The organism is Fulverythrobacter fulvus, assembly GCF_037154085.1.
GTDB classification, from domain to species: domain Bacteria; phylum Pseudomonadota; class Alphaproteobacteria; order Sphingomonadales; family Sphingomonadaceae; genus Andeanibacterium; species Andeanibacterium fulvum.
In genome coordinates this window covers 1-55,494 of sequence record NZ_JBANRM010000006.1, presented here as the reverse complement: position 1 = coordinate 55,494, position 55,494 = coordinate 1, and the positions used below count along the sequence as shown (strand labels likewise).

Genomic DNA, 55,494 nt, shown 5'->3' with positions numbered 1-55,494 from the left:
ATGTGGAGCAGATGGCGCGCAATCTGGCGCCGGTGATCGACGAGGATATCTTCGCCTCGGTGGAGATCGAGAAGATCATCGATCTCTATGACGGTGAGCCCCCAGCCGAACTCATGGTGAAAAGCGATCAGAATGCAGTAGAAGGCCGCCGCATGTTGCAAGCCATGATGGATGCGGAGGCTCAGTTTGCCGGATAATGGAATGAGCGCGGAAACCCGCCGCGCGATCGAGGCGGATTGTACCCGCCTGATCAATCTCTACGCGAATCTCAACGACGCGCAGGACTGGCCTGCCGTGGCGCAGCTCTATGCCGAAGATGCCCTGTTTCGCCGCCCGAGCGGCGGCGATCCGGTTGTCGGACGCGAAGCGATCCTGGCCAGCTTCCTTGCCCGCGCGCCGCGCGCCCAGCGCCATGTGATCGCCAATACGGTGGTGGACGTGGTGAGCGAGACGGAGGCGACCGCCTTCAGCGCGATCATCCTTTATCAGGGGGACCTGACCGACGATGGCAGCCTGCCCGCCCAGAGCGCGAACTCGCCGCTCGTCGGCTGGTATCGCGACCGGATGGTGCTGACCGGCGAAGGCTGGAAATTCGCCGAGCGGGCAGGCGGGCTGGACTTCAGGCCGTAGCCTTCGGTCCGCCGCCCTGCATTACCCGCGGCACCATCAGCGCCAGAACCCCGCACAGGGCAGCAGGCGCCACCAGCACCAGGAAATAGCCGCTGGGAGAAATCCCGGCGTCGATCAGCCTAGCCCCGAAGATCGGCGCGGCGATGGCGCCCACGCGCGACACGGCGACTGCCGTGCCGATGGCAGTGGACAGCACGCTCGACGGGAACAGCTTGGGGCTCAGCGCCATGAGTGCGCCATGGATGCCCGCGATCCCGCCGCCGCCGATCATGATCAGCGCGGCCCAGAGCGGCACTTCCATCGGCGATGCCCAGACGGCGAGGAAGGCCAGAGCAATCACGCTATAGCCCAGCGCCAGCGTCAGGCCGGGCTTCCACCGGTCGATCAGGAAGGCCAGCAGGATGCTGACCGGCAGGCCCGCGCCCTGCATCAGGCCCTGCAGGCGCGAGGGCAGTTCGGCGCCGAACACATCCTCCGGCAGCACGATGGGCATCCAGCGCACCAGCATGTAGAGCGCCACCGCATTGACCATATAGGCCGCCGCGAACAGCGCCATGGGGAAGATCAGCGGCGGGCGGACGAGTTCGAGCAGCGGCACCTTGGCGCGCTGCTCGGCCCCGGCGGGCCGGCCGCCTTCCAGCACTATCGCCAGGCCGATGCCCAGCACCAATGCGATTGTGGCCGGCACGAAGAACAGCATCTGCCAGCCGCCCCAACTGACGACTTCAGGGGCAGTGAAGCCCGCCACCATCGCGCCGATGGCGATCCCGGCGGAAACCACGGCCATGATGGTGGAGCGCTTGCCTTCCGGCGCGACTTCGCTCGACAGGGCCGAGACATTGGCAAGGCACGATCCCAGTGCCAGCCCGGTGAGCAGGCGCCAGAAGGCGAAATGGCTGATGTCGGTGGAAAAGGCGGTCGCGGCCGTGGCGACCGCAATCGCCAGCACTCCGCCCACGATGATCGGCTTGCGCCCGATCCGGTCGCCCAGTGGCGCGATCAGGAACGCGCCTGCCCCAAGGCCGAGGAGGTCGGCCGACTGGACGATGGCGAAGCTGGTCGGCGCGACGCCCATTTCCGGTGCCAGCCAGCGCAAGGCCAGCGACATGGCGTTGAGATCGTAGCCGTCGATCACCATCACCCCCGCCATCAGGACGAGGGCGAGCACGGTGCGGGCGTTCACGTAAGCGACTCCGCGCGCGAATCCCACGGCGAGGGCATGTGATAGGGCACGGTGAGGAAATCGGCCTCGATCTGCTCGATGGCCCCCGCGCGAATCTTGAAGGCTTCCGCCAGATAATAGGAATGCGGGCGGCGCACGGGGCTGGAGGCGGGCGTGCCGTCGGTCAGCGTGTAATCGCCCACGATCCCGCAATGGTCGATGAAGCCATAGGCGAGCACGATGCCGCGTTCCTCGTCCACCAGCGGGAAGCGGCGGCCGCGCAGGCGGTCGTCATAGCGATACCAGCCCATGCGGAACTGTTCCTCGCAGCCCAGCCGCGCGATAGGCAGCGGGAATTCCTGGTTGTTGGTGGTCTGCACGCCGTTTTCCACCCGGTTGCAGGTGGGGAAGAAGCGCGTGCGGATCGTGCCGTCATTGCGCTCGATGGTCTCGAAATAGCCATTGGCGATTTCCAGCAATTCCTCGCGGGAAGAGGTTTCGCCGGCGGGGACGAAGGCCTCCATCGCCGGCTTGCGTTCGAATTTCTGGCCGAGGAAGGGGAAGCCTTCATCCGCATTGCGGGCGACGACGGTTTCCACTTCCGCGATCTTCCCATCCTGCACGCCGAGCCGGATGGCGGCTGGCGAGACGGCGTTGGTTTCCTCCACGCAAGTGAACAGGGCGACCTGTCCGGTCTTCACATCGGCGAAGCGCAGATCGTACGGGCCCTGCCCCGTGATGGTGTTCCACAGCCCGTCGCCCGGCTCCAGGCGCACGTTATTTTCTGTGATGAAAGGGGCGTCGGCCCAGCGCACTTTCGCGGAATCGCGGGCGTTCAGCCCTGCGAGATACATATCGAGCGCGGAATAAAGCTCGTCGCGGCTGGCCATTTCTTCCCCCTTCTTCGTGGCGGGTTTATCGTCCCGCGCTTGACTCGGCACGACGCTAGAACAAAAGTAACGTCCGTTAAAGTCATGCCGCGATGCTTCATCCTATCGAAGCGGGAAGCGGCAGGGGAGAGGGTATGGATCCGGTAGGCAAGATCGCCATCGTCAGCGGCGGCAATTCGGGGCTCGGCGAAGGGGGCGTGAAATGCCTCCTCGCGGCGGGCGCCACGGTAATCTCGCTCGACGTCTCAGGCGAAGCGCCGCAGGGCGCGGAATTCATCCGCTGCGACGTGAGCGACGAAGGCTCGGTCAAGGCTGCTGTCGATCAGGTGATCGCGCGCCATGGCCGGATCGACATCCTGCTCAACAATGCCGGGATCGGCGAGCTCGGCCCGGTCGCCACGCCGGAAGGGCCGGGCGATATGGCGGCTTTCCGCACGCTGATCGGTATCAACTTGCTGGGCGCGACCCAGCTTGTCGCCCATGTGGCGCACCGGATGATGGCAAATGAGCCCTCCGGCCCGGATGGCGAACGCGGGGTGATCGTCAACACCTGCTCGATCGCCAGCTTCGAAGGGCAGGAAGGGATGGGCGCCTATACTGCGTCGAAGTCCGCGCTGGCAGCGCTGACGCTGGTGTGGGCGCGCGATCTTTCGCACCATGCGATCCGGGTGAACGGCGTTGCGCCGGGATTCATGGCTACGCCGATGGTCGCGATGCTGCCGGCCGCTTTCGTTGCCGAATTGCTGGCCGACAATGAATTCCCCAAGCGCGCCGGCCGCGCGGAGGAATATGGCCAGGTGGCGGAATTCCTCATTCGCACGCCGCTGATCAATGGCGAAGTGATCCGGCTCGATGCGGGCGCCCGCCCGCCCGCGCGCACTCAATGGGCCGCAGGCTGAGCAGCACCGAACAGGCATTCAAAGGGACATAAAGGCACATAATCATGGCAGACACGCCCCTTCCTCCCGGCTTCACCGCCCAGAAACTCGATCAGGCGCGCCGCGCCTTCGAAAGCGTGCTGGGCACGTCGAAAGTCTTCTTCGAAGATCTCGACCGGACGAGCTATCTCGACAAATTCGCCGTCAACGATGACGCGCACCATCCCGCCGGGGCCGTCGCGCCCACCAGCGTGGAAGAAGTGCAGGCGGTGGTGAAGATCGCCAACCAGTATCTGCTGCCGCTCTGGCCGATCAGCCGGGGCAAGAATCTCGGCTATGGCGGTACGGCGCCGCTGCTCGCGGGCAGCGTGGTGCTGGACCTGTCGGGCATGAAGAAGATCGAGTTCGACGAACAGTTCGGCACTGTGGTGGTCGAGCCGGGCGTCAGCTTTTACGATCTCTACGATTACATCAAGGCGCATGACCTGCCCTTCTGGCTCTCCACGCCGGGGAACAGCTGGGGCTCGGTCATGGGCAATGCGCTCGACCGGGGCGTGGGCTACACGCCCTATGGCGAGAACACCAAGAGCATCTGCGGGATGGAAGTTGTCCTGCCCAATGGCGATCTGGTGCGCACCGGCATGGGCGCCTTCGCGGGTGCCAATACCTGGCAGGCCTATCCCTTCGGCTTCGGGCCGGGATGGGACCAGATGTTCGTCCAGTCCAATTTCGGCATCGTCACCAAGATGGGCATGTGGCTGATGCCCGAGCCGGAAAGCCTCATGGGCATGGATGTCGAGTTCGACAGGGCGGAAGACCTCAAGGCGATGGTCGACGTGATCGGCCCGCTGCGGCGCGAACGCGTGCTGACGCAGAGCCCCTCCATCGGCAACTGGCTGCGCGCCGCAGCCGTTCTCACCCGCCGCGATGAATGGACCGACAAGCCCGGTGCGCTGGGCGAGGATGTCATCACTGCCATCCGCAAGAAGTTCAACATCGGCTGGTGGGGCGTGTCGCTGCGCCTCTACGGGCGCGAGGAGGTCAACAAGGCGGCTTACAAGATCCTCGAAAAGGCGATGAATGACATCAAGCCGATGCTCATCAAGCCGACTGCCTGGGTGAAGGGCCAGCCCAAGGAATATTCCGGCTGGACCGGCACGCCGATGACTTTCCCGATGCAGAACGTGAACTGGTATGGCGGGCGCGGCGGGCATATCGGCTTCTCGCCCATCCTGCCGCAGGACGGCACCAAGGCGCTGGAACAGTTCAACCGCACCTATGCCCGCTATCAGGAGTGGGGCATGGATTATCAGGGCAGCTTCGCCTTTGGCGAACGGCACCTGATCAACGTCAACGCCATGATCTTCGACAAGGATAATCCGGAGATGATGTCGAAGATCGATCCCTTCTTCCGCACGCTGGTGAAGGATGCGGAAGCGCAGGGCTATGGCGAATATCGCACCCATCTCGATTACATGGATCTCGTGGCCAAGACCTATAGCTGGAACAATGGCGCGCTGAACCGCCTGAACGAGACAGTGAAGGATGCGCTCGATCCCAATGGCATCCTTGCCCCGGGCAAGAGCGGCATCTGGCCCAAACGCCTGAAAGAGGAGCGCGGACAATGAGGACCGGGATGACGAAACCGCTGACCTTTGCCGCCGCCGCGCTGCTGCTCGGCACTTTTGCTGCCTGTTCCAGCGGAGCGGAAGAGGCAGCGCCTCCGCCCCCGCGCGGCGGCCCGGCGCCCGCGCCCGATCCGGTAACTCTCGCCATGCGCCCCAACGCACAGGGCGGGGAGAAGGCCTATGTCGAGAAATGCATCATGTGCCACGGCGCCAACGGCATGGGTTCTGGCCTGCTCGCCCGCCGGATGGACGTGCCCGATCTGGAAGCGCGCAAGGATCTGGACAAGAACTACGTAATCATGGCCGCTCGCCATGGCATCGGCAACATGCCCGCCATTCCGCGAGGCGAAGTGAGCGACGAGCAGCTTGGCCAGATTGCGGACTATCTTGCCAGCGGTAAGGGCCCGGCAGGAGGCGGCCAGTGATCCGGGCGAGCCGCCGAACCGTTCTGGGGGGCGCGCTGGCCGTGCCGACCCTTTCGGGCCTTGCCGCCTGGCGCTGGCGCCATGGGGAAGAGCGCGTGCTGCTGCACGATCCCGCGCTGGAGGCCGGACGCCGCTTTGCCGAGGCAGGCAAGGCGCAGGGCCTCAACCCGCGTGCGATCGAGGGAGACCGGGTGCGCTTCACGCGTGAGGTGCTGGCGACAAAGCCCGCGCTGATAGCCGGGGTCAGCCGTCATGCGGATTTGCTGCTGATCGCCGATGTCGCGGCCGAGGCAGGCTATGCGCTCGCTGCCCGTCTGGATGGACGCGGCCGCCAATGTTCGGGTGGGGAATGCCGCCCGGGCTGGAACGCGCTGGGCCGTGTGGCGAAAGCCGCCGGGCACGGCTGGACCGAAGCGCTGGCGGCCTATGCGGCGGACCCGCGCGGGGGGCTGCCTGCGATGGCGAATGCGGCTTCCGCACGGCCGGATGCTGGCATGGTGTTCGGCTGGGTGCTGGTGCCGAAAGGGTAAGGCGTCTTCGCCGTCCCGCCCCAATCGTCATCCCGGACTTGACCCGGGATCGCAGTGATCTGGTGCTTCGTGGCCAGCGGTCCCGGAACAAGTCCGGGATGACGAATATTCCAGACACAGCAGAACCTCCGCTGGCGAATGCGGGTTTACGCCGGGGGAGAGAAACCGAGCGGACGGGGCCGGGCCGGTCTTTCTGGCGCCCGCTCTGGCGAGCGAGGCTTTGCGCGTTGTTGGTCTTGCGAATGGCAGGCGAAGTATCGCGGCAAACTTGTCTGCTCGGCCCTGCGAGGCGCAGCGGGAAAGACCTAGGGCTCGCAGCTGAGCCTTTCCCTGTCGGACAGAGGTTCCTCTGGGGCGAAACATCTATCCGGCCACGCATCGTATCACGGGCGCTGATCCAGCGGGCGGGCCCGGCGTTGACATCCACCTTGCCCTGATGCCCGGCTCTCAGGAAGCGCCGGCCCGGCGCGGGAGAGGAAACGAAGCGCTACCGCCCCTGCACCCCGTCGCTGGTGCCAGTGGTTAGCTGGCGTTGGTGCATGTAACCCAAATGGTTCATAATGTCAAGGTAGCACACCCAATTGTCACCCCGGCCTTGTGCCGGGGTCCAGCTTCTTTCGAAGGAATTAGCGGGATCCCGGATCAAGTCCGGGATGACGAGATATAGGTCCGGGGAGACAGGGCAGATCCCCTGACCTCTTACTTCTTGATGATCAGTGAATCCGGGCGCTTGCGGGGCACCCACTGGCCCTTGCCGGGGAAGCGCTGCAGCACTTCGCCGTCCCACAGGCGCACGATGCGGCGCTGGAAGCGCCACTGGCCGTCGGCGCATTTCACGGCGTGATCGTCGTACCAGCCGGTGAAGCGCAGCACCATCGGCGGCTCGCCCTCGCATTCGGTGACGAAGGCGAAGCTCTTGATCTTCACGCTGCCGTCTTCCTGCGGGAAATATTTGATCTGGGTGACGTGATGCTGGCGGCCGGGGAAGCCGGGGGCATTGGCATAATGGCGCATCAGCCCGCGAATCCCGTCATGGCCGTTCCAGATATCCGGCTCGTCGAACACTTCCTCGCTCATCAGGCAATCTTCGGTGAAACAGGCCACCAGCCCGTCTTCGTCACCGGTATCGAGCGCCCAGCTATAGTCCGCGATCAGGTCCATCAGTGCCAGGCGATCTTCGGTTGCGAGTTTCATGTTCTCTCCTTCTCCCAAATGTTGCCTCAACCGTAACACTCGTTATTATCACCTTCAAGCGGAGCGACGTCATCGGGCGTATGCACATATCCGGCAATGCGAGAGGTTCCATGGGCAAGATTATCGTTACCGGCGCGTCCGGCCAGTTCGGCAATGCCGCGGCACGGCTGCTGCTTGAGAAGGTTCCGGCGGAAGACCTGATTCTGCTGTCCCGCACGACAGACAAGCTTGCCGAATTCGCCGAACTGGGCGCCCATGTCCGCAGCGCGGATTTCGACGATCCTTCCACGCTCCGTGCAGCGATGCAGGGCGGCGAGCGGATGCTGCTGATCTCGACCACGCGGGTCGGCACACGGGTAGAGCAGCACACCAATGCGGTGGAAGCGGCGAAAGCCGAGGGCGTGAAGCATGTCGTCTACACCTCGATCCTCGGCTGCGGCCAGCCGAACAACCCTTCTGTCGAGCAGTTCGACCATCTCGCGACCGAGCAGATGATCGAGAAGTCCGGCCTCGCCTGGACCCATCTGCGCGACAGCCTCTATGCCGAGGCCGTCGCCACTGCCATGGCCATTCCCGCCCTGCAGGCCGGCCACAAGCCCGAGAATGCCGGTAATGGCCTCGTCCCCATCGTCAGCCGCGACGATTGCGTGGCGATTGCTGTGGGCGTGCTGACGCAGGAAGGCCATGCCAACAAGGCTTATGACGTGACCGGGCCGGAGCTGTGGGCCCTGCCCGATGCCATGGCGCTCGTCTCGGAAATGGCGGGCAAGGCGATCGAGATCGAGCCGGTCGATGACGAGGGCATGTATCGCTATTTCGATTCGCTTGGCGTGGCGCGCAAGGCTTCGGACATCGTGCCCGATGGCCCGATTCCCTGGGCCAGCGAAGGCATGGTCACGTTCGGCCAGTCGATCCGCGAAGGCTTCATGAACGTCGTTTCGGACGACGTCGAACGCATCACCGGCAGGCCGCCGCGTACCCTGCGTTCCGTTCTTGAACAATACCAGCACCTCTGGCCCGCCTGATGAAACTCAAAGCTCTGCTCGCTGCCGGTACGCTGGCTCTGCTTGCCGCCTGTTCGGGCGGTTTCGATCCCTCGGACATCGACACTTCGGTGTATGGCGCGGGCGACGACTGGGACAATCCCGGTGGCGACTGGGCGGAAAGCCATTTCTCTCGCCTGGGTGACATCACCAAGGAGAATGCGGGCCAGCTCGGCCTTGCCTGGGAGTACGATCTCGGCACGGCGCGGGTGCAGGAAGCGACCCCGGTGGTGATCGACGGGGTGATGTACACCTCGGGCAATCTCGGCCGGGTCTATGCGCTGAACGCGGCGACGGGCGAGGAACTGTGGACCTTCGATCCGGGCGTGGACATGCAGGCCAACCGCTATGCCTGCTGCGATCAGGCCAATCGCGGCGTGGCCGTGGCGGATGGCAAGGTCTTCGTCGGCTCGCTCGACGGGCATTTGTTCGCGCTGGATGCGAAGAGCGGCAAGGTCGTCTGGCGCAAGGATACGATTGCCGATCGTTCGCGCGGTTATACGATCACCGGCGCGCCCGAAGTGGCGGGCGATGTGGTGGTGATCGGCAATGCCGGCGCGGAATACGATACGCGCGGCTATGTCACTGCCTATGATGTGAAGACCGGCAAGGAAGCCTGGCGCTTCTACACCATCCCGCACGATCCGGCGGACGGCCCGCAGGAAAGCAAGGCGCTGGAAGCGGCGCTCAAGACCTGGGACGCCAAGAGCCGCTGGGATATCGGCGGCGGTGGTACGGTGTGGGACGCCATCACCTATGACCCGGCCTATGATCAGGTGATCATCGGCGTGGGCAATGGCGGGCCCTATCCGCTCAAGACCCGGTCGCCCAGCGGCGGGGACAATCTCTATCTCGATTCACTTGTCGCGCTGGATCGCAAGACCGGCGAGATGAAGTGGCATTATCAGGAAACGCCGCAGGACAGCTGGGACCTGACTGCCACGCAGCCCATGATGCTCGCCGAAATGGATGTGGGCGGCGAAAAGCGCCCCGTCGTGCTGCATGCGCCGAAGAACGGCTTTTTCTATGCGGTTGACCGCGAGAGCGGCAAAGTGCTGGCCGCCAATGCCATCGTGCGGACCAGTTGGGCGGACAAGGTCGATCTCAAGACCGGCAAGCCGCATCTGACGCCCGAATTCAGCGATTACAGCACCGGGCCCAAGGTGGTGTTCCCGGCCTCCACCGGTGCGCGTAACTGGCACCCGGCGGCCTTCGATCCGACGCGGAACCTCTATTTCGCCTCGGTGGTGGATATGGGGAATTTGATGTTCATCCCGCCGGGGCAGGAAAACCCGGCGCGCAAGAAGCAGAACCTCAACGCCTCCGCCGCGCTGATCTTCACGCCCGATCTGCAGGCTGCATTGCCGACCCTGCCGCCGCCGATCCGGCAGGCAGTGGAGAAGCTGCCGCAATGGCAGTGGGTGAAGGACAAGCCCTACAGTTCGGAAATCCGCGCCATCGATCCGCTGACCGGCAAGACGAAATGGAAGGCCGACCGCGAGGGCTGGCAGGACCGTTCGGGCGTGCTCGCCACTCAGTCAGGCCTGGTCGTCTATGGCACGCTGTCGGGCAAGCTGGTGGTGCGCGATGCCGATAATGGCAAACTGCTTGCCTCCATCGACACCGGCAGTTCGATCCTTGCCGCTCCGATGACTTACCGGGTGGACGGCGTACAATATATTGCCGTGCAGACCGGCTGGGGCGGCGGCGGCTGGGGCTTCGTGCCCGGCTATTCCGCGGCCTATACCAAGGGCAATGCCAATCGCCTGCTGGTGTTCAAGCTGGGTGGCGGCAAGGTGCCGATCCCGGCCGACCTCGCGCCGCTGGAGCCTGCGGGTGCACCGCCCGCGCAATTGCCGGGAGCGACGCCGGAGATGATCGCGCTCGGCTCCGCCCTGTTCACCGAGAATTGCTCGATCTGCCATTCGAACCAGCCGCGCGCCCCGCTGCCGGACCTGCGCCGCATGGCGCCGGGCACGCATGACGTGTTCGATCAGATCGTGCTGCAGGGATTGCTGCAGCCCAATGGCATGCCGCGCTGGGACGATGTGCTTTCGCCCGATCAGGCAAAGGCAATCCATGCCTTCCTGATCGACGAACAGGGCAAGCTCAGGGACCGCGAGTTGAAGCTGCACGCAGCGGGCAAGCCGCTCGATTCCCGCAGTCTCACGATCCTGTCCAATTTCTAGTATTATCCGTTTCAACGAATCCCGTGACTGGAGAGAAGAAATGACCCCTCAAGGTGTTAACGTCCGCCATCCCGACAAGCTCTTCATCGGCGGGGAGTGGGTCGCCGCGACCTCCGGCCGGATGATCGAGATCGTCAATCCGAATAGCGAAGAAGTGGTCGCCCGCGTTGCCGAAGCCGGTAACGAGGATATGGACCGTGCCGTCGCCGCCGCGCGCGATGCCTTCGACAAGGGCCCCTGGCCCAACACCTCGCCGGCCGAACGCGGTGCGATGCTCAATCGCATGCTCGACCTGATCGAGCCGCGCGTGCCTGAACTCGCCGCCGCATGGACGGCGCAGGTCGGCGGCCTCGCCAGCTTCGCGCCCATCATGCATGGCGGCGCGCTGGGCGGGCTGCGCGGCATCGCGGCGCTGGGCGAAAGCTTCGAATGGGTCAGCAAGGCCAAGGGCCAGGTGGTGGACACCGTGATCCTCTCGCGCGAGCCGGTCGGTGTCGTGGCCGGGATCGCGCCCTGGAACGCGCCCTTCGGCATCATGGCCAACAAGGTGTTCTATTCGCTGATCGCGGGCTGCACCATCGTGATGAAGCCTTCGCCGGAAACCCCGCTGGAAGCCTATATCATTGCCGAGGCGGCGGAAGCTGCCGGTCTTCCGGCAGGCGTGGTCAACCTCGTGCCGTCCGAGCGTGAGGCAGCGGATCATCTGGTGCACAATCCCGGTATCGACAAGGTCAGCTTCACCGGCTCCACTGCCGCGGGCAAGCGCATCGCGGAAGTCTGCGGCGGCCGCATCGCACGCTGCTCGCTCGAACTGGGCGGCAAGTCTGCGGCCATCGTGCGCGACGATTTCCCCATCGATGCGGCGGCGGCGATCCTTGGCAACACCATCACCGTGATGAGCGGCCAGGTCTGTGCCATGCTGAGCCGCGCCATCGTGACCAAGGACCGGCATGACGAACTGGCCGAGGCCATTGCCAAGGTCATGCAGAGCGTGAAGATCGGCAATAGCGAAGACCCGGAAACGCAGTTGGGCCCGCTCGCGATGAAGCGCCAGCTCGAACGCGTCGAAATGTATATCGAGGAAGGCAAGAAGAGCGCCGACCTCGTGACCGGCGGTGGCCGCCCGGCCCATATGAACAAGGGCTATTTCATCGAGCCGACCCTGTTCGCCAATGTCGATAACAAGAGCCGCATCGCGCAGGAGGAAATCTTCGGCCCGGTCCTGTGCCTGATCCCGGCCGAGGACGAGGAAGACGCGATCCGCATCGCCAATGAGAGCAATTACGGCCTCAACGGTTCCGTCTTCACCACCGATCCGCAGGCGGCCTACGATATTTCGCGCCGCATTCGCACCGGCGTGATGGGCCAGAACGGCATGCGCATGGAGTTCGGCGCGCCCTTCGGCGGCTTCAAGCAGTCCGGCATCGGGCGCGAAGGCGGCGAGGAAGGCCTGTGGCCCTATGTGGAAACCAAGACCATCCTGCTTGACGCGGCGCCCGCAACGCTCTGAAAACGGACAGGGAAGGGCGGCGCCCGCCGGATGCGGCGCGTCGCCCCCTTATCCGTTTTAGGGGGACAGGAGAGATCATGCCGATTTTCGTGATTACGTTCGACGCGCGCAAGGCCGCAGGCAAGCAGCATGACTACAATGCGTTTGCGAATGAGCTGAAGAAGCAGAAGTGCCTGCAGATCCAGAACGGCACGTTCCTGGGCAGCTTCAACAACACCGCCACTCAGGTGCACAACCACTTCCGCAAGTTCCTGCACAAGGTCGACAGCCTGCTGGTGAACGAGATGGTGCAGCACTTCGCCTATACGGGCGGGGCCAAGAACATCGCCAAGTGGCTGGAACTCAATCCGCCGGCCAAGCTTGAAGCGGCGAAGGATGAAGCGGCTTCGGCAGCCAAGCCTGCCGCCAAGGCCGCAAAGAAGGCGCCCGCCAAGGCGGACTGAGCGCTTCCGGTCTGATCCGGTTCAAGGCCCCGGTGCCAGGTCCTGTATGGACCCGGCGCCGGGGCCTTCGCCTTTTCAGAGCTTCTTGTCGTTGGGGTCGATCTTGGGGTCGCTCTTCAGCATCGGGTCCCAATGCTCGGCGATCTTGCCGTTCTCGATCCGGTAGAGATCGAACCAGCTGGAATAATAGGTTTCGCCATTGGCGTCCTTTTCCGGGCGGACGAAAGTGGTGGTGACATAATCGCCTTCGGCCATCAGGTGCACCAGTGGCAGATCGAGCTTGTCCTTGATCTCGCGCACCGGCCGCGTGACCTTCACATAATCGACCAGCCCGGCCAGGCCCTGCCCGGCATTGGGATTGTGCTGGATATAATCGTCGGCGATGAATTCATGCGCACGGTCGGCAAGGCCGGCCTGCAGCACGATGCGGTACATGTCGTAAACCAGCCGCTTGTTGGCGGCGAGCTTGGGATCGCTGCTGGCAAGCAGGGCTTCGTGGTCTTGCGCCACGACCGGTGCGGGGGCCTTCATGTGCTGTGCTGTCTCCTCTGCGGCGAGCGTATTGTGAGAAGCCGTCAGCATGAAAGCAGCTGCCGCCTGCATGATGAAAGCCTTACGCATCGCATTCTCCCTTGTTTTGCTACCCCTGCCAGAGGTGGGGTGACGCGGCAAGATTGAGACGCTAAAGGGAGCGCCAGAATTGACTTTGTCCGAAACGAAAAACGAGAAGATGAACATGAGGATCTGCCTGCTCGCCGGTGTTGCGCTGGCCACTCTTGGTACCACCCTTTCCACTCCCGCTTTCGCGCAGGACGATGCGGGCGACGAATTCGAGAATCCGCCCATCGTCGTGACGGGGCACGGGCTGGACGCGACGCCGTCCACTATCGCCTATTCGACAGTGACGGTGGATCAGGAACAGTTGCAGTCCACGGCTTCGGGCCGGATCGAAGACGCGCTTTCCAATGTGGCAGGCTTCCAGCAGTTCCGCCGTTCGGACAGCCGCTCGTCCAACCCCACGGCGCAGGGCGTGACCCTGCGCGCGCTGGGCGGCAACGCCAGCAGCCGTGCGCTGGTGCTGCTCGATGGCGTGCCGATGATCGATCCGTTCTTCGGCCATGTGCCGCTTTCGGCCCTGTCGCCCAACCAGCTGGAAATGATCCGCGTGACGCGCGGTGGCGGTTCCGGCCCCTTCGGTGCCGGCGCGCTGGCGGGTACGGTGGAACTTGAAGGCATCGACGCACGCGATCTCGGCCTGTTCAGGGGCGAGGCGCTGGTGAACGATCGCGGCGAGACCCAGCTGGAAGGCAGCCTGGCGCCGCAATGGGACAGCGGCTTTGCCGTGGTCAGCGGAAGGTGGGATCAGGGCGACGGTTTCTGGACCACGCCCAAGGATCAGCGCGTGGCCGCTTCCGTTCCCGCGGCTTATGAAAGCTGGTCCGCCAATGCGCGGGTGGTGCAGCAGCTTGGCACGGACGTCAGCCTGCAGGTACGCGGCCTTGCCTTCGAGGATAACCGCACCCTGCGCTTCGCCGGGGCGGATAATGCCACCAAGGGGCAGGACCTTTCGGTTCGCCTCGTCGGCCGGGGCGACTGGCAGTTCGACGTGCTCGGCTATGGCCAGTGGCGCAATTTCTCGAACATCGTGATTTCCTCCAGCACCTACAAGAAAACGCTGGATCAGGCCGACACGCCCGCCAGCGGCTTTGGCGGCAAGGTTGAGGTACGCCCGCCCGTGGGCGGCGGTCACACTCTGCGGATCGGCGCCGACTTCCGCCAGTCCGACGGCGATCTCACCGAATATCGCTACCTCGCCAGCGGGGCGGGCAATGGCAGCCGTTATGCGGGTGGCACCAATTCGGACCTCGGCCTGTTCCTGGAAGACGATTACACACTCGGCCCCGTGCTGCTGACCGGCGGCGTGCGCGCCGATCGCTGGAGCATTCGCGATGGCTATCACCGCAATCTCAATGCAGCGGGCGGCGTGATCGAGGATTCGACCTATACCGACCGTTCGGGCTGGGATTTCTCCTGGCGCGTGGGCGCCACTGCGGATTTGACCCGCGGAGTGCGGGCGCGTGCCGCAGCCTATACCGGCTTGCGCCTGCCCACGCTCAACGAGCTTTACCGGCCCTTCGTGGTCTTCCCCGTCACCACCTATGCCAATGCCAATCTCAAGAACGAGCGGCTTGAAGGCTATGAGGCGGGGCTGGACGTGACGGCGGCCAAGGGTGTCGATCTGGCACTGACCATCTTCACTAATCGGGTGGAGAATGCGATTGCCAACGTCACGCTCAGCGGCACGGACCGGCAGCGGCAGAATGTCGATGCGGTGAAGTCCACCGGCGTCGAACTGGCGGCCAGCCTGGGCAGCGGCCCGGTGAAGTTCCAGGGCACGCTGGCCTATACCGATGCCAAGGTCGAGGGCAGCGGCGTATCCGCTGCGCTTGACGGCAATCGCCCGGCGCAGACGCCCGATTTCGCAGCCAGCGCCACCGTAAGCTGGGAGCCGAAGAAGAACTGGCGCATCGCCGCGACGGTACGCCACGTGGCCGACCAGTTCGAAGGCGATGACGAGACCGACGTGCTATCCGCCGCGACCACGGTGGACCTGTTCGCGCAGGTGCCGGTGATCGAGAAGCTCAGCCTCGTCCTGCGGGCCGAGAATTTGCTCGACGAGAAGGTCGTCACTCGCAATCAGGCAGGCTCGATTGACTATGGCGCGCCGCTGACCCTGTGGGGTGGGCTGCGTTACGGGTTCTGAGGAAGCAGATTTCGTCATTGCGAGGGGCAAAGCCCCGAAGCAATCCAGGGCGGTTGCATCCGTCCCTGGATTGCTTCGCTACGCTCGCAATGACGATTACCCCCTCGAAATCACCGTCTCCTTTTCGGTGATGAATTCCACCAGTGCGGGCTGGCCGGCATCGATGGCGGCCAGTGCCCGCTTCAGCGCGGGAACGATCTCGCTCGCCTGCGTCACCCGTTCGCCATGGCAACCGAGCGAGCGGGCGAAGGCGGCGTAATCGCCCGAAATATCCGTCGCGCGGTATTTCTCGGTCGCTTCGGGCATGATCGGCAGTTCGATCGCCATTGCCTCGTTGTTGAGCAGGATGGACAGGATCGGAATCCGGTCGCGCGCGGCGGTTTCCAGATCGGTGCCGGTAAAGCCGATGGCGGCATCGCCCCAGACATTGATGCAGAGCTTGTCCGGGCAGGCGAGCTTGGCGCCCATCACCAGGCCGAGGCCATAGCCGAGCTGGGTGGATTTGCCCCAGCCGATATAGGAATGCGGCGTGGTGCTCTTCCAGAAAGGCACGAGCTGGTCGCGCGGGCTGCCCGCGTCATGGGTGATGATGGTGTTGTCGACATCGACTGTCTGCTGCAGATCCCACAACACGCGATAGGGGGAGAGGGGCGAGGTCTCCTGCGTGCATTTGGGCATCCATTTGGCCAGCCATTCGGCCTCCACCGCCTTGATCTTCGCTGCCACGGGCGCGGCATCGCGGCGATGGGGGGAGCGGGCCTTCACCGCTTCGATCAGCGCGCGCAGGGTCAGCTTCGCATCGCCGATCAGCGCCAGTTCGCTGGGCACGGACTTGTCGATATCGAGCGGGTCGAGCGTGGCGTGGATCACGCGCTTGCCCGCCGGAATGGCGAGGCCGAAGGAAGTGGCGGTGAAGGAACAGCCAATGCCGAACAGCAGGTCGCATTCGTCCAGCCATTTGCGCACGCAGCCATTGATCCCGTTGCCGCCCGAACCGAGGGCGAGGGGGTGCGTCTCGTCAAAGGCGCTCTTGCCCGGCAGGCTGGTCATCACCGGAATGGCGAGGTGTTCGGCGAGTTCCTTCAACTCGTCATAGGCTTCGGACCAGTGGATGCCCTGCCCGGCATAGATCGCCGGATTTTCCGCTGCGATCAGCGCATCGGCGGCGGCTTCGATATCGGGATGGGCAGGCTGGCTCAGCGCGACCTTGCCGGGGGCATAATCCATCGGTGCGTCGAATTGCTGGTCGAGAATGTCATAGGGCAGTTCGATCACCACCGGCTGCGGGCGGCCGTTGCGCAGCATGGCGAAGGCGCGGCGCATCACTGCCACCACGTCGCGGCCATTGGTCAGCGGTTCGGCATGCTTGGCGACGCTGGCCATGGAGCGGACCGAGTTGAAATTATACGGCACATAGGCCTGGTTCAGCGCATAGCCCTGCGGCATCACCAGCACCGGCACGCAATCGGCATAGGCCTGTGCCACGCCGCCAAAGGCGTTCTCCGCGCCGGGGCCCTGCTGCATCACGAAGACGCCCATCTTCTCGCCCTTGGTCATGCGGCTCATGGCGTCGGCCATGTGCAGGCCGGTACGTTCCTGGCGGACGATGATGGTGCGGATGTCGATCCGGGCAGCGGCTTCGAGGATCTGGTTGCGGGGATAGCCGAAGACGATCTCCACCCCCTCGCGCTTCAGCATGGCTGCAATGGCATCGGCCACCGTGCCGTTGGAGTGGACCTGCTGGCCGGAATTGCCCTTACCCGTTCTCATACCGTCTCCCGAATTATCGAAAGGCGGCTAAATCAAAAGCGGGTGGCGCGCAATCGAGCGGCGCCGGACGGTCTAGTCCGGATCGGCAAGGCCCCGGTCGAGCCGGGTAACGAGTTCGCCGCAGAAGCTGGTTGCCTGCTCCTTCTGCTCTTCAGTGAATCCGTCGAGCAGGCGGAACCGCCATTCATCGGCAATGGCGAAGACGTCCTTGAGCACAGCCTCGCCCTCGGGCGTAAGGCGCAGCAATTTCGTGCGACGGTCGTTCGGGTCGGGCAGGCGCTCGACAAGCCCGTCCTTTTCCAGCGAATCGAGCATGCGAGTGAGCGTCGGGCCTTCGATCCGCAGCCTTTTGGCGATATCGACCTGCGGGCTGAGCGGCGGCGAGTTCATGATCGCGGCCATGGCTTCCATGCGCGCGGCGCTCTGATTGATCGGGCGCAGCTTCTCGTCCAGCAGCGAGCGCCAGCGGCGTGCGGCCAGCACCAGCGAGATGGTGAAAGAGATTTCGGGCGTGGCCGAGCCTCTGCGGTAAACTCCGAAAGAGCTTTCGTCCCCTTCCGGTTGCGCAGCATTCCCGCCCGCCGAATTCGCCACCATCTACTTGCCCCGAACCAGTCGTTTTACGATCCCGCCGGCGCGCAGAGGCGCCAGCCATGCCATTCCCCCAATTCGCCCCTACCATGCGGCTTTGTTGACGGAATGGCAATTTCTGAACGGCCACCAAGTGGAAAAACCGGGGAACGGTTACTGCCCTGCCGGTCAGTCGAGGCCCCGAAGGATATGATCGGCCGCCTTGTCCCCGATCATGATCGAGGTGGCATTGGTGTTGCCCTGGGGAATGGTGGGCATGACGGAGGCATCCGCGACCCATAGTCCGCGCACGCCGCGCACGCGCAGATCCGCGTCGAGCACGGCCTCAGGATCGCTGTCCGCACCGATCTTGGCCGTGCCCACCGGGTGGAACATCGACATGGAAGCCAGCCGCACATAATCGCGCAGGGCTTCCTTGCTCTCGAAATCGGCACCGGGGCGGATTTCCTGCAGCACGTGCGGGGAAATGGCGCGTTGCCGCATGATCCGGCGCGCCAGTGCGATCCCCTCCACCAATTGCTCGACATCGTCGTCGCCGCCGAGCAGCTGGTGCTCGATCAGGGGCGGAGCCGAGGGATCGGGTGTGCGCAGGCTCACCCGGCCGCGATGGCTGGGGCGCATCAGCCCGATGAAGGTGGCGACCGAGGATTCGGGCTTGAGCAGCACATTCCCCTGCGGCGTCACTTCAAAGGAGAAGGCGGAGAAGGCCAATTGCAGATTGGGCACGGGCAGGCCGGGCCTGCCGCGCACGAAGGCCTGGGCATGGCCGATACCGGTGGTCAGCGCGCCGCGTCCACCGAAGATGAAACGGAGCAATTGCAGCGGCGCGCGCAGGCCATGCGCGTCGTTGTTCAACGTGGGCATGTCCACGCCGTTGATCAGGTGCAGGCCGACATGGTCCTGCAGATTGCCGCCCACGCCTGGCAGATCGCACAATACGTCGATGCCCATTTCGCGCAGGTGAGCCGCCGGGCCGATGCCCGACAGCATGAGCAGGCGCGGCGTGTTGAGCGCCCCTGCCGACAGCACCACGCCGTCACGCGCGCTCAGGCTGTGGCGCTGGTCGCCGCGCAGATAGGTGACGCCATGGGCGCGGCCATCGGCCACCTGGATGGAAAGCACTTCGGCTTCGGTCACAACGTCGGGTTTGCGGCCCGAACCCAGCCCGTCGAGATAGGATGCCGCACTGCTGCGCCAGCCCCTGCGCTGGGAAAGCTGGATATGATCGACCCCTTCGGCGAGTTCGCCATTGAGGTCGGGCGAGCGGTGGACACCTGCCTCACAGGCGGCGTCGATCCATTTTTCGGTCACGCCATAGCGGCTGCGGCATTCGGAAACCGCGATCGGGCCGCCGGTGCCGCGCCATTCGTCCGCGCCGCGCTCGTTATCTTCCAACCGGCGGAAATAGGGCAGGCAGGAAGTATGGTCCCAGCCGGTTGCGCCCAGCTCTGCCCAGCGGTCGTAGTCCCAGGCATGGCCGCGGATGAACATCATTCCGTTGATCGTGCTGCCGCCGCCGAGCCGCTTGCCGGCGGGCCAGGGCGAGGGGCGGCCGCCCACGGAGGGATCGGGTTCGCTGAAATAGCACCAGTCGAATTCCGGGTTCTGGACCAGCTTGCCCATCAGCGCGGGCACGCGCGAACGGATGTCGCGGGCATCCTTGCCCGCTTCCAGCAATACGACGCGTTTTCCGGCCTGGGCCAGCCGGCCCGCCACGGCGCAGCCCGCAGAGCCGCCGCCGATCACAATCAGATCGGTTTCCACACTCAATGCTCCCCCTTTGAGTGCGAGGAGCATGCCAGCGCCATGGGGCTTTCAGCAAGCGAAGAATTTGAAAACAGGTGGTTTTTTGGAACCTTTCCGATCTTGGGACAGTTTTTGCGGCGCCTAGCGGAACAGTCGCGGCGCGAAATCGGCGAGATACCGCCGCCAATTGATCCAGGTGTGGCCGCCGCCGGACTCATGGTAGGTATGTTTGATTCCGTATTTATCCAGCATCGCGCGGGTCGGCGCCACGCTGCCATAAAGGAAATCCTCCTTGCCCATGGCGTAATAGACAAGGTCCAGATCGCGGGCCGCCTTGCGCAGGGCTGCATCGTTCGCATTTTCATAACGCTCTACATCGTCCGGTCCGGCAAGCCCGAGGCCCATCGAGAATATGCCGATATAATCGAAGGTATCGGGATGAGTGAGGCCAAAGCGCAAAGTGTGGGCTCCGCCCATCGAAAGTCCGGCCATTGCCCGGTGGTGCTGGTCGGCCAGGGTGCGGAAATTGGCGTCCACATAGGGGATCAGATCGCCCAGCAGGTCGTCGCCGAAGTCGGTGTTGTCCAGCATGTTGCCGCCCCCAGTCGCATTGGGCCGGTCGGGCGTGTGACCAAACGGCATGACCACGATCATCGGCGCGGCCTCGCCCTTGGCGATCAGATTGTCGAGAATGTAATTGGCATGGCCCACGCTGGTCCAGCTATCGGCGCTGTCGCCCGCGCCATGGACCAGATAGAGCACCGGATAGGACTTGCCGTCCTTCAAATAGCCCGGCGGGGTGTAGACATAGGCCTGCCGCTTCTGCCCCAGCGCGGAGGACCAGTAATCGATCCGGCTGACCGCGCCATGCGCGACATCGGCCTTGTAGGTCTGGAAATCGCCTTCCGGCCCTCTGGTCTCGAACGTGGAATTGGTGCCTACCCGTTCATGACTGAAAGTGGTTGCCTGCGGATCGGGAACCCGCGCGCCATCGACCTCGAAGTTGAAGCGATAGGTATCGGCGGGGACGGGCACGGCAGTGGTGGCGCTCCACAGGCCGGTATCGTCCTTCGTCATGGCCAGCCCGCGCTGCGTGCCGGGCTGCATCCCCATCGGGATCGCCTGATCGATATCGTTGCTGGTTACGCGCGCCTGATTTGCGGCGGGCGCGCAGAGGCGGAAGGTCACGCGTCCGTCAGGCAGCTGCTCCACTGACTTGTAAGTGGCCGGGCCGGGGAAGAAGCCCTGCGGCAGGCAGCTTTTGGGCGCAACCTGCCCGCCGTTCTGGGCCGCAAGCGGTGCGGTCAGCGCCAGTCCGGCAAGGCAAAGCGGGGCGAATCTGGCGTAATATTTCATGCGGTCCTCTCCCAAGGATGTCGTTCCCGGCAGGGCCCGGCGCGTCATGCAATTTGACAAGCGGCGCGCTTCGCAGCAGGGTGTTGGGACAACGTTGTCTCATTCGGGATGAAAAGGCAAGCATGCCTTGCGTCCCGTCCGCCATCCGGTGGGCCAGGGGAAGGATGCCATTGTGAAGTCGAAATCTGCCCGCATCGCCGGCCTGCGCGGCATTGCCGCCATCGCGCTGATCGCACTCGCCCCCTTGCCCTTGAGCGTGCCGCTGCAGGCCAGGGAGAAGGCGCCGGACGATGCCGCGGCCCGCGCCGCAGCGACCGAAGCGCAGATGACGGATGACGAGCGGATCACGCTCACACTCGGCCTGCTCACCACCGCACGGGGCGACCAGCCCGCGCCCGAAGGCTCCCGCCCCGGCGCCGGCTTCATCCCCGGGATCGAGCGACTGGGCATTCCCGCCCTCCACGAAACCGATGCCAGCCTCGGCGTCACCTGGATCAGCGGCGCGCGCGGGAATGGCGGCACGCAATTGCCCAGCGGCACGGCACAGGGCGCGACATGGAATGTGGGGCTGATCGAACAGGGCGGCCGCATGATCGGCTCGGAAGCACGGGCCAAGGGCTACAACGTGATGCTGGCGGGCGGGATCAACCTGATGCGCGACCCGCGCAACGGGCGCACGTTCGAATATCTGGGGGAAGATCCGCTCCATTCCGGCCTGCTGGGCGGCGCGGCGGTGCGCGGCATCCAGTCGAACCACGTGGTCTCCACCGTCAAGCATTTCGCGATCAACCCGCAGGAGACCGGCCGGGCCTTCATGAACACGGTGATCGCAGAAAAGGCCTTGCGGGAGAGTGATCTCTTGGCCTTCGAGATCGCGCTGGAACAGGGCGATCCTGGTTCGATCATGTGCGCTTACAACGCCACCAACGGCGCGCAGAGCTGCGGGAACGAATGGCTGCTGACCGACGTGTTGCGGCGCGACTGGAACTATCGCGGCTTCGTGATGTCGGATTGGGGCGCGGTCGACGGGCTCGATTACGCGCTGACGGGGCTCGACCAGCAATCGGGCTCTCCGATCGACCCCCAACCCTTCTTCGGTGAGCAACTCAAGGCGGCGGCGCAGTCCGACCCGGCCTATCGCAAGCGTCTGGGGGAGATGGCTCGCGCCATCCTCCATGCGATCTACGACAATGGCCTCGATGCGCATCCGGCGGCGATCGGGTCCATGGACGCGGCGGCCAATTCGCAAGTCGCCCTGAAGGTCGCGCAGGAGGGGATCGTTCTGCTCACCAATCCGGCTGGGATCTTGCCGTTGGGGCCGAATGTCCGGTCCATCGCGGTGATCGGCGGCCATGCAGATGCGGGCACGCCGGTAGGTGGCGGATCGTCCAAAGTGCTGGGAGACGAGGGGCCCTCCATCACGATCCCGGGCGTGCAGGATGGGAACGGGCCATTCGCGGCCATGTTGGGGCAGGATTATAACCGCTCGGCCCCGCTCGCCGCGATCCGCGCGGCTGTTCCGGAAGCAAAAGTGAAATATCGCGATGGGGCCTATCCTGCGGAGGCCGCGCTGGCCGCTTCCCAGGCGGATGTCGCCATCGTCTTTGCCACTCAGTACCAGACGGAGGGCTTCGACGTGGCCGATCTCTCGCTGCCCAATGGGCAGGATGCGCTGATTGCCGCAGTGGCGAAGGCCAATCCCAATACTATCGTGGTGCTGGAGACCGGCGGGCCGGTGGCGATGCCGTGGAAGGACGACGTGAAAGCCATTCTGGAAGCCTGGTATCCCGGCGCGCGTGGGGGCGAGGCGATTGCCGATGTCCTGTTCGGCAAGGTCAATCCGTCCGGCCGCCTGCCGGTGACGTTTCCCGCATCGGTTGCGCAATTGCCCCGCCCGGAACTCCCCGGTCTGGGCGAAGTCGAGCCCAATTTCGTGGGCGTCGGTGCGCCGGGCCAGAAGCTGGACGTCGATTACAACATCGAGGGTGCCGATATCGGCTATCGCTGGTTCGCGCGGGAGGGGAAGGCGCCACTCTTCGCCATGGGCCACGGGCTGAGCTACACCAGCTTTGCGGCAGAGGGCTTTTCGGTCGCCTCGGGCAAGGATGGGCTGACCGCGCGGGTCACGATCCGCAACACTGGCGGCCGCGCAGGCGCCGAAGTGGCGCAGGTCTATCTTGCCGATGCCAATGGCACAAAACTGCGCCGCCTCGCGGGTTTCGCCAAGCTGGAGCTTGCTCCGGGGGAAGCGCGGGAGGTCACGATCCCGCTTGAATCGCGCGTGCTTGCCGACTGGACGCCCAGGGGCTGGCAGGTGGCGGCTGGCACCTATCGCTTCGTGCTGGCGAAGGACGCGCTGGCGGATGGGCAAGTGGCGGAAGTGAAGCTTCCGGCGAAGCGCCTCAAGCCTTAGGCACTGCCCTAAGCGGGTGCCCTAAGCGGGCTCTCCGAAGTCGATCTGGGCGACAAGGCCGGCAGCCCCGGCCTTGAGCTTCAACTGCACGCCCATGCTTTCGCAAATGTCCCTGGCGATGGCGAGGCCGAGGCCGGAGCCCGGCTTGTCCGGATCGAACCGCATGCCCACTTCGAAGGCGCGGGCGATCTGTTCGGCGGTCATGCCCGGACCGTCATCCTCAACCGCGATCCGCACATGGCCGCGTGAGTCTTTCACTCCCACGGTCACCGTGGAGGAGGCCCATTTGCCGGCATTGTCGATCAGGATGGAGACCAGTTCCGAAAGGTCCACCGGATCGGCCTGCAGCACGCATTCGCTGGCAAGCTCGTTGCGCAGCACGAAGCGTATATCGGGATGCAGCCGCTTCATCGCGCTGAGGATCGGCACGAACAGATCGGGCAGGGTGCTGGTGGAGCCCGGCACCCTCGCGCCAGCCGAACGGGCCCGGGCGAGCTGATATTCGATCTGCTGTTCCATCATCCGCGCCTGATCGAGCAGGACGCGGGCGGATTCGGGCGCCCTGTCTCCTTCGGCGAGCCGCTCGGCCTCGTCGGTCACCACCGCCAGCGGCGTGCGCAGGGAATGGGCAAGGTTGGCCGCCTGCACGCGGGCGCGGGCGATCATTTCGGCATTCTGGCGAATGTAATCGTTGAGGTCATCCGCCAGCGGGGCGATTTCGGAAGGATATGCGCCTTCCAGTTGCACGGCCTGCCCCTGCCGCAGCCGAGCAATCGCCTCGCCCAGACGGTTGAGTGGCCTCAGGCCATAGCGGATGATCGCAAAGCCGGTGGCGAGCAGCAGCAGGCCCAGCACGGCCAGCACGAGGGTCAGTTCGCCGGTGAAGTCATCCACCACCCGGTCGAGTTCATTCTGGTCGGTTGCGATGACGAAGTGGATCTCGCCGCCCCGTCTGTCAGGCCGGGCGAGGCCATAGGCGATCACCGGGCCGGTCGGCCCTTCCTCCACCCGATGGGCGATCGCGTGGGAATGGGCCACCTCGTCGTCCAGATTGCCCCGCGTCATCGAAACCGAGCGCAGGACCGCGCCGCTCGCTGCATTTACCTGCCAGTAATAGCCCGAGAGCGGCACCTCATAGCGTGGATCGGACAGCGGGCGGATCAGATAGGGGCGGCCCTCGGCGTCGATCTCCGTCAGCCGCGCCAGTTCGCGCACATGGACGTTCAACTCGTCATGGAACTGCTGTTCCACATGGCTTGTGAAGACCCGCGTGGCCGAAATCCAGATCGACCCGATCCCCAGCACCACCCACAGCATCACCGCCAGCAGGAAGCGCAGGCGCAGGCTGCCTGACTGGGCGCGGGCCGGGGGCAGGGACGCAGGATGGGCGGAAGTCATTTCTCGAACCTGTAGCCCAGTCCGCGCAGGGTGGTAATGCGTTCCTTGCCGATCTTGCGGCGCAGGCGGCCCACCATCACTTCGATCGTATTGAGTTCGCGCGGGGCGTCGAGCTCATAGAGGTTTTCGAGGATGTCCCCCTGCGAGAGCACCTGACCCGCCCGGCGCATGAACAGGTGCAGCAGGCGGAATTCCTGCCGGGCGAGGTCCAGCGTCTCGCCCTTGAGCGTCACCGAATGGGTCAGCGGATCGAGCGCGAGGTCGCCCAGCACGATCCCGCTCTCGCGCTTGCCCGCATGGCGGCGGAACAGGGCGTTCAGCCGCGCGAGCAGTTCTTCGAAACGTACCGGCTTGACCACGAAATCGTCGGCCCCGGCGTTGAGGCCTTCCACCTTGTCCTGCCAGCTTCCGCGCGCGGTGAGGATCAGGATCGGGCAATCGACCTTCTTCGCGCGCCACTGGCGCAGCAGGTCGAGCCCGTCGCCATCGGGCAGGCCGAGGTCCAGTATGATCGCGCCCATCTTGTCGAGATCGGGCCAGTCTTCCGCTTCTGCACTGTCCCGCGCGAGGTCCACGGCGAAGCCCGCGCTGCGCAGGCGCTCGCTCAGCCTCCGGCCCAGCTCGGCATCGTCCTCCACCAGCAGCAGGCGCATAGGGTTCACTCCTTCTTCTGCCCGCATTGAAAGCGAAAACTGACAAGAGCCTGCCAATCTGACAAGTTGTTGTCAGCTTGGGTCGACATTCCCTGCGTCATGACCCGACGCATCCTTTCGCCGCTTGCTGCCTGCTGCGCTCTTGCGCTGACGGCGGCCTGTTCCGACAAATCGGCCGAGGAGCCGCAGGAAGCGGCTGCGCCCGCCGGCACGCTCGATGCCGCGCAGATGAAGCGGCTGGGCATTGTCACTGCGCCCGCGCAGGCGGTCGACACGGTTCCGCTGGGCACGGTGCCTGGCCAGATCAGCCTGCCGCCGGAAGCACGCGTGGCGGTTACGTCGAACTTCCCCGGCGCGGCAGTGCGCATCTATGTGATCGAAGGGCAGGAAGTTGCACGCGGACAGGCCCTGGCGCTGGTCCGCGCGGCAGAGCCGACCCAGATCCGCGGCGAGCTTGCGCGCGCGCAAGCCGAACTCGGCCTTGCCGAGGCACGGGCGAAGCGCATGGCGCAGCTGGCGAAGGAAGGCGTGATTGCCGAAGCCCGTTCCGAAGAGGCACAGGCCGCTTTGAAGCAGGCGCGCGCGTCGGTCTCGGAGCAGCAGCGGCTCGTTTCGCTTGCAGGCGCCGGGCCTGACGGAACCATGACCTTGCGGGCCCCGATCTCTGGTCGCGTGGCGCATGTAGCAGTCGAAACCGGCGGCCCGGTCGACGGCATGACCGCGCCGTTCGTGATCGAGAATGCCAGTGCCTATAGCGTCGACCTGCAATTGCCGGAGCGGCTGGCGAAGTCCGTCAGCCCCGGCATGCCGGTGGAAGTGGAACTGGGAACCGGCGAGGATGGCAAGCCGATGATCGTCGGCGGCAAGATTCTCTCCGTCGCGCCTTCGCTCGATCCGGAAACGCGCTCGATCATGGCCAAGGCCAGCATCGGTGCGGCACCCGGACTTGTGGCGGGCAAGAATGTGATGGTGGTGATCGCCGGGCAGGGCGCCCGGCCGGGAGTAGCCGTTCCTGCCACGGCCGTGACCCGCATCGGCGAGGACGACACTGTCTTCGTACGCAGCGGCAACCGCTTCGTCAGCCGCAAGGTCACGGTCACCGGACAGGCTGCGGGCAGGGCCTATATCTCCGAGGGACTCAAGCCGGGTGAGGCGGTCGCGGTGAGCGGCATTGCCGAACTCAAGGCCATGACGGCGGAGTAAGGCACCCATGCTTCGCTCGCTCGTCGAAAAGGCGCTTTCGCTCAGGCTGGCAGTGCTGGGCATTGCCGCGCTGCTGGCTGCAATCGGCGGCTGGTCCTTCGCCAATCTGCCCATCGATGCCTTTCCGGACATCAGCTCCACTCAGGTGAAGATCATCCTCAAGGCCCCCGGTATGACGCCCGAGGAAGTCGAAAGCCGGGTGATCGCGCCGATCGAGATGGAGATGCTGGGCATCCCCAACCAATCGGTGCTGCGTTCGGTCGCGAAATACGCGATTGCCGACATCACTATCGATTTCTCCGACAAGACCGACATCTATTGGGCCCGCAGCCAGGTGTCGGAGCGGCTCAATGCCGTGATGGGCGACCTGCCTGCCACGGTGGAAGGCGGCATGGCGCCGATCTCCACTCCGCTGTCGGACATGTACATGTTCACGCTGGAAGGCCCGCAGAGCCTTGCCGAGAAGCGCCGTGTGCTCGACTGGGTCGTGCGGCCTGCCCTGCGCACTGTGCCGGGCGTGGCGGACGTCAATGCGCTGGGCGGCTTTGCCGAGACTTTCGAAGTCGCGCCGAACAACGGCGCGCTTGCCGCCGCCGGGTTGAGCACGGCGGACCTTGCCGCCGCGATCGAGAGCGGCAACCGCAATGACGGTGCAGGCCGCATCGTCACCGGGGAAGAGGCGCTGATCGTGCGTTCTACCGGTGCGATCCGCACGCTGGACGATCTCGCTTCCGTGGTGGTCAAGAATGCCAATGGCGCAGTGGTGCGGGTGGGCGATGTCGCCAATGTCCGCCTGGGCAGCCGCACGCGCTATGGCGCGGTGACCGAGAACGGCAGGGGCGAAGCAGTTGAAGGCCTCGTCATCGGCCTGCGTGGGGCCGATGCCTCCAAGGTGGTGGACGGAGTGAAGGCCCGGCTGGAGGAACTGAAGCCCAGCCTGCCCGAAGGGATGAAGGTCGTCCCCTTCTATGACCGTTCCGAACTGATCGCCCATGCCGTGGGCACGGTGGAGGAAGCGCTGCTGGAGGCGACCCTGCTGGTCGTGATCCTGCTGCTGCTGTTCCTGGGCGATTTCCGTGCCTCGGTGATCGTCGCGCTGGCCCTGCCGATGGCGGCCCTGCTCACTTTCATCTTCATGCGTGCCATCGGGCTTACGGCCAATCTGATGAGCCTTGGCGGCCTTGCCATCGCGGTGGGCATGCTGGTGGACGGGGCCGTTGTGGTGGTCGAAAACGTGGTAGAACGCCTCAGCGATCCGAAACACGCCCGCTCCGGCAAGTTGCACAACATCTTCATCGCCGCTGCCGAAGTGGCCAAGCCCGTCGCCTCTGGCATGGCGATCATCGCGCTGGTGTTCCTGCCGCTGCTGACGCTGGAAGGGCTGGAGGGCAAGCTGTTCTCCCCCGTGGCGCTCACTATCGTGCTGGCGCTGCTTTCGGCGCTGCTGCTCTCGCTCACCCTGATCCCGGTGCTCGCCTTCTACCTGCTCAAGGTGAAGGAAGGGCATCACGAGCCTTGGGTGATGCGCAAGCTGTCGCCCTTTTATTCGCGCACGCTGGGCGCTGCCTTTGCCCACAAGAAGCGCGTCTTCGCGATTGCGGGGGCTTCGCTGCTGCTCACGGTCGGGGCCTATTCGATCACCGGCAAGACCTTCCTGCCGACGATGGATGAAGGTTCTATCGTGCTCCAGCTCTCCAAGCTGCCAACTGTCTCGCTCGACCATTCCGTCGCGGGCGATCTCAAGGTGCAGAAGGCCGTGATGGAGGCCGTTCCCGAAGTCGAACAGATCGTGATGCGCGTCGGCTCCGACGAGATCGGGCTCGATCCGATGGGCCTCAACGAGAGCGACGGCTTCATCAAGCTCAAGCCGCGTTCCGAATGGCGCGTGAAGGACAAGGAGTGGCTGGTGAACGAGATCCGCAAGGTGCTCGACCAGTTCCCCGGCATCGAGCCCAGCTACACCCAGCCGATCGAGATGCGCACCTCCGAAATGCTCACCGGCGCGCGCGGCGACCTTGCGCTCAAGCTGTTTGGGCCTGACCTCGGCGAATTGTCGCGGCTGGCAGGGCAAATTCAGGCGCGGCTCGAAACCATCGACGGCACCAGCGAGGCAATGACGGTGGCCAACGATCAGGTCGATTATCTCCAGGTCGATATCGACCGCGTCGCGGCCGGACGCGCCGGGATGCCCATCAACGATCTGCAGGACATGATGCGGGCCCAGGTGGAAGGCATGCAGGCCGGCGTGGTCGCCGAAGGCAGCCGCCGCGTACCGATCATGCTGCGTGCCGATGGCGCACAGGGCATGACTCCCGAATCCTTTGCGGACCAGCTGTTTCGCTCCCCCTCCGGGCAGCTGGTCCGCGCCAGTGACATTGCGACTGTGCGCCGTGTCGAAGGGCCGGTGAAGCTGGAGCACGAGAACGGCTCGCGCTTCGCCATGGTGCAGGCCTTCGTCTCGGGCCGCGATCTCGTCGGCTATGTCGACGAGGCCAAGGCCGACATTGCGCAGAATGTCACCTTGCCGCCGGGTTATCGCATCGTCTGGGGCGGCCAGTTCGAGAACCAGCAGCGTGCCAGTGCCCGCCTGGCCGTGGTGCTGCCGATCTCGATCCTGATGATCTTCGCGATCCTCTATTTCACGCTCGGCTCGGTCCGCGCCTCGCTGCTGATCCTGGTGAACATCCCCTTCGCCATGGTCGGCGGGATGATCGCGCTCGCCGCCTCGGGAGAATATCTCTCGGTTCCCGCGTCGGTAGGCTTCATCGCCCTGCTGGGTATAGCGGTGCTGAACGGCCTCGTTATGGTGAGCTATTTCCGGCAATTGCGCGATGAAGGCATGCCGCTGGCCGAAGCCGTGCGGCGCGGGGCGGAACGTCGCCTGCGCCCGGTGCTGATGACAGCCACTATCGCTGCCTTCGGCCTCGTCCCGCTGCTCTTCGCCACGGGGCCAGGCTCGGAAATCCAGAAGCCGCTGGCCATCGTGGTGATCGGCGGGCTCGTCTCGGCCACGCTGCTCACTCTCATCCTGCTGCCGATTCTCTATAACCGCTTCGGGGAAAGTCCCGCGGAACGCGAGGCGGGCGATCGCGAGAACCCGGTGCAACCCCTCGGTGCGGAGGGCTGAACCGATGCGCAAAACGATCCTTATCCTGCTGCCCCTGCTGGCCATTGCCGCGCCCCTTTCTGCCGAGGCGGGCCTGCCCGATGCGGCGGCGGTGAACACCGCTCTCGACGATCATCCTTCGGTAGTGACCGCTCGCGCGAAGGTCGAAGCTGCCCGAGCCGACGCCCGCGCGCGCGCCAAGGGCTCGCACGAAGTGACCTTCACCGGCGCCTACAATCGCCGCACGATCGATCAGGAAGGCACGTTCGACGAATATGACGCGCAGGTAAGCCGCGCCTTCCGCCTGCCCGGCAAGGCACAGCTCGACCGGGAGATCGGTCAGCATGGCGTCGACGCGGCGGAAAACATGGCCGAAGATGCCAAGCATCAGGCGGCTCTGCTGCTTGCAGGCCATTGGTGGGACTGGCTGGAAGCCTCTGCCGAGGCCGAGGTCGACCGGCAGGCGGTTGCCAATTACGAACAGGCGCTCGCGGCCGTGAAGCGCCGGGTGGAATTGAAGGACGCCGCCCCGCTGGAGGCCGATCAGGTCGAGGCGGCGCTCGGTTCGGCTCGCTTGATGGCGGAGCAATCCACCGGCCGGGCCAATGTCGCCCGCGCGAGATTGGCGGCGCATTTCCCTGCGCTGGCCGTGCCGTTGGAGGCGCCGCAAGTGCCGCAGCCGGCGATTCCCGAAGGCGGGTTGGAACATTATCGCGAGCTGGTGCTGACCAATAGCCACGAGATTGCCGCGGCCGATGCCCAGGCACGCAAGATGGACAGCCTTGCCGAGCGCACCCGGCGCGAGAAAGTGGCCGATCCCTCCTTCGGCCTGCGTCTTTTCTCCGAGCGGGGTGGGGCCGAAAGGGGCGCGGGGCTCCTGTTCTCGGTTCCCCTGGGCGGCGGACACCGCGCGGCGCTGAGCGATCAGGCGGCGGCCGATGCCAGTGCGGCGCAGGCCGACGCGCAACTGGCGCGATTCTCCGTGCGCGAAATGGCGGATTCGGACGTGGCCGAGGCCACGTTCCGTTTCGAGGCATGGAAACGTGCGAGAGAGGGCCTCAACGCCCAGATTGCGGCGCTGACCAAGCTGCGCAAGGGCTTCGAGCTTGGCGAAATCGACCTGGCGGACCGGCTGCTGGCCGAACGCATGGTCCACGATGCCTTCCGCGCAGAAGCGACCGCCCGCACCGAGGCACAGCGCGCCATCACCAAACTGCGGATCGATAGCCACCAATTGTGGCTGGGCGACTGAGCGCATAGCCTCGCACATGGCCGGGCGTGGCCGGGCAGGCGCGGCCTGCCCGGCACAAAGCCTGTCCCACCTCCCCGCAAACGGGGAGCTTTTCGCCATTTCTGAGGGAAGGCGGCGCATATGCGCCGTTCAAACCGTGGCGGAGACGGAGGGATTCGAACCCTCGATACAGGATTTACCCGTATGACGGTTTAGCAAACCGTTGGTTTCAGCCACTCACCCACGTCTCCGGATCGCAGCGGCAATGGGCGGGCGCTATAACGAGGCCTTGGAGGGGCGGCAAGTGTTGATCCTGAAAACTTTTGCTCCTTTTTTCACATCCCGTCGCGGACTCGCTCTGCCGCAAATCGGACTCACCTCGCCGCGCGTTCATTGCCGCTTCAGGCCAAGGGGATTCTTTTGAAGGATCAGCCAATCCGGCCCGGACCTGAGGGGATGCAATGACCGTACTTAACGCCATCGGCCAGAAAGCCGCGCAATTGCGGGGAGTGCTGGGCGCGCTGGCCTGTACCGCGCTGCTGGCCGCACAGCCGGCGGCCGCGCAGATCGAGACGGTCGATCCCTCCGCCACGATCGACGGCGATCTGGCGGGCCCGCCCGCATCGTCGGAACCCACCTGGCAGCCCACCTATTCGCCGCCGCCCGCGCAGGATCCCCCGGTGGTCGATCCCTATCCCGCGCCGGGCGAACAGGTGCTGGAGGCCCAGCCTGTCGCCCCGCCGGCCGCCACTTCGGCCGCCACTTCGGCCGATGCCTCCAGCGCGGCCACGCAGGCTTCCACTAGCGGACAGGGCGAGACCTACAAGAAAGACGATCTGATCGGCGCGGCAGAAGGCGTGTTCGGCAAGGGTGCCGAAGGTCTGGCCCGCATGATCGAAGATATCCTCAAGAAGCAGGGCGAGCCCAATGCCTATATCGTGGGGCGTGAGGGTGGCGGCGCCTTCATCTTCGGTGCACGCTATGGCTCGGGCACGCTCTATCACAAGGTGGAAGGCCAGCAGCCGGTCTATTGGCGCGGCCCTTCGCTGGGGGTGGATATCGGGGCAAATGCCGCGAACACCTTCGTGCTGGTCTATAATCTGTTCGACACGCAGGACCTGTTCGAAACCTATGGCGCAGGCGAAGGGCAGGCCTATCTGATCGGGGGCTTCCACGTCTCCTATCTGCGCAAGGGCGATGTCGTGCTGATCCCCGTGCGTATGGGCGCGGGCCTGCGGCTGGGCATCAATGTCGGCTATATGAAGTTTTCGAAGAAGCAGAAGTGGCTGCCCTTCTGAGCTGAATGCGGGGCGGCGATCATTCGTTCTCCCGCCCCGATTCGCTCTTCCGAATCCGCTTCTGTTCGTCGATCTGGTCGGCGCTGATCCGGGCCTTTGGATCGAGCACGCTGGAAAAGACCATCCCGATCATCAGGACGAGTTCGCCGCCCCGATTCCGCGGCTTTGGCGGCATGGCGTTCCGGCGTGCCCGGGCCATCATCCAGCCCGAAGCGACCAGCGCGACGATCGCTGCTCCCAGCGCAATCAGGATGGCTTCAAACATGCTCGCTTTCCCCCTTGCGTCTGGAGCTTGTGTCTATCTGGGGACAGGGCGCCCATTTGCGAGGTTCCAGCGCGTTTTTCTGGCTTGCCCCGAAGGGGCAGGCGCGGCTAGGGGCGCGCCATGCTCGAGAACCTTACCCAACAGCCGCCCGATGCGCTTCTTGCGCTGATCAAGCTCTATGATGCGGATACCCGCCCCGACAAGATCGACCTTGGCGTGGGCGTCTATCGCACCGATGACGGCGCGACCCCGGTCTTCGCTTCGGTCAAAGCTGCCGAGCGCAAGCTGGTGGAGGAACAGGATTCCAAGGCCTATCTCGGCCCTGAAGGCGACATGGGCTTCGTCCATGCGCTGATGCCCTATATTTTCGGCTCGGACCCCACGATGGGCGGCCGGATCGAAGGCATGCAGACGCCGGGCGGCACGGGTGCCGTGCGCATTACCCTGGCGCTGGCCAAGCATGCGGGCGTGGGCACTGTGCTGATGGGTACGCCCAGCTGGCCCAACCACGCGCAGATCCTGAAGGATCTGGGCATGCAGATGAAGGGCTTCAATCATGCCGCCGCCGATGGCACGGCGGATATGGAGGCCCTGCGCAGCGCGCTGAAATCGGCCGCCAAGGGCGATGCCGTGCTGCTGCATGGCTGTTGCCACAATCCCACCGGTATCGACTATACCGACGAGCAGTGGGACGAGATTGCGGCCCTGCTGGCAGAAACCGGCGTGCTCCCCATCCTCGACCTGGCCTATCAGGGTCTTGGCCTGGGCATGGAAGCGGATGCCTATGGCGCACGCAAGGTGCTCGCCTCGGTGCCCGAAGCGCTGATCGCCTATAGCTGCGACAAGAATTTCGGCCTCTATCGCGATCGTGTGGGTGCGGCTTACGCAATGGCTGCCGACCCCTCGCTGGTCGGCGCGATCATGTCGAACGGCCACACGCTGGCGCGTGCCAACTGGTCGATGCCGCCGGATCACGGCGCTTCGGCGGTCCGCCTGGTCCTGCGCGATGCGGGCATGACCAAGCTGTGGCTGGACGAGCTGGACGATATGCGCGCCCGCATGCGGCAGGTGCGCGATCGCCTTGGCGCGGCGGGCAAGGTCGGCACGCTCGACTTGACGCCTTGCGCCACGCAGAACGGCCTGTTCTCCATGCTGGCGCTGACGCCGGAGCAGATCCTCAAGCTGCGTGAAGAACACGGCGTCTACATGGCGGGTTCCGGTCGCATCAACATTGCCGGCCTGACCATGGGCAATATCGACAAGTTCATCGGCGCGCTGGCGGCGGTTACGGCTTGAGATAGCTCCTCCCCTTCAGGGGAGGTGGCATTCGCGTAGCGAATGACGGAGGGGGCTCGCCTTCGGGCACACCCCCCTCCCCGTTTCGGGGAGGATTTTAGCCCCGCAGATCCTGCATCCGCTTGAGATAACGGGCCATGGTGTCGATCTCGAGATTGACCGCGTGGCCCGGCTCGAGCGTGCCGATGGTTGTCACCTCGGCCGTATGCGGGATGATGTTCAGCCCGAAATGGACCGTGCCATCCGGCTGGTCTTCCACTTCGTTCACTGTCAGCGAGACGCCATTGACCGCGATCGAGCCCTTGGGCGCGATATAGGGGGCGAGTTCCGCCGGGGCAGCGATAGTGAAGCGCGCCGAATCGCCTTCAGGCGCAATCCGCACGATCCGGCCTACCGCGTCGACATGGCCGGTCACGATATGGCCGCCCAGTTCGTCGCCCAGCTTCAGGGCCTGTTCGAGGTTGAGGCGCGAGCCCGCGTCCCACATGCCCGGCACGGTGCGAGAGACGCTCTCGCCCGAAACATCGACTGCGAACCAGGCGTCTCCGGCTTCGCCGCCTTTTTCCACCACGGTCATGCAGGCGCCCGAACAGGCGATGGACGCCCCGATGGCGATGCCTGCCGGGTCATAGGAGCAAGCGATGGTAACGCGCAGGTCTCCCCGCTGCTCGCTCTGGCGGACGGTGCCGATGGCGGTAACGATGCCGGTGAACAATGCTGCCTCCTGTGTCAGGCGGGCTGATAGACTTCCATCCAGTCGCTGCCAAGCTGGCGGCGGTCGGCAAGCATCCAGCCGTCGGGCATGCCGCCGGGGCCGGGCAGTCGGAAGGCGGGAATGCCGCTGCCGAAAATGACGGGCGCGCGGTAGAGCAGCAGCCGGTCGACCAGTCCCGCATCTAGGAACGCGGCAGCGACTTCCGATCCGCCTTCGATCATCAGATATTGCACATCGGCGAGAGCGGCGATGGCCTGCGGCGAGGCGAGATGATGCCAACCTTCGGGAGAAGCACCACGCGTCAGCACATAGCGGCGGGGGCTGCGATGCTCGAGACCGGGCAGGCGCACATCGAGCCGGGGCGCATCGGCGCGCAAAGTGCCGCCGCCCACAAGGATCGCATCGCTCATGGCGCGTTCCAGATGGGCATGGGCGCGCGCTTCGGGCCCGGTGATCCATTTGCTGGTGCCGTCCGTGCGGGCAATGAAGCCATCCGCCGTCAGGGCAAGCTTGAGCGTTACGAAGGGCCGCCCGCCGGCCTTGCGCATCAGATAGCCGGCCAGGCTGGCACGGCAGGCGGAATCGTTCGCCAGTTCCGCCGCAATGCCGGCAGCCCCCAGCCGGGCGATCCCGTCGCCCGCAGTGCGCGGGTCCGGGTCTTCGATGCCGACCACGACTCGCGCCACTCCGGCCGCGATGGTCAGATCGGTGCAGCAGGGGCCGCGCGGGCTTTCATGGGCGCAGGGTTCCAGCGTGACGTAAAGGGTGGCTCCGCGTGCGGCCTCGCCTGCCTGTGCAAGGGCCGTGGCCTCGGCATGAGGGCGCCCGCCGGGCTGCGTCCAGCCTTCGCCCACCACGATGCCGTCCTTCACCAGGATTGCGCCCACAGCCGGGTTGGGGCGGCTCAGCGGCCTGCCGCGCACGGCCAAGGCGGCCGCGGCGGACAGCCAGCGTGCATCGTCCTTACTGGGCGGCAACGGGCTGTGCCCCGGTTCCGGGATTTTCGGCGGGATTATCGGCTTTCGCCTTCGCGGCCGCTTCCTGCTCGGCCTTGATGGCCTGCTGCTGGGCCTTCTGCGCCTCGATCTTCGCAGCGGCGGCTTCTTCCGCCTGCTCCTGCTTGATCTCGCGTTCCATCTTGTCGACGTCGACGCCGGTCATGCGGCCGAGCTGGCGGTAGAGATTCTTGCGATACTCTTCCTGCTCGGCAAGCTTGACCCGAATGGCATCCTGCTTCTTCTGGTTCGCGATGTTGGTGGCTTCGATCTCCGCGTCGCTGCGGCCTGCGGCAAAGGTGGTTATGAAGGTCACTTCCGGCTGGCGCGGCATGATACGTTCGCTCTTGGGGATCATGATCGCCATCAGGCCCGCCGTCCCGGCGATGGAAATCGCCAGCACGCGCCAGCGATAGGGATTGCCACGCCAGACATGCGCGAAATCCTTTGCCGCGCCCACAGGGGAAACATTACGCCAGAAAGCCATGGTGCGAATGTAGGCGCTGGCGCGCCGCTTCGCCAGCCTTTCCGCGCAGCAGGCTCAGCCGAAGGTTACGTAGAGCCGCCGTCCATGCGCCTTCAGCCAGTGGTTGGCGGCCTTCACGTCGCCTTCGAACAAATCCTCGAGCAGGGCGTGGAAGGCAGGCGAATGGTCGAAATGGGTAAGGTGGGCCACTTCATGGGCCACGACCGAGCGACGCACATGGTCAGGCGCCTGGATCAGCCGCCAGTTGATCCGGATCGTGCCATCGCTGGCACAACTGCCCCAGCGGCGCTGGGCACGCGATAAGCGCAGGGGCGGGGCGGGTTTCCCTGCGGCGGAGCAGTAATGGGCGAGATCGGCCTCCAGGTGCCGCAACGCTTCGGCTTCCAGCCAGCGCTTCAGGCGCGGGGCTATGCCGTCCTGCGGCCCGCCCAGCATCAGTCTGCCGTCTTCCAGTGCCGGGCGGCGGCGGGCCCTCTCGTGCCAGTGAATTGCCAGTTCCTCGCCGCGATAGAGCAGGTTGCCCCCGGCCTCGGGCGGCGTGGCTGATGGCAGACGCGCCATCTGGGCCTCCAGCCAGTCGCGGCGACTGGCCGCGAAATCGAGCCCGTCGAGCGTGCGGCCCCAGCGGGGCAGGGTCAGGCGCACTTCGCTGCCATCGGGGGCGAGGCGCAAGGTCATGCGCCGGGCAGTGGGGTGGCGGCGGATCGTTACCGGCACCTGCCGCCCGCACAGTTCCATGCGCGGATCGACAGGAGCGCGGCGCAGCCAGTCGATCATGTGCCGCCTTTCGGCCACTCGTCTCCTGCATCGGCCCATTCGACGATATGGTGTTCCAGCGGCCCGGCCTCGGTCTCGCTGATCGCGCGGCCGGCCGCCGAAACGCCCGCCGCGTGCACAGCATTGCGGTCGCCCGAGATCAGATAATGCCAGCCGGGCAGGGGGCGTCCGTCCGCCCGGCGGCGATAGGCGCAGCTATCGGGCAGCCAGCGGATTTCCTTCACGAGCTTGAGCGTCAGGCGCAGGCAATCCGGAACGAAGGCCTTGCGATTGCGATAATCCTTGCATTGGCCGGTGCGGGTATCGAGCAGGCGGCAGGCGACATTGGTGTCCACCACTTCGCCCGTATCTGCATCCTCCAGCTTGTGCAGGCAGCACCGCCCGCAGCCGTCGCACAGGGCCTCCCACTCGGCGCGATTGAGATCGGCCAGGGGCAGCTCCCAGAAGCGGTAGCGCAGTTTCTGGTTGCCCAGCTTGTCCATCGCGGCGTCAGCGCACCCAGCGCGCAAGCTCTGCCGCAACTGCTTCGGGGCCCTTGTCCACCGGCAGCAAGGCTATGGGCTCGCCCTTGCGGCCCATCAGATAGGTGATGCCGCTGTGATCGACGAGATAGCCGCCGCCGGCGGACATCTCGCCTTTCTTGTAGAACACCTTGAAGGCGTCGGCCGCGGCTTTCACCTGTTCGGGCGTGCCGGTCAGGCCGAGGAGATCGTCGGAAAAGGCATGCGTGAATTCGCCCACCTTGGCCGGGGTATCGCGTTCTGGATCGACCGAGATGAAGATCGGCTGCACCTGCGCCGCCAGTTCAGGCTCCTCCGCCTTGAACTTGGCGAAGCCCTGCATGATCCGCGCGACATCGGTGGGGCAGACATCGGGGCAATAGGTGTAGCCGAAATAGACGATGCGGTACTTGCCGTCGAAGTCTGACCATTTGACGGGCTTGCTTGCCGAATCCACCAGATCGAACGGCCCACCGATCGCCGCGCCGGCAAGGGGCGCGTCGGCGGGAGCCGCGTCGGAGGATTTCTGCCCGCAGCCCGTTAGGGACAATGTCAGGGCGATTGCAGCTATCGGGGCGAATGCGTGTTTGGCTTTCCACATGGCGCGCCGGTTCATGCTCTGCTAACCCGCCTCTCGCAAGGGGTGAGTCATCATAAGGGGGCTCAACCGCACGGGCCCGAAAGAGGCAGGAGATTGCACATTGGCGCGGCTTGGGCGCATTTCGGCATTGGTCCTTCCGGCAATCGCGGCGGCGCTGGCTTTGGCTTCGCCCGCGCAGGCGCAATATTCGCCGGGCTATCAGTTCCTCAAGGCAGTGAAGGAAGGCAATGGCGACGAAGCGGTGAAGCTGCTGCAGGATCACAGCACAACTCTCGTCAATTCGCAGGACATCACGACCGGCGAATCCGCGCTGCACATCGTGGTGGCCCAGCGTAATAAGACCTGGATCCAGTTCCTCTGCCAGCAGGGCGCCAATCCCAATGTCGCCGACAAGAAGGGCGTCACGCCGCTCGTGCTGGCCAGCCAGCTCGGTTATCTCGACGGGGTCAGCGAGTTGATCAAGCGCGGGGCCAAGGTGGACGTAGCCAATGCCACCGGCGAAACCCCGCTGATCGCCGCGGTTCACCGGCGCGACATCCCCACCATGCGCGTGCTGCTGAAAGGCGGCGCCGATCCTGACCGGGCGGACAGTTCCGGCCGTTCCGCGCGCGACTATGCGATGTATGACGGGGAAAACAGCTCGCTGGTCCAGGAAATCGAGAAGAACCAGAAGCCCAAGGGCGAACGGGAAGGGGCGTCACGCTATGGCCCGTCATTCTGAGGCGCTGCTGCCGCAGGATCCGACGCTGGACGAAATCCGTCTGGCGCTCGCCCCGCTGGTCGCCGATGCGGTGGCCTTCGATGGCTGGACCGAAGCTGCGGTAGACGCTGCGGCCGAAAGTGCCGGCATCGATCCGGCAATTGCCCGGCTCGCCTTCCCCGGCGGCGCGATGGACCTGATCGCGGCATGGGTCGAACATGTCGATGCGCAAATGATCCGTGCATTCCCGCCCGAGAAGCTGGCGGGCATGAAAGTGCGGGAAAAGATTCGCGAACTCGTCTGGTTCCGCCTGTCCGCCGCCATCGGCCGGGAAGAGGCCATGCGCCGGGCGCTGGCGATCCAGTCCATGCCGCAAAACGCCCCTGCCGCTCTCCGCCAGGGCTGGCGCAGTGCCGACCTGATGTGGCGGCTCGCCGGCGATACGGCCGCCGACTATAATCACTATACCAAGCGCGCGATCCTCGAAGGGATCTACGGCGCGACGCTCGCCGTCTTCGTGGGCGACGAGAGCGAAGGCAAGGCCGAAACCCGCGCCTTCCTCGATCGCCGCATCGAAGGAATCATGAAGTTCGAAAAGGCCAAGGCCAACCTGCTGCGCGACCGCGAGCACTTTTCGATGACCCGCTTCCTCGGACGGCTGCGTTACCCGGCGCGGTGATATTGGCGGGGGCGGAAATGAAACCGCTTCGCTCCACTGCCGTGTTGGCGGTTCTTCTGCCGACGGTCTTTCTCGCACCCTCCGTCAACGCTGAGCCTTCCGGTGACGAATCGTTCGTTGCGGATGCCGAACAGACATGCGGCCTTGAGCCGGGGGCGCTGGTCGCCACGGAGGGCCGGATCGTTTGGGTGATGTCGAAGCTGGCGGACGAGCCTGACAAGGCAAAATGCGTTGGCATGCGGGTGAGCGGGAATTTTCGCGAGGGGCGCCTCGTGATTGTGGACGAAGAGGCGGCCATTCCGGCGGCAATCGAGGCTTCCAAGCGGGCAGAGCGAGAGCGCAAGTTCTCCGCCGGACGGCAGGACAAGGTGGTGCGCCTGTTGGCTGCGGCGAAACTCCGCGATAGCGTGGCGCTGGAACGCGAAGAGGTGATCGGCAAACCCTATATTGTCGAGGGCGATCGCTGGAAGAAGCGGCCCGAAAGCACAGCGCCATTTTCGATGGACAGTCTTTCGAATTTCGACAGTTGCAGGGCAGCCAAACCGCGCTCCTCCAATTTGGGTTGGGTGACCGTTCAGTGGAACTGTCCGGACGATGCAGGGCTTCCGTGGAAGAGCGTTGTGACCAGTTTCCTGTTCGATGAATTGTCCGTCGTGAAGATTCAGACCGGGGCCGGCGCTCCGATCAGCGTTTCGAGGCCGCCGTCAGCCTCTGGCGAGGCAAGCAAATCGTCACATTTCTAATTGCGAACCAGTTGCAATTAGCGTCCAACTCTGGCAGCGGGCAGGCATGAACCTCGATGCCTTGCCGACCGGCCGCCGCGCGCGCATTACCGCAGTCGATTGGGGGATTCTTGCCCCCGAAGAGGCGACTCGCCTCCGCGCGCTGGGGATCGACAAGGGCGCCGAAGTGGAGATCGCCCATCGCGGCGTGTTTGCCGGGAAGGACCCGATTGCCCTTGCCGTCGGCCGGATGACTGTCGCGCTGCGCCGCAGCCACGCCCGCGCCATGGAAGTCGAGGAACTGGCGGAGACCGCACGATGAGCGGCAGGCGCACAGCGGCCCTGGTGGGCAACCCCAATGCGGGCAAAAGCGCGCTGTTCAATGCGCTGACCGGCGCGCGCCAGAAGATCGCCAATTATCCCGGCGTCACGGTGGAACGGAAGGCCGGGCGCCTGATCCTCCCCTCGGGCGAGCCGGTGGAACTGATCGATCTGCCCGGCAGCTATGGCTTCGATGCCACCAGCCCGGACGAGGAAGTGACCCGCAAGGTCATTTTCGGCGAATTCCCCGGCGAAGCGCAGCCCGATGTGCTGATCGTTGTGCTCGATGCCTCCAATATCGAACAGCATCTGGTCTTCGCGCAGGAAGTGCTCGAACTGGGCCGCCCCACCGTTGTGGCGCTCAACATGGTCGACCTTGCCGAGCGTGACGGGCTGGTGATCGATCCCGCCGCGTTGGAACAGGCGCTGGGCGTGCCGGTGATTCCCACCGTGGCAGTGCGTCGCCGCGGCCTGCCCGAACTGACCGAGGCCATCGCCTCTGCCGAAGTGAAGGCGGAGCGCGATCCCAAGGACCATCCGCGCCCGCACATAACCCAGCCCGAACGGCGGTTGACGGCGAATAATATCGCCAAGGGCGCGATCATTTCCGAAACCCGCAAGCACCGTCTCCATGCCCGCATGGACAAGGTGCTGCTGCATCCCTGGCTCGGCCCGCCGATCCTGTTTGCGCTGCTCTTCGTGATTTTCCAGGCGGTGTTCGCCTGGGCCACGCCCTTTGCCGATGCGCTGGAAGGCGTGGTGGCCTGGCTTTCCGAACTGGCTACGCAGATCATTCCCGCCGGTTTCCTGCAGGATCTGCTGGTGCAGGGCGTGCTCGCGGGCGTCGGTTCCGTGGTCGTGTTCCTGCCGCAGATCGTGATTCTGTTCTTCTTCATCCTGGTGATGGAGGCGACCGGATATATGGCCCGCGCGGCCTTCATCATGGACCGGCTGATGGCCTCGGTCGGCCTGTCCGGCCGCAGCTTCATTCCGCTGCTGTCCAGCTTTGCCTGCGCCATTCCCGGCATCATGGCCACGCGCAGCATTTCCGATCCCAAGGACCGGCTGACCACCATCCTGATCGCCCCGCTGATGACCTGTTCGGCGCGCCTGCCGGTCTATGCCGTGATTATCGGCGCCTTTATTCCGGCCACCACAGTCGGCCCGGGCATCGGGTTGCAGGGGCTGGTGCTGTTCGGCCTCTATGTCGCTGGGATCGTCGGGGCGATGGCGGCGGCGCTGGTGCTGCGCCGTTCGGTGACCAAGGGTGCGGCTTCCGGCTTCATCATGGAGCTTCCCAAATATCAGATGCCGCGCCTTTCCGACCTGCTGATCGGCTTGTGGCAGCGTGCCTGGGTGTTCCTGCGCCGTGCGGGCACAATCATCTTCACCGTTACCGTGGTGCTGTGGGTGCTGCTCAGCTTCCCCAAGGCCGGGCCGGGCGAAAGTCAGCTCAATGCTTCCATCGCCGGCAAGCTTGCCAGCGGGGTGGAAGTGGTGGTGAAGCCGATTGGCTTCAATCACGAAATGGCCCTGGCGCTTATTCCCGCCATGGCTGCACGCGAAGTGGCGGTTTCCTCTCTGGCGACGACCTATGCGATCGACGCTTCGGACGAGGATGCGGCCGCCTCCGCGCTTGAGGACCGGCTCGGTTCGCGCTGGACCCTGCCGATGGCGCTGGCCTTCCTCGCCTGGTTCGTCTTCGCGCCGCAGTGCCTTTCCACCATCGCCGTGGCCCGCAGGGAAACCAACGGCTGGAAATGGCCGGCCTTCATGCTCGCCTATCTCTTCGGCCTGGCCTACATCTTCGCGGGGCTCACATTCTGGACGGCTACTGCGCTGGGGCTCTAGCCTCAGCCGTGCAAAATCGCGGTTGCGAGGTTGGCTTGGGGCTGGCCGGAGCTTACATCCTTGCGGGAATCATGTTTCGGCGCGCGCAAGCGCCCGGCCCGTAGCCCGAAAAGAGGAAGTTCATGGCAGGCAGCGTCAACAAGGTCATCCTGGTCGGCAATCTGGGTGCGGACCCGGAAGTCCGCAGTTTCCAGAATGGCGGGAAGGTGTGCAACCTGCGCATCGCCACTTCGGAAAGCTGGAAGGACCGCAATACCGGCCAGAAGCAGGAACGTACCGAATGGCACAGCGTGGCGATCTTCTCCGAAGGTCTCGCCGGCGTGGCCGAGCGGTTTCTGCGCAAGGGCAGCAAGGTTTATATCGAAGGCCAGCTGCGCACCCGCAAATGGCAGGACCAGTCGGGTAACGATCGCTACACCACCGAAGTTGTGCTGCAGGGTCCCGGCGCGGTGATGACCATGCTCGACGGGCCGCAAGGCGGTGCAGGCGGCGGCGGTGGCCAGCGCGGCGGCTGGAACGAAGGCGGCTCGGGCGGCGGCGGCTCCTATGGCGGCAGCAGTGGGGGTTCGTCCTCGGGGGGCTCCTCCTCTGGCGGCTGGGGCGGCGGTGCGCCCGCCGGCGGCGGCAGCAGCTTCGGCGACGATCTGGACGACGACATTCCGTTCTGAGTGCACGCAATGTAAAAAACTATTGACATTTTCCCCTCGATGTCCAAATCTTTTGACATTGAGGGGAGTGTTCAATGGCGCAAGCAAGTTATCGCAGCAAAATTCGCATGGCCACGATCGTGGCCCTTTCCGCGGCCATCGCGGCAGGCATTCTGGCGGGGCGGGTAGCCCGCGCCGGTCAGCCGGGCGAACATTTCTGGATCGTCTTTCCGCTGCTGCTGGTGATCTGCCTTGCAGCATTTGCCGGCAGTATTCCCTGGTGGCGGCGCCTGGACGATCTGCAGAAGAACGGCCATCTGCTGACCTGGTATTGGGGCGGAACCATCGGCCTTGCCGTCGCGCTGATGGCGCTGATCGCGAGCACTGGCGTGGACAGTCCGCTTACCAAGGGCGCGATGTATCTGATCATCGGGCAGGTCGGCGGGTTCCTGCTGGCCTTCCTCATCTGGTGGCTGCGCGGGCGGGGGCCGCAGGAGTGAAGAACACATTGCGGGAACTGCGCAAGGCGCGCGGCCTGAGCCAGGCCGATCTCGCCGAGGCAGTCGAGGTTTCCCGCCAGACGATCAATGCGGTGGAGGCGGACAAATACGATCCGTCCCTGCCGATGGCCTATCGGCTGGCGGCCTTCTTCGACGTTCCGGTAGAAAGCCTGTTCCTCAACCCCTTCCGCGAGGGAGAATAAGGCTCAATCCTTACCCTTGAGGGCGGCCAGCGTGGCAAAAGGCCCGCTGGCCGCTTCATCGAGAAGCCCGGCTTCCTTCCTTACCGCATCGGCATTGGGCCCGGTGGCATAGGGATCGATGGACAGGGCAAGGCTCTGCGCCACGGCTTCGCCCAGGTCGAAGGACGTGCCCTCATAGGCGATTTCGTCCAGTTCCTCGGCCTCCAGCTCCACTTCCTCGTCGGGGGCATGCGTTTCCCCGGTATCGGGCACGAAGCGGAAGGTCAGCTTCTCGCGAATCGCTACCGGCAGATCCTCGCCTGTGACCGCGCAACTCTGGACGATATCCGCCACGAGCGTGCAGGTGGCATCGACGGCCTGTCCGTCCTTCACCAGATCGACGTCGGCCGTAAGTTTCCCGATCGAGACCAGCCCGAACCGTTCGGCAAGCGCCGCGCGCTCGGCCTCGTCTGCCTCCAGATGCCGGACCCGTGCATCCACTGCGCGGATGTCGATCATGCAGGAGAATTCCGGAGTGTCGGCCATGGTCAGATCTCCGCTGCCAGAATGCGTTCTACGGGAATAGCACACAGCCGGTCATAAAGCCCGCGCAGCCCGGCAGCGGCGGCGGCGGGCGAGGCACCTTCGGAAAGGGTGAGATTGCGGCTTACTGCCTCTTCCATCGCCGCCTCGCCGGTCTGGGCCAGCGCATCGCGATAGGCGCCCAGCCTTCCGCCCAAGGCGGCCATCAGCTTGCCCATATGCTTGCCCACCACGACATCGCCCACGCCGCTTTCGCGCAATTGGCCTTCCATATCGTCCACGAACAGTTCGGTCAGATAGACGCAGGGGTGCGCCATGTTCTCGTCGCGCTCCAACCGCAGCAGCACCATGGCCAGCACGGCGCTGATCATGTCGAAGCGGCCTTCCACCGTGTCGGCCACGCCGCGCTGGGCATACCATTCCTTGCCGCGGGCCAGTTCCACCACGCGGTGCCAGAGGGCCTGCACGCCTTGGCGAGGGTCTTGCCGGCGGGCGAAGAGGCGGGAAAGCAGCGTCACGGCGGTATGGTCCTTCTCGTTCAGCCGCGATTAAATCCGCGCGGCCGATGGCTCGGGCCCCATGCGCCATTGCGCGAGGGGGCGCTTGTCCTTAAGGCTCGCGCCGATACTGCGTGGAAATGCGCAAGGCAATTGATTGCGGGACTGCCGGTGCGGTGCCGGCGAGGTTCGGAGACGAAACAGATGATGGCCAGGGTTCGGATCGGTGCGGTAGTGGCGCTCGCGGCCTTGTCTGCCGGGTGCAGCTCGATCTCCGATCATCGCGGCTACATGATCGATGAGTCGCTCGTCCAGGCGGTCCAGCCGGGCATCGACAATAAGGAATCGGTTGAAGGCACTCTTGGCCGCCCGACCTTCACCAGCGAGTTCGGCGATCCGGTGTGGTACTACGTTTCCAGCACCACCGCGCAGAAGCCCTTCCGCAAGCCGCGTATCCGCCAGCATTCCGTGCTGGCCGTGACTTTCGACGCCAACGGCAATGTGGCTTCCTCGCAGCGCTGGGGGATGGAGAAGGTCGCCTATATCAATCCCGAGGGCGACAAGACGCCGGTTCTGGGCAGGGAACGCGGCTTCCTGGAAGATCTGTTCGGCAATATCGGCCAGGTCGGCAGCTTCGGTTCCAATGCACCCACCGGCCCCGGCCCCAACGGCAGCTGATCCACAACCTTTTCGGCCAGCTTGAACGCGGCGGGCCTAACGCCCATATTCGCCGCATGAGCGAACCCGACAATCGCCACGGCACAGTCCAGTGGCACGGCACTACCATCATCGGCGTGAAGAAGGACGGCAAGACCGTCATCGCCGGCGATGGGCAGGTTTCCATGGGCAATACCGTGATGAAGCCCAATGCGCGCAAGGTGCGCCGCATCGGGGCGGGCGGGAATGTGATCGCCGGCTTTGCCGGTGCGACGGCCGATGCCTTCACTCTGTTCGAGCGGCTGGAAAAGAAGCTGGAGCAATATAGCGGCCAGCTGCTGCGCGCCGCAGTGGAACTCGCCAAGGATTGGCGGACCGACAAATATTTGCGCAACCTCGAAGCGCTCATGATCGTGGCCGACAAGGAGACCTTGCTGGTGCTGACCGGCAATGGCGACGTGTTGGAGCCCGAGGGCGGACCCGAATCGCAGATCGCCGCCATCGGCTCGGGCGGGAACTATGCCCTTGCCGCTGCCCGCGCGATCGATGCCTATGAACAGGATGCCGAAGTGATTGCCCGCCGCGCCATGGCCGTGGCTGCCGACATCTGCGTCTTCACCAATGACCGCGTGACGGTCGAGACCATCTGAACCCCATCATGACCGACACACTGACCCCCAAGGCGATCGTCGCCGCATTGGACGAACACATCATCGGCCAGGCCGAGGCCAAGCGCGCTGTCGCGGTGGCCCTGCGCAATCGCTGGCGCCGCCAGCGGCTGGGCGCGGAACTGCGCGACGAAGTGACGCCCAAGAACATCCTGATGATCGGCCCCACGGGCTGCGGCAAGACCGAGATCAGCCGCCGCCTGGCCAAGCTGGCCGATGCGCCTTTCGTGAAGGTGGAGGCGACCAAGTTCACCGAAGTCGGCTATGTCGGCCGCGACGTGGAGCAGATCGCCCGCGACCTTGCGGAGGAAGCCGTGCGGCTGGAGAAGGACCGCCGCCGCGAGGCTGTGCGCGAAGCCGCCAGCAAGGCCGCGATGGACCGCCTGCTGAAGGCGCTGGTGGGCGAGAACGCTTCCGAAGCCACCCGCGAGAGTTTCCGCCAGCGCATCATCCAGAACGCGATGAACGACGTGGAAGTCGAAATCGAGGTGGAGGATGCCCCCTCCATGCCGATGGACCTGCCCGGCATGGGCGGCAATGTCGGCATGATCGACCTCTCCCAGATGATGAGCAAGGCGTTCGGCCGGCAGAACCTCAAGCGCCGCAAGCTCAAGGTCCCCGATGCGTGGGACAAGCTGGTGGACGAGGAAGCCGAGAAGCGCATGGACCAGGACGATGTCGCCCGGGTCGCGCTGGCCGATGCCGAAACCAACGGGATCGTGTTCCTCGACGAGATCGACAAGATCGCCGTGTCGGATGTGCGCGGCGGCTCGGTGAGCCGTGAAGGCGTGCAGCGCGATCTGCTGCCCCTGATCGAAGGCACCACGGTTGCCACCAAATACGGCCCGATGAAGACGGACCATGTGCTGTTCATCGCCTCGGGCGCGTTCCATCTGGCCAAGCCTTCGGACATGCTGCCCGAATTGCAGGGCCGCCTGCCGATCCGTGTCGAATTGCGCAGCCTGACCGAGGCAGATTTCGTGCGCATCCTTTCGGAGACGCGGGCCAATCTGGTCGAGCAGTACAAGGCGCTTATCGGCACGGAAGAGGTGACGCTGGACTTCACGCAAGATGCCGTGCGCGAAGTGGCGAAGATCGCCGCGCAGGTGAACGAAAGCGTCGAGAATATCGGCGCCCGCCGTCTGCAGACCGTGATGGAAAAGCTGATCGAGGAACTGAGCTTCGAGGCGGAGGATCGCCGTGGGGAGACCGTGACGATCGATGCTGCCTATGTGCAGGACAAGCTCGCCACGCTCGCAGGCAATAGCGACCTGAGCAAATATATCCTGTAACCGAAGACCTGCCCGCTCGCCCCTGCCTTTAAGGGGCGAGCGGGTTCAGGGCCAAACAATTACTTCGCTGCGGGCGTGGGCGTTTGCCCTTCGGCCATCAACTGCTTCACCAGATCCTTCTGCTGCGGATACCAGAATTCCAGGTGGCAGTTCTCGCACACGCCGTCGATCTCGCCGACCAGCTCACCGGCCCGCTGCGCATCGCGCGCCTTGGCCGCGGCGGCGATGTCGCCCATGTGGCTGGCAAGGGCGCCGGCCATGCCGCGGAACCCGTCGGGATCGGCGTCGATATTCTTCTGGACCTGCTGGGAAGTCGTGCCGCCTTCCACATTCTCGTCGGAGATGGTCACGCCCGGCCGGTTGACCACCAGCTTCTTGAGCGCACCAAGATCGACCGCGGCTGCCTGAAGACGAGTGGCGGCATCGGCCAGCTTCGCCCATTTGGCGTCGTCCATCAGCTTGGGATCGATCACCGCATCGTTCGCCATCGCCGCATTGCCGATTGCCCAGACCTCGTCGGCGATCACGTCGACATGCTTGGTCATGGCTTCATGCACGGTCATGGGGACATTGTCGGCGGCGGGTTCCTTGCTGCAGCCGGCAAGCGTCAGTGCCGCCGTTGCGAGGGCGAGAATCATGCGATGCGATGTCATTGGAGGCTCCTCTCTGGGAGCGTGCTAATTAGCGCGCTACGCAGTGCGAGGGAAGAATATCGAAGGGTAACGCGCCCTCTCCCAACCTCTCATAAAAGACGTCGCAGAGAGGGCAGGAACAAGGTCCGTTCTCAGCCCTGCGGATACCAGTATTTGGCGTGGCAGGCTTCGCAGACCTGATCGAGTTCGCCCACCAGCAGGCCGGCGGCGTCGGCATCGCGGGACTTGGCGGCGTCGGAAATCGACTGGGCGTGTTTGGCAAGGCCGGTGGCGAGATCGCGGAAGCTCTGCGGATCGGCATCGATATAGGACTGGACGTCTTCCATCGAATAGGCGCCGGGTTCCTCCACCTTTTCCTGCCCCGGAGCGGCGGCCTTGATCGTGCCGGCGGCGGCCATCTTCTCGGCCTCCAGCTTGAGCGCGGCAGCTGCATCGGCCAGCCTGGCCCACTTGGCGTCGTCCATCTGGGCCGGGTCGAGCCCGCCCGTGTCGCTCATCGCATTATTGCCGATGTCCCACAGCGCGTTGGTGGCGGCATTCACTTCCTGCTGCATGGCGCCGCGCACATAGAGCACATCGTCTTCATTCGCCTGCGCCACGCCCCAGGCCAGCATGGAACCGGCCAGCACGGCCGGCACCGCCAACATCGCATATTTCCGCATCGTCTTCTCCCGCGCCGTCATTGTGCGGCGGTATCCAGTTCGTCACTCTCGATAAGCTGGCGAGCCCACATTTCGGCGTAGAGGCCGTCGAGTCGCAAGAGTTCGAGATGTGTACCTTGCTCCGCCAGCCGTCCATCTTGCATGACATAGATCAAGTCGCTGTCCGCAATCGTGGAAAGTCTGTGCGCGATGGAGATAGTGGTGCGATCCCGCGCGATCCGGCGCAGGGTGGACAGGATCTCCTGCTCCGTGCGGGTATCGAGCGCGCTGGTCGCTTCGTCGAGCAGCAGGATCGGCGGATTCTTCACCAGCGTGCGGGCAATGGCGACGCGCTGCTTTTCGCCGCCGGACAGCTTCAGCCCGCGTTCGCCCACCTGGGTTTCGAACCCGTCAGGCAGGTTCTCGACGAAGGGCAGGATCGCGGCGCCCCGCGCGGCGGCGATCACATCGTCCATATGCGCGCCGTCGCGGCCATAGGCGATGTTGTAGCCGATCGTGTCGTTGAACAGCACGCTGTCTTGCGGGACGATGCCGATGGCGGCGCGCAGGGATTCCTGCGTGACGGAGCGGATATCCTGCCCGCCGATCAGGATGCGCCCTTCCCAGGGATCGTAGAAGCGGAACAGTAGGCGGCCGATGGTGGACTTGCCCGCGCCTGACGGGCCCACGATGGCGACCTGCTTGCCCGCAGGAACTTCCAGGCTGAGCCCATGCAGGATCGTGCGTTCCTTGTCATAGCCGAACACCACATTGTCGAAAGTGACGGTGGGATTGCCTGAGAGCAGCGCCGGTGCACCGGGTGCGTCGCTCACTTCCACATGCGTGTCGATCAGGTCGAACATGGAGGCCATGTCGATCAGGCCCTGGCGGATCGTGCGATAGACCATGCCGAGGAAGTCCAGCGGCCGGAACAGCTGGATCAGATAGGTGTTCACGAACACCAGATCGCCCACGCTGAGATGGCCCTTGCTCCAGCCCCAGACAGTGTAGGCCATGGCGCCAGCCATCAGCAGGTTGGTGATGAAGGCCTGCGCGATGTTGAGCAGGGCGAGCGAGTTCTCGCTCTTGGTCGCGGCCTGCATGTAGCTTTCGGCCGCGTGGGAATAGCGCTGCTGCTCGCGCTGCTCGGCGCCGAAATATTTCACCGTCTCGTAATTCAGCAGCGAATCCACCGCGCGGGCCAGCGCTTGCCCGTCCAGCTCGTTCATCCGCGCGCGCAGCGTGGCGCGCCATTCGGTGATCGTGGTGGTCACGAAGATATAGGCGACCACCGCCACGAAAGTGGCGATCACCAGCGCGATGCCGAAATTGAGGTAGAAGATCACCCCGATCGCGATCAGTTCGATGAAGGTGGGGGCAATGTTGAACAGCAGGAAATAGAGCATCGTGTTGATGCTCTTCGTGCCGCGCTCGATGATCTTGGTGACCTCGCCGGTGCGGCGGGCAAGATGGAAGCGCAAGGAGAGCTGGTGCAACCGGCGGAACACGTCCTCCGCCAGATGCTGCACCGCGCTCTGCCCGATCCGCTCGAATACGATGTTGCGGATATTGTCGAAGGCCGTGGTGGTGAAGCGCGCCGCCGTATAGGCCAGCACCAGCGAGAGCGCCGCCCACATCGCCTCGGTCGCGGGGGTGGCCATGGTGTTCACGGCCCCGCGCAGGAAATAGGGCATGGACAGCACTGTGACCTTCGAAAGAAGGATCAGCACCACCGCGCCCGCCAGGCGCCAGCGGACCCCGGCCCGCTCGCGCGTCCAGAGATAGGGCAGGAAGCGGCGCACCGTGCGCCAGTCGGCATGCTTGCCTTTGAGATTTGTCGATTGTGCGTGCGGTGGCATGGGCCAGCAAGTGGGCCTTAACCCCGCAAAGGGCAATGGCTGGCCGACAGGCTTTTCCTATCGGGCGCGAAAGGCGGTCATGCCGGAAGGCTCAGTTGCTGCTGTCAGTTGCTGCCCATTCCTCCGGCAGGGGAATTGAACCAGCCAGCGCCCGGCGGCAGGTCGAACAATACCTTGCGCTGCTTGAAGTCGATCGCCACCCGCTTGAACAGCTTGAGCTCGCTCATGCCCAGCACCATGGCCGGCCTGTCATCCAGCCCCAATGCCTCGAAAGTGGGGGAATCGACAAAGGCGACCGGCAGATTGCTGACCTTCACCCGGCCAATGGTGACGGATTTGGCGAGCCGGACATTGCTCGTCTCCATCGCCCCGTTGATGTCGGTCATGTGCGCCTCGCCCAACTCGCGACCGCGCAATTTTTCCTGCAGGGCCAGATTGCCCACGCTGCCCTGTGCCCCGGTGCCGACGATGACGGCGACTTTCACGCCGTCCAGTTCCGCATCGGTGATGACGAGCTGGCCCAGCACCCGGCGCGCGCGCACGATGATGTCATAGCCCTTGTCTCCGCCCAGCGTCGCCGCATCGGCCACGGAAAAGGTGTTCGCGCGGAAGTCCAGCATCACTCGCTGTTCCTGCAGGGAATCGAGCCCCAGGATGCCATCGGCGCTGCCGATATTGTCTTGAGCCACCAGCGGCACGGTCTCGATATAGAAGAGGCGCTTGCCGAGCCCCAGTTCCATCACCGGCGCGACCTCGATCGGCGCGCGGCTGGAAATGCCCACCAGAGTGGCGCTCTTGCGGTCGGCCACGCCAAGCCGGTCGGCCAGTTCGCGCGAGAGGATCGTCGCCTGCGCGCCGGTATCGATCATGAAGCGGTAGGGCCCTTGTCCCTCGACGGTTACCGGCACGGTCAGCCGGTTGTTCGCCTCGGCGGAGGTCTTGAAGACTTCAAGGTCGCCGGGCGGTTTTTCCAGCGGTGCGGCATCGCCGGATTGGACATCCTGCGCCGAAAGGGTGGTGGTCATGGCCGCGACCAATGCGGCCGATGCAGCTGTGAACCAGCGCATTGCCTGCACTCCCAAATCGCGGGACTCGTTGCGGCCCCGCTGCGAGCGCAATTCTATCACGCTTCGCCGCGCCGCGCGAATCGGTGCGGCAAGCCAATATTCATCGTTCGAGGCTAAGGCGACGGCATGGAACGCCCGCCTGTCATCGTCGCGGTATTGGCGCATAATGAGGAGCGCCGGATTGCGCGCTGTCTCGGCAGCCTGCCGCTGGGCGATCCCCGGATTTCGGTTCATGCCATCGTGAACGGCTCGCATGACCGGACAGCGGACATCGCGCGCGGCTTCGCGGGCGTGACCGTCCACGATTATGCGGAAGGCGGCAAGTCGCGCAGCTGGAACCGCTTCGTGCTCGATACGCCGGGCCTGGCGGGCCAGTGCTTCGTCTTCGTCGATGGCGATGCCCAGGTGCTTCCCGGATCGGTGGAAGCACTCGCGGCCACGCTTGCCGCAAATCCCGATGCCAATGCCGCCGCCGGCATGCCGTGCAATGGCCGCCGGGCCGAGGCCTATCGCCAGCAGATGATCGCCGGGCATGGCCTGTTCGGCGATCTCTATGCGCTTTCCGGCAGCTTCGTCGAACGCATGCGCGCAAAGGCTATCCGCCTGCCGGACGATCTGGTCGGCGACGATGGCCTGATCTGTGCCATGGCCAAGACCGATCTGGGCAATGAGGATGACTGGCGGGACGAGCGCGTCGTTCCTTGTCTGGCAGCGGGCTTCCTGTGCGAGCCGGCCAGCCTGCTCCAGCCCGCGACCCTCGCGCTGCAATATAGGAGGATGGTGAGCTATTCCGTGCGCCATTTCCAGAACCGGATCATCAGCGCGATCATGCGCAAGGACGGCCCTGCGGGCCTGCCCCGGCGCCTTGCCGCGCTCTATCCGCGCTGGTTGCCTGGGCTTGCCCCTCGGCGCGATCCGATGTGGTGGTGGTTCGATCGCATGGCTCTGGCGCGCATGGCGCGCGCGGCTGTTTCGTAAGCCCCGGATGTTGTGCTAGCGGCGAACGGAATGATCGAGTTGCGCGACAAGCTCCTCCGCAAGGCGCGGGAATGGCTCCACCTGCACCAGTCGCGCGCGGTGCTGGATACGCCGCCGCTTGTCCCCGCCGATGACGGGGTGATCCTGTTCTCGATGATCGGCACCAAGGTGCTGCTGCCCTATCTGGTGGCGATCAAGTCGCTCCACCAGCATCTGCAGCGCGGACGGGTCGTGATTCTCGACGATGGAACGCTGACCGACGGGGACAAGGCGATTCTCGCCCACCATCTCGGCGATCCGGAAATCCATCCCATAGCGCAGGTCGATGTCGGCCCCTGTCCGCGCGGCTGCGTATGGGAACGTTTGCTGCTACTGCTCGATTTGCGCAAACTTGCTTATGTTATCCAGGTCGATTCCGACACAGTCACTCTCGGCCCGGTGCCAGAAGTCGCCGCTGCGATCGAGCAGGGGCGCAACTTCACGCTGAAGGGTGAAGACAGCGCGCGGTGGCTGCCGGTGGAGGATTTCGTCAAGACCACTCCCGGCCTCGATCCCTTGGCTCCCACCACCCATGTGCAGGGCGCGACGGAAGAGATCCTTCCGCGCATCCATGCCGGCCTGCCTCAGCCTGCCCATTATGTGCGCGGCTGTGCGGGCTTTGTCGGCTTCGCTCCGGGCGGGCTGGAGCGCAAGGTGGCGGAGGATTTCAGCCGGGAGGCCGAAGCGATCCTCGGCCATGAAAGCTGGAAGCGCTGGGGCAGCGAACAGGTCATGTCCAACGTGATCGTCGCCAATGAAGGGGAGCCGGTGCTGCTTCCCTACGGGCGTTACCTCAACTTCTGGAACGAGCCGCTGCCGGCCGATACGCGCTTCGCCCATTTCATCGGCACCTATCGCTTCCATCGCGGGGCCTATGCCGATGCGACCCGCAGGGCAATCGCGGGACTGAAGGGATAGACAATGGCTGGAAGAAATCGAAGCGATGGAATTTGGCGTAATGCAGCGATAATCGCCGCGCTGACGTTCTTCCCCACGAATGAGGTCGTTGCGGCAGGTCTCGACGGCGATTTGTCGCTTGGCGAGTTTCGCTCAGGCTCCTGGACGGGGAAGGCATATTACCAGGGCGACACTTATACGTTCGGGCCGAGATACGTCTGCGAAATATCCGGCGTTTCGGTCCGCTACGTCCAGATCCGCCCGCCCGAAACGCCTATGATGGAAGCACGCTGGGAATTCGAAGTTTTGCATAATCAGCACTTTTCGAATGCGACGATCGACAAGGTGACTGTGGGGGAAAGGGGATATCAGGTCGTCCGGTTGCCTTGGCGTCTGGCTCGTCCACCTGAACCGGGGAATATTGTAATGACTGTCGATGCCCCGCTTTTCGCCTTCCGTTCCTCTAGGGAAGATGAATGGCTGCCGTTTGAATACCTCACGCCGGCACTAATGCAGGCTGCGGAGTTCAAGGTGGCGTATTCCTATGAAGATGAGGATGGCGAGCGCCGGACGAAGGGGCTTACCGTAAATATGCTCGGCTTCAGAGAGGTCGCCAAGTGGTGCGGCAAGCAGCTGCTTTCAGATCGACTCGGCGAAGAACGCGTCAAAGAGCTTACCGACTAGGGCCTCGACGTGGTGAGGCGCGGCTCTTAATTTTTCCTCCGGACCAGAGCCAGCAACTCACCTAGCCTCTCGCGTGCGAACACGAGCAGCCATCCGCCATAAACGATGCCCCCGGCCGCCACCAGCGCGGCAAGGCGGGCGATTGCGGGCATGGTCGGAGAGAACAGGGCGGGCAGAACCGCATCGAGCAGTTTCACGCCAAGGAACATGGCGATGCCCGCCAGCACCGGCGGGGCGAGCGCGCGCAGGAAGTCGGGCAGGCTCACTCGCAGCACCGGCAGCACCCAGGCAGCGGAAATGGCGACCAGCACCGGATAGGCTGCTACCCACGCCCAGGCGATTCCCGTTACGCCCCAATGCACCCCGATCAGGAACGCTAGCGGAAGCAGCACCGCGCCGAGAATGGAAGTGCGCGTATATATGCCCGGCCTGCCTGCCGCGTTGGTCGCGGGCCCGAACAGCACTTGAATGGTCATGAAGGGCATGGCGAAACCCAGCAGGGCAATCACCGGTGCGGTTTCCAGCCACTTCTCGCCCAGTACGACATGCACCAGCGGATCGGCGCTGGCGGCAAGGCCCAGGCAGAAGGGCATGCCGATCAGCATCAGTATCCGCACGGCTTTGAGAAAACCGAGGGCCATGGCCTGCGGATCGTCCTGCACCCTTGCGTAGGCGCTGAAGGCAACCTCGTTGATGGGCGGCACGAATTTGGTGACGAACATCTGGGTCAGGAACAGGCTGGTCGTGTAGATGCCCAGCATGTGCGGATCGAAGGCGCGTCCGGCAATTACGATGTCTGCCTGCGTCTGGATGAACCAGAAGAACTGCCCCACCGCCACGATCCCTCCATATTGGGCAAGGCTCCATGCGCCGCGGAAGTGGAAACTCGGACGGATGAAGATACGCGCGGCGATGGCCATGCCCAACGCGCGGGTCGCAAAGCCTGTCAGCGGGGCGAGCACCAGCGTCCACACTCCCAGGCCCGCGAGCGCTCCTGCGAGGGCGGCGAAGGCGGAGAGGAGGCCGGAAACGAGATTGACCTGGGCTTGCTTGCGGAAATCCATCTCGCGGGAGAGGACTGCGTAGCCCAGGGCGAGGAACGGATTGGTCAGATAGATCAGCGCCTGCACGCGCAGCAGGTTCGCGACGGCAGGCTGCCCGTAATAGGAAGCGACCAGGGGCGCGGCCGCGATCTGGATCAGCGCAAGGGCCACGTTCAATACGATCAGCATGCCGAAGAGCTGGCGCAACATATGGGGTGTGGCGTCGCGCTTCTGGATCAGGGCGTTCGCCAGGCCATAGCCGTTCATCAGGCTGAGCAGCACCAGGACTACCGAGGTCATCGCATAGAGGCCGTAATCCGAAGGGGAGAGAATCCGGATGACGAGGAAAGTGGAGCCCCAGGTGATCAGCTGACCGAGAATCTGGGAGCCCGAACGCCACAGAACGGCACTACGCACCTGATTCCTAAGCGATTCAGGGGGCGCATTCGGCGCTTCGCAGGCCGGATTCGGATTCTGGGCAGTGATCGTCATGTCAGAGGGCCTATGCGGCAGAACTTTTTACCACCGGGTAAAGCTAGGATTTCTGCGGGGTCGACGAGAAAGCGAAACAAAACTGCAAAAAACGCTTGCCTGAATCGAGAGGCCTATCTAGAGGGCTGCTCACCGGACGGGGCGCCAACGAGAGGCGGTGCTTGGGACGGTCGCCAACATAGACGGACAGCAGTT

The 55,494-nt window shown here is 64.6% G+C and carries 55 protein-coding genes and 1 tRNA gene (1 of these 56 only partly in view); 31 read left to right on the top strand and 25 right to left on the bottom strand.

Going from position 1 to position 55,494, the window contains the following annotated elements; all coding sequences use genetic code 11:
* Together WFP36_RS15760 and WFP36_RS15755 are read left to right on the top strand one after the other, a co-directional pair.
* A protein-coding gene (locus WFP36_RS15760) for an aromatic ring-hydroxylating dioxygenase subunit alpha (protein ID WP_336981895.1) crosses the window boundary here: on the top strand, positions 1–197 show its 3' portion. It extends 856 nt beyond the left edge of the window; the window shows 197 of its 1,053 coding nt (coding positions 857–1,053); its start codon lies beyond the left edge, outside the window; the stop codon is at positions 195–197.
* Positions 198–201: 4 nt separating this feature from the next.
* Positions 202–630 (top strand): nuclear transport factor 2 family protein, encoded by a 429-nt coding sequence (locus tag WFP36_RS15755; RefSeq protein WP_336981893.1) that lies wholly within the window; start codon positions 202–204, stop codon positions 628–630.
* Here the strand turns inward: WFP36_RS15755 and WFP36_RS15750 are convergent.
* Both WFP36_RS15750 and WFP36_RS15745 read right to left on the bottom strand, forming a co-directional pair.
* Complete coding sequence (locus WFP36_RS15750) at positions 620–1,813, bottom strand: MFS transporter (protein WP_336981891.1); 1,194 nt, start codon at positions 1,811–1,813, stop codon at positions 620–622. The genes WFP36_RS15755 and WFP36_RS15750 overlap by 11 nt on opposite strands.
* A complete protein-coding gene (locus WFP36_RS15745; protein WP_336981889.1) occupies positions 1,810–2,682 on the bottom strand; it encodes a hypothetical protein in 873 nt (290 codons plus the stop codon). The genes WFP36_RS15750 and WFP36_RS15745 overlap by 4 nt, the downstream gene beginning before the upstream one ends.
* 134 nt (positions 2,683–2,816) lie before the next feature.
* Here WFP36_RS15745 and WFP36_RS15740 point away from each other — a divergent pair, with 134 nt between their 5' ends.
* The 4 genes from WFP36_RS15740 to WFP36_RS15725 are packed head-to-tail and all read left to right on the top strand — an operon-like array spanning position 2,817 to position 6,143.
* On the top strand, positions 2,817–3,581 hold the full coding sequence (locus tag WFP36_RS15740) for an SDR family NAD(P)-dependent oxidoreductase (protein ID WP_336981887.1): 765 nt from the start codon (positions 2,817–2,819) through the stop codon (positions 3,579–3,581).
* Between the two features lie 44 nt (positions 3,582–3,625).
* A complete protein-coding gene (locus tag WFP36_RS15735) occupies positions 3,626–5,188 on the top strand; it encodes an FAD-binding oxidoreductase (RefSeq protein WP_336981885.1) in 1,563 nt (520 codons plus the stop codon).
* Between the two features lie 8 nt (positions 5,189–5,196).
* Positions 5,197–5,613, top strand: a complete 417-nt coding sequence (locus tag WFP36_RS15730; RefSeq protein ID WP_336981883.1) for a c-type cytochrome — start codon at positions 5,197–5,199, stop codon at positions 5,611–5,613.
* Complete coding sequence (locus WFP36_RS15725; RefSeq protein ID WP_336981881.1) at positions 5,610–6,143, top strand: hypothetical protein; 534 nt, start codon at positions 5,610–5,612, stop codon at positions 6,141–6,143. The genes WFP36_RS15730 and WFP36_RS15725 overlap by 4 nt, the downstream gene beginning before the upstream one ends.
* A 699-nt stretch (positions 6,144–6,842) precedes the next feature.
* Here the strand turns inward: WFP36_RS15725 and WFP36_RS15720 are convergent.
* Complete coding sequence (locus WFP36_RS15720) at positions 6,843–7,337, bottom strand: nuclear transport factor 2 family protein (RefSeq protein ID WP_054531740.1); 495 nt, start codon at positions 7,335–7,337, stop codon at positions 6,843–6,845.
* A gap of 110 nt (positions 7,338–7,447) precedes the next feature.
* Between WFP36_RS15720 and WFP36_RS15715 the strand changes: the two genes are divergently transcribed.
* From WFP36_RS15715 to WFP36_RS15700, 4 genes are all read left to right on the top strand, one after another.
* Positions 7,448–8,362: an SDR family oxidoreductase gene (locus tag WFP36_RS15715; protein WP_336981880.1), complete on the top strand. Its 915-nt coding sequence runs from the start codon at positions 7,448–7,450 to the stop codon at positions 8,360–8,362.
* Complete coding sequence (locus WFP36_RS15710; protein WP_336981878.1) at positions 8,362–10,569, top strand: PQQ-dependent dehydrogenase, methanol/ethanol family; 2,208 nt, start codon at positions 8,362–8,364, stop codon at positions 10,567–10,569. The genes WFP36_RS15715 and WFP36_RS15710 overlap by 1 nt, the downstream gene beginning before the upstream one ends.
* A 40-nt stretch (positions 10,570–10,609) precedes the next feature.
* The gene (locus WFP36_RS15705; RefSeq protein WP_336981876.1) at positions 10,610–12,079 is read left to right on the top strand and encodes an aldehyde dehydrogenase; all 1,470 of its coding nucleotides are present in this window, start codon (positions 10,610–10,612) and stop codon (positions 12,077–12,079) included.
* A gap of 77 nt (positions 12,080–12,156) precedes the next feature.
* Entirely contained in the window at positions 12,157–12,522 is a 366-nt protein-coding gene (locus WFP36_RS15700; RefSeq protein WP_336981874.1) for a hypothetical protein, read from the top strand.
* 75 nt (positions 12,523–12,597) lie between these two features.
* On the opposite strand, the gene WFP36_RS15695 is transcribed toward WFP36_RS15700, so the two are convergent.
* Positions 12,598–13,143, bottom strand: a complete 546-nt coding sequence (locus WFP36_RS15695; protein WP_336981872.1) for a nuclear transport factor 2 family protein — start codon at positions 13,141–13,143, stop codon at positions 12,598–12,600.
* A gap of 115 nt (positions 13,144–13,258) precedes the next feature.
* On the opposite strand from WFP36_RS15695, the gene WFP36_RS15690 reads away from it, so the two are divergent.
* Complete coding sequence (locus WFP36_RS15690; protein WP_336981871.1) at positions 13,259–15,286, top strand: TonB-dependent receptor; 2,028 nt, start codon at positions 13,259–13,261, stop codon at positions 15,284–15,286.
* Between the two features lie 96 nt (positions 15,287–15,382).
* Here WFP36_RS15690 and WFP36_RS15685 read toward each other — a convergent pair whose 3' ends face one another.
* From WFP36_RS15685 to WFP36_RS15670, 4 genes are all read right to left on the bottom strand, one after another.
* The gene (locus WFP36_RS15685; protein ID WP_336981869.1) at positions 15,383–17,056 is read right to left on the bottom strand and encodes a thiamine pyrophosphate-requiring protein; all 1,674 of its coding nucleotides are present in this window, start codon (positions 17,054–17,056) and stop codon (positions 15,383–15,385) included.
* 72 nt (positions 17,057–17,128) lie between these two features.
* The gene (locus WFP36_RS15680) at positions 17,129–17,653 is read right to left on the bottom strand and encodes a MarR family winged helix-turn-helix transcriptional regulator (protein ID WP_336981867.1); all 525 of its coding nucleotides are present in this window, start codon (positions 17,651–17,653) and stop codon (positions 17,129–17,131) included.
* A 162-nt stretch (positions 17,654–17,815) separates the two neighbouring features.
* Complete coding sequence (locus tag WFP36_RS15675) at positions 17,816–19,411, bottom strand: GMC family oxidoreductase (RefSeq protein WP_336981938.1); 1,596 nt, start codon at positions 19,409–19,411, stop codon at positions 17,816–17,818.
* A 123-nt stretch (positions 19,412–19,534) separates the two neighbouring features.
* Complete coding sequence (locus WFP36_RS15670; RefSeq protein ID WP_336981865.1) at positions 19,535–20,749, bottom strand: alpha/beta hydrolase; 1,215 nt, start codon at positions 20,747–20,749, stop codon at positions 19,535–19,537.
* 172 nt (positions 20,750–20,921) lie between these two features.
* Between WFP36_RS15670 and WFP36_RS15665 the strand changes: the two genes are divergently transcribed.
* Positions 20,922–23,162, top strand: coding sequence for a beta-glucosidase family protein (locus WFP36_RS15665; RefSeq protein ID WP_336981863.1), 2,241 nt, complete (start codon positions 20,922–20,924; stop codon positions 23,160–23,162).
* 21 nt (positions 23,163–23,183) lie between these two features.
* On the opposite strand, the gene WFP36_RS15660 is transcribed toward WFP36_RS15665, so the two are convergent.
* Both WFP36_RS15660 and WFP36_RS15655 read right to left on the bottom strand, forming a co-directional pair.
* Positions 23,184–24,560 carry a sensor histidine kinase gene (locus WFP36_RS15660; RefSeq protein ID WP_336981862.1) on the bottom strand — a complete coding sequence of 459 codons (1,377 nt, stop codon included), beginning with the start codon at positions 24,558–24,560 and terminating at the stop codon, positions 23,184–23,186.
* On the bottom strand, positions 24,557–25,213 hold the full coding sequence (locus WFP36_RS15655; protein WP_336981861.1) for a response regulator transcription factor: 657 nt from the start codon (positions 25,211–25,213) through the stop codon (positions 24,557–24,559). The genes WFP36_RS15660 and WFP36_RS15655 overlap by 4 nt, the downstream gene beginning before the upstream one ends.
* A 99-nt stretch (positions 25,214–25,312) precedes the next feature.
* On the opposite strand from WFP36_RS15655, the gene WFP36_RS15650 reads away from it, so the two are divergent.
* The 3 genes from WFP36_RS15650 to WFP36_RS15640 are packed head-to-tail and all read left to right on the top strand — an operon-like array spanning position 25,313 to position 30,774.
* Positions 25,313–26,416 (top strand): efflux RND transporter periplasmic adaptor subunit, encoded by a 1,104-nt coding sequence (locus WFP36_RS15650; RefSeq protein ID WP_336981860.1) that lies wholly within the window; start codon positions 25,313–25,315, stop codon positions 26,414–26,416.
* 7 nt (positions 26,417–26,423) lie between these two features.
* A complete protein-coding gene (locus WFP36_RS15645) occupies positions 26,424–29,543 on the top strand; it encodes an efflux RND transporter permease subunit (RefSeq protein ID WP_336981859.1) in 3,120 nt (1,039 codons plus the stop codon).
* 4 nt (positions 29,544–29,547) lie between these two features.
* Positions 29,548–30,774 carry a TolC family protein gene (locus WFP36_RS15640; protein WP_336981858.1) on the top strand — a complete coding sequence of 409 codons (1,227 nt, stop codon included), beginning with the start codon at positions 29,548–29,550 and terminating at the stop codon, positions 30,772–30,774.
* 137 nt (positions 30,775–30,911) lie between these two features.
* Here the strand turns inward: WFP36_RS15640 and WFP36_RS15635 are convergent.
* A tRNA-Ser gene (locus WFP36_RS15635) sits at positions 30,912–31,004 on the bottom strand.
* Between the two features lie 210 nt (positions 31,005–31,214).
* On the opposite strand from WFP36_RS15635, the gene WFP36_RS15630 reads away from it, so the two are divergent.
* Positions 31,215–32,051, top strand: coding sequence for a DUF1134 domain-containing protein (locus WFP36_RS15630; RefSeq protein ID WP_336981856.1), 837 nt, complete (start codon positions 31,215–31,217; stop codon positions 32,049–32,051).
* A 19-nt stretch (positions 32,052–32,070) separates the two neighbouring features.
* Here the strand turns inward: WFP36_RS15630 and WFP36_RS15625 are convergent, their stop codons facing one another.
* Positions 32,071–32,316: a hypothetical protein gene (locus tag WFP36_RS15625; RefSeq protein WP_336981854.1), complete on the bottom strand. Its 246-nt coding sequence runs from the start codon at positions 32,314–32,316 to the stop codon at positions 32,071–32,073.
* A gap of 120 nt (positions 32,317–32,436) precedes the next feature.
* Between WFP36_RS15625 and WFP36_RS15620 the strand changes: the two genes are divergently transcribed.
* A complete protein-coding gene (locus tag WFP36_RS15620) occupies positions 32,437–33,612 on the top strand; it encodes an amino acid aminotransferase (protein WP_336981852.1) in 1,176 nt (391 codons plus the stop codon).
* Between the two features lie 97 nt (positions 33,613–33,709).
* Here WFP36_RS15620 and WFP36_RS15615 read toward each other — a convergent pair whose 3' ends face one another.
* Genes WFP36_RS15615 through WFP36_RS15590 form a run of 6 tightly spaced genes read right to left on the bottom strand, consistent with a single transcriptional unit; the run spans position 33,710 to position 37,687 of the window.
* Positions 33,710–34,327, bottom strand: a complete 618-nt coding sequence (locus tag WFP36_RS15615; protein ID WP_336981850.1) for a riboflavin synthase — start codon at positions 34,325–34,327, stop codon at positions 33,710–33,712.
* Between the two features lie 14 nt (positions 34,328–34,341).
* Entirely contained in the window at positions 34,342–35,304 is a 963-nt protein-coding gene (gene ribD / locus WFP36_RS15610) for a bifunctional diaminohydroxyphosphoribosylaminopyrimidine deaminase/5-amino-6-(5-phosphoribosylamino)uracil reductase RibD (protein ID WP_336981847.1), read from the bottom strand.
* Positions 35,291–35,809, bottom strand: coding sequence for a hypothetical protein (locus tag WFP36_RS15605; protein WP_336981845.1), 519 nt, complete (start codon positions 35,807–35,809; stop codon positions 35,291–35,293). Before WFP36_RS15605 ends, ribD begins: the two co-directional genes overlap by 14 nt.
* 54 nt (positions 35,810–35,863) lie before the next feature.
* Positions 35,864–36,586, bottom strand: a complete 723-nt coding sequence (locus WFP36_RS15600) for a M48 family metallopeptidase (protein WP_336981936.1) — start codon at positions 36,584–36,586, stop codon at positions 35,864–35,866.
* Entirely contained in the window at positions 36,583–37,068 is a 486-nt protein-coding gene (locus tag WFP36_RS15595) for a YcgN family cysteine cluster protein (RefSeq protein WP_336981843.1), read from the bottom strand. The genes WFP36_RS15600 and WFP36_RS15595 overlap by 4 nt, the downstream gene beginning before the upstream one ends.
* Positions 37,069–37,075: 7 nt before the next feature.
* On the bottom strand, positions 37,076–37,687 hold the full coding sequence (locus WFP36_RS15590; RefSeq protein ID WP_336981841.1) for an SCO family protein: 612 nt from the start codon (positions 37,685–37,687) through the stop codon (positions 37,076–37,078).
* A 100-nt stretch (positions 37,688–37,787) separates the two neighbouring features.
* On the opposite strand from WFP36_RS15590, the gene WFP36_RS15585 reads away from it, so the two are divergent.
* The 8 genes from WFP36_RS15585 to WFP36_RS15550 all read left to right on the top strand — a co-directional run bounded on the left by WFP36_RS15585 (position 37,788) and on the right by WFP36_RS15550 (position 43,310).
* On the top strand, positions 37,788–38,408 hold the full coding sequence (locus WFP36_RS15585) for an ankyrin repeat domain-containing protein (protein ID WP_336981839.1): 621 nt from the start codon (positions 37,788–37,790) through the stop codon (positions 38,406–38,408).
* On the top strand, positions 38,392–39,066 hold the full coding sequence (locus tag WFP36_RS15580) for a COQ9 family protein (protein ID WP_336981837.1): 675 nt from the start codon (positions 38,392–38,394) through the stop codon (positions 39,064–39,066). The genes WFP36_RS15585 and WFP36_RS15580 overlap by 17 nt, the downstream gene beginning before the upstream one ends.
* 2 nt (positions 39,067–39,068) lie before the next feature.
* Positions 39,069–39,809 (top strand): hypothetical protein, encoded by a 741-nt coding sequence (locus tag WFP36_RS15575; protein WP_336981835.1) that lies wholly within the window; start codon positions 39,069–39,071, stop codon positions 39,807–39,809.
* A gap of 46 nt (positions 39,810–39,855) precedes the next feature.
* Entirely contained in the window at positions 39,856–40,110 is a 255-nt protein-coding gene (locus tag WFP36_RS15570) for a FeoA family protein (protein ID WP_336981833.1), read from the top strand.
* The gene (gene feoB / locus WFP36_RS15565) at positions 40,107–41,960 is read left to right on the top strand and encodes a ferrous iron transporter B (RefSeq protein ID WP_336981831.1); all 1,854 of its coding nucleotides are present in this window, start codon (positions 40,107–40,109) and stop codon (positions 41,958–41,960) included. The genes WFP36_RS15570 and feoB overlap by 4 nt, the downstream gene beginning before the upstream one ends.
* A gap of 122 nt (positions 41,961–42,082) precedes the next feature.
* Positions 42,083–42,628 (top strand): single-stranded DNA-binding protein, encoded by a 546-nt coding sequence (ssb, locus tag WFP36_RS15560; protein ID WP_336981829.1) that lies wholly within the window; start codon positions 42,083–42,085, stop codon positions 42,626–42,628.
* A gap of 74 nt (positions 42,629–42,702) precedes the next feature.
* A complete protein-coding gene (locus WFP36_RS15555) occupies positions 42,703–43,107 on the top strand; it encodes a hypothetical protein (protein ID WP_336981827.1) in 405 nt (134 codons plus the stop codon).
* Complete coding sequence (locus WFP36_RS15550) at positions 43,104–43,310, top strand: helix-turn-helix transcriptional regulator (RefSeq protein WP_336981825.1); 207 nt, start codon at positions 43,104–43,106, stop codon at positions 43,308–43,310. Before WFP36_RS15555 ends, WFP36_RS15550 begins: the two co-directional genes overlap by 4 nt.
* Positions 43,311–43,313: 3 nt before the next feature.
* Here the strand turns inward: WFP36_RS15550 and WFP36_RS15545 are convergent, their stop codons facing one another.
* Together WFP36_RS15545 and WFP36_RS15540 are read right to left on the bottom strand one after the other, a co-directional pair.
* The gene (locus tag WFP36_RS15545; RefSeq protein WP_336981823.1) at positions 43,314–43,835 is read right to left on the bottom strand and encodes a YceD family protein; all 522 of its coding nucleotides are present in this window, start codon (positions 43,833–43,835) and stop codon (positions 43,314–43,316) included.
* 2 nt (positions 43,836–43,837) lie between these two features.
* Entirely contained in the window at positions 43,838–44,350 is a 513-nt protein-coding gene (locus WFP36_RS15540; RefSeq protein ID WP_336981821.1) for a ubiquinol-cytochrome C chaperone family protein, read from the bottom strand.
* A gap of 183 nt (positions 44,351–44,533) precedes the next feature.
* On the opposite strand from WFP36_RS15540, the gene WFP36_RS15535 reads away from it, so the two are divergent.
* Genes WFP36_RS15535 through hslU form a run of 3 tightly spaced genes read left to right on the top strand, consistent with a single transcriptional unit; the run spans position 44,534 to position 46,946 of the window.
* Positions 44,534–45,007: an outer membrane protein assembly factor BamE gene (locus WFP36_RS15535; RefSeq protein ID WP_336981819.1), complete on the top strand. Its 474-nt coding sequence runs from the start codon at positions 44,534–44,536 to the stop codon at positions 45,005–45,007.
* Between the two features lie 56 nt (positions 45,008–45,063).
* On the top strand, positions 45,064–45,636 hold the full coding sequence (gene hslV / locus WFP36_RS15530; protein WP_336981817.1) for an ATP-dependent protease subunit HslV: 573 nt from the start codon (positions 45,064–45,066) through the stop codon (positions 45,634–45,636).
* An 8-nt stretch (positions 45,637–45,644) separates the two neighbouring features.
* On the top strand, positions 45,645–46,946 hold the full coding sequence (hslU, locus tag WFP36_RS15525) for an ATP-dependent protease ATPase subunit HslU (RefSeq protein WP_336981815.1): 1,302 nt from the start codon (positions 45,645–45,647) through the stop codon (positions 46,944–46,946).
* 59 nt (positions 46,947–47,005) lie between these two features.
* Here the strand turns inward: hslU and WFP36_RS15520 are convergent, their stop codons facing one another.
* The 4 genes from WFP36_RS15520 to WFP36_RS15505 all read right to left on the bottom strand — a co-directional run bounded on the left by WFP36_RS15520 (position 47,006) and on the right by WFP36_RS15505 (position 51,166).
* Complete coding sequence (locus WFP36_RS15520; protein WP_336981813.1) at positions 47,006–47,599, bottom strand: hypothetical protein; 594 nt, start codon at positions 47,597–47,599, stop codon at positions 47,006–47,008.
* 131 nt (positions 47,600–47,730) lie between these two features.
* Positions 47,731–48,261: a hypothetical protein gene (locus tag WFP36_RS15515; RefSeq protein ID WP_336981811.1), complete on the bottom strand. Its 531-nt coding sequence runs from the start codon at positions 48,259–48,261 to the stop codon at positions 47,731–47,733.
* Between the two features lie 17 nt (positions 48,262–48,278).
* Complete coding sequence (locus tag WFP36_RS15510) at positions 48,279–50,099, bottom strand: ABCB family ABC transporter ATP-binding protein/permease (protein ID WP_336981809.1); 1,821 nt, start codon at positions 50,097–50,099, stop codon at positions 48,279–48,281.
* A gap of 104 nt (positions 50,100–50,203) precedes the next feature.
* The gene (locus tag WFP36_RS15505; protein ID WP_336981807.1) at positions 50,204–51,166 is read right to left on the bottom strand and encodes an aspartyl protease family protein; all 963 of its coding nucleotides are present in this window, start codon (positions 51,164–51,166) and stop codon (positions 50,204–50,206) included.
* A gap of 126 nt (positions 51,167–51,292) precedes the next feature.
* Between WFP36_RS15505 and WFP36_RS15500 the strand changes: the two genes are divergently transcribed.
* From WFP36_RS15500 to WFP36_RS15490, 3 genes are read left to right on the top strand one after another with little or no spacing between them, the layout of a single operon-like run.
* Entirely contained in the window at positions 51,293–52,144 is an 852-nt protein-coding gene (locus WFP36_RS15500; RefSeq protein ID WP_336981805.1) for a glycosyltransferase family 2 protein, read from the top strand.
* Between the two features lie 30 nt (positions 52,145–52,174).
* Entirely contained in the window at positions 52,175–53,101 is a 927-nt protein-coding gene (locus WFP36_RS15495) for a hypothetical protein (RefSeq protein ID WP_336981803.1), read from the top strand.
* Between the two features lie 3 nt (positions 53,102–53,104).
* On the top strand, positions 53,105–53,764 hold the full coding sequence (locus WFP36_RS15490) for a hypothetical protein (protein WP_336981801.1): 660 nt from the start codon (positions 53,105–53,107) through the stop codon (positions 53,762–53,764).
* A 26-nt stretch (positions 53,765–53,790) separates the two neighbouring features.
* On the opposite strand, the gene WFP36_RS15485 is transcribed toward WFP36_RS15490, so the two are convergent.
* The gene (locus WFP36_RS15485; RefSeq protein WP_336981799.1) at positions 53,791–55,299 is read right to left on the bottom strand and encodes a lipopolysaccharide biosynthesis protein; all 1,509 of its coding nucleotides are present in this window, start codon (positions 55,297–55,299) and stop codon (positions 53,791–53,793) included.
* Positions 55,300–55,494 lie beyond the last annotated feature (195 nt).

Excerpts from the sequence above, each read along its gene's own strand:
- WFP36_RS15495 (WP_336981803.1), top strand. The coding sequence starts at position 52,175 with ATGATCGAGTTGCGCGACAAGCTCCTCCGCAAGGCGCGGGAATGGCTC.
- ssb (WP_336981829.1), top strand. The coding sequence starts at position 42,083 with ATGGCAGGCAGCGTCAACAAGGTCATCCTGGTCGGCAATCTGGGTGCG.
- WFP36_RS15590 (WP_336981841.1), bottom strand. The coding sequence starts at position 37,687 with ATGTGGAAAGCCAAACACGCATTCGCCCCGATAGCTGCAATCGCCCTG.
- WFP36_RS15520 (WP_336981813.1), bottom strand. The coding sequence starts at position 47,599 with ATGACATCGCATCGCATGATTCTCGCCCTCGCAACGGCGGCACTGACG.
- WFP36_RS15655 (WP_336981861.1), bottom strand. The coding sequence starts at position 25,213 with ATGCGCCTGCTGCTGGTGGAGGACGATGCCGAGCTGGGCCGGAGGCTG.
- hslU (WP_336981815.1), top strand. The coding sequence starts at position 45,645 with ATGACCGACACACTGACCCCCAAGGCGATCGTCGCCGCATTGGACGAA.
- WFP36_RS15720 (WP_054531740.1), bottom strand. The coding sequence starts at position 7,337 with ATGAAACTCGCAACCGAAGATCGCCTGGCACTGATGGACCTGATCGCG.
- WFP36_RS15670 (WP_336981865.1), bottom strand. The coding sequence starts at position 20,749 with ATGAAATATTACGCCAGATTCGCCCCGCTTTGCCTTGCCGGACTGGCG.
- WFP36_RS15630 (WP_336981856.1), top strand. The coding sequence starts at position 31,215 with ATGACCGTACTTAACGCCATCGGCCAGAAAGCCGCGCAATTGCGGGGA.
- WFP36_RS15685 (WP_336981869.1), bottom strand. The coding sequence starts at position 17,056 with ATGAGAACGGGTAAGGGCAATTCCGGCCAGCAGGTCCACTCCAACGGC.
- WFP36_RS15695 (WP_336981872.1), bottom strand. The coding sequence starts at position 13,143 with ATGCGTAAGGCTTTCATCATGCAGGCGGCAGCTGCTTTCATGCTGACG.
- WFP36_RS15515 (WP_336981811.1), bottom strand. The coding sequence starts at position 48,261 with ATGCGGAAATATGCGATGTTGGCGGTGCCGGCCGTGCTGGCCGGTTCC.
- WFP36_RS15580 (WP_336981837.1), top strand. The coding sequence starts at position 38,392 with ATGGCCCGTCATTCTGAGGCGCTGCTGCCGCAGGATCCGACGCTGGAC.
- WFP36_RS15715 (WP_336981880.1), top strand. The coding sequence starts at position 7,448 with ATGGGCAAGATTATCGTTACCGGCGCGTCCGGCCAGTTCGGCAATGCC.
- WFP36_RS15730 (WP_336981883.1), top strand. The coding sequence starts at position 5,197 with ATGACGAAACCGCTGACCTTTGCCGCCGCCGCGCTGCTGCTCGGCACT.
- WFP36_RS15680 (WP_336981867.1), bottom strand. The coding sequence starts at position 17,653 with ATGGTGGCGAATTCGGCGGGCGGGAATGCTGCGCAACCGGAAGGGGAC.
- WFP36_RS15500 (WP_336981805.1), top strand. The coding sequence starts at position 51,293 with ATGGAACGCCCGCCTGTCATCGTCGCGGTATTGGCGCATAATGAGGAG.
- WFP36_RS15710 (WP_336981878.1), top strand. The coding sequence starts at position 8,362 with ATGAAACTCAAAGCTCTGCTCGCTGCCGGTACGCTGGCTCTGCTTGCC.
- WFP36_RS15660 (WP_336981862.1), bottom strand. The coding sequence starts at position 24,560 with ATGACTTCCGCCCATCCTGCGTCCCTGCCCCCGGCCCGCGCCCAGTCA.
- WFP36_RS15645 (WP_336981859.1), top strand. The coding sequence starts at position 26,424 with ATGCTTCGCTCGCTCGTCGAAAAGGCGCTTTCGCTCAGGCTGGCAGTG.
- WFP36_RS15705 (WP_336981876.1), top strand. The coding sequence starts at position 10,610 with ATGACCCCTCAAGGTGTTAACGTCCGCCATCCCGACAAGCTCTTCATC.
- WFP36_RS15700 (WP_336981874.1), top strand. The coding sequence starts at position 12,157 with ATGCCGATTTTCGTGATTACGTTCGACGCGCGCAAGGCCGCAGGCAAG.
- WFP36_RS15570 (WP_336981833.1), top strand. The coding sequence starts at position 39,856 with ATGAACCTCGATGCCTTGCCGACCGGCCGCCGCGCGCGCATTACCGCA.
- WFP36_RS15485 (WP_336981799.1), bottom strand. The coding sequence starts at position 55,299 with ATGACGATCACTGCCCAGAATCCGAATCCGGCCTGCGAAGCGCCGAAT.
- feoB (WP_336981831.1), top strand. The coding sequence starts at position 40,107 with ATGAGCGGCAGGCGCACAGCGGCCCTGGTGGGCAACCCCAATGCGGGC.
- WFP36_RS15600 (WP_336981936.1), bottom strand. The coding sequence starts at position 36,586 with ATGATCGACTGGCTGCGCCGCGCTCCTGTCGATCCGCGCATGGAACTG.
- WFP36_RS15535 (WP_336981819.1), top strand. The coding sequence starts at position 44,534 with ATGATGGCCAGGGTTCGGATCGGTGCGGTAGTGGCGCTCGCGGCCTTG.
- hslV (WP_336981817.1), top strand. The coding sequence starts at position 45,064 with ATGAGCGAACCCGACAATCGCCACGGCACAGTCCAGTGGCACGGCACT.
- WFP36_RS15510 (WP_336981809.1), bottom strand. The coding sequence starts at position 50,099 with ATGCCACCGCACGCACAATCGACAAATCTCAAAGGCAAGCATGCCGAC.
- WFP36_RS15505 (WP_336981807.1), bottom strand. The coding sequence starts at position 51,166 with ATGCGCTGGTTCACAGCTGCATCGGCCGCATTGGTCGCGGCCATGACC.
- WFP36_RS15490 (WP_336981801.1), top strand. The coding sequence starts at position 53,105 with ATGGCTGGAAGAAATCGAAGCGATGGAATTTGGCGTAATGCAGCGATA.
- WFP36_RS15545 (WP_336981823.1), bottom strand. The coding sequence starts at position 43,835 with ATGGCCGACACTCCGGAATTCTCCTGCATGATCGACATCCGCGCAGTG.
- WFP36_RS15555 (WP_336981827.1), top strand. The coding sequence starts at position 42,703 with ATGGCGCAAGCAAGTTATCGCAGCAAAATTCGCATGGCCACGATCGTG.
- WFP36_RS15735 (WP_336981885.1), top strand. The coding sequence starts at position 3,626 with ATGGCAGACACGCCCCTTCCTCCCGGCTTCACCGCCCAGAAACTCGAT.
- WFP36_RS15745 (WP_336981889.1), bottom strand. The coding sequence starts at position 2,682 with ATGGCCAGCCGCGACGAGCTTTATTCCGCGCTCGATATGTATCTCGCA.
- WFP36_RS15640 (WP_336981858.1), top strand. The coding sequence starts at position 29,548 with ATGCGCAAAACGATCCTTATCCTGCTGCCCCTGCTGGCCATTGCCGCG.
- WFP36_RS15620 (WP_336981852.1), top strand. The coding sequence starts at position 32,437 with ATGCTCGAGAACCTTACCCAACAGCCGCCCGATGCGCTTCTTGCGCTG.
- WFP36_RS15755 (WP_336981893.1), top strand. The coding sequence starts at position 202 with ATGAGCGCGGAAACCCGCCGCGCGATCGAGGCGGATTGTACCCGCCTG.
- WFP36_RS15625 (WP_336981854.1), bottom strand. The coding sequence starts at position 32,316 with ATGTTTGAAGCCATCCTGATTGCGCTGGGAGCAGCGATCGTCGCGCTG.
- WFP36_RS15605 (WP_336981845.1), bottom strand. The coding sequence starts at position 35,809 with ATGGCTTTCTGGCGTAATGTTTCCCCTGTGGGCGCGGCAAAGGATTTC.
- WFP36_RS15740 (WP_336981887.1), top strand. The coding sequence starts at position 2,817 with ATGGATCCGGTAGGCAAGATCGCCATCGTCAGCGGCGGCAATTCGGGG.
- WFP36_RS15595 (WP_336981843.1), bottom strand. The coding sequence starts at position 37,068 with ATGGACAAGCTGGGCAACCAGAAACTGCGCTACCGCTTCTGGGAGCTG.
- WFP36_RS15650 (WP_336981860.1), top strand. The coding sequence starts at position 25,313 with ATGACCCGACGCATCCTTTCGCCGCTTGCTGCCTGCTGCGCTCTTGCG.
- WFP36_RS15690 (WP_336981871.1), top strand. The coding sequence starts at position 13,259 with ATGAGGATCTGCCTGCTCGCCGGTGTTGCGCTGGCCACTCTTGGTACC.